The organism is Sphingomonas sp. UYAg733 (genome assembly GCF_054057355.1).
The window spans coordinates 784,255-840,293 of record NZ_JBSRZE010000001.1 but is presented as its reverse complement, the minus strand read 5'-3'; the positions used below and the strand labels follow the sequence as shown (position 1 = coordinate 840,293).

Genomic DNA, 56,039 nt, shown 5'->3' with positions numbered 1-56,039 from the left:
TCATCGTTCGTCCGAGAATGGCGTAAAGCCCGGCTATTTCACCAAATGGAAGGACGGTCCGGGATCACGCAACCTGTTGCCGCATGAATTCACCCATAGCTGGGACGGCAAGTTCCGCCGCGGCGCCGATCTGTGGACTCCCGATTTCCGCACGCCGATGCGCGGCAGCTTGCTGTGGGTCTATGAAGGCCAGACGCAGTTCTGGGGTTATGTGCTGCAGGCGCGTTCGGGCATGGTATCGAAACAGGATACGCTCGACATGTACGCGTCGATCCTCGCCAGTCTCGACAATCGCCCGGCACGCGACTGGCGGCCGATGATCGACACGACCAACGATCCGGTCATGTCGCAGCGCAAGCCCAAGGGCTGGACCAGCTATCAGCGCTCCGAGGATTATTACAATGAAGGCCTGCTGATCTGGATGGAGGTCGATTCGATCCTGCGCAAACAATCGGGCGGGACGAAGTCGATCGACGATTTCGCGAATGCCTTCTTCGGCATCAACGACGGCGACTGGGGTCAGGTAACCTATACTTTCGACGACGTGGTTTCGACCCTGAACGCGATACAACCTTATGACTGGGGCGGCTTTCTCAGCACGCGGATTAACGAGACTGGCCAGCCCGCGCCGCTCGGCGGGTTCGTCGCGAACGGTTACCGGCTGATCTATGCTGACGAACCGACGCCGGCGTTCAAGAATGCCGAAACCACCGGCAAGCGCGTCGACGTCACCTATTCGCTCGGTCTGGTCATCGACAAGGACGCGGAGGTCATCTCGGTCGGGTGGAACAGCCCGGCGTACAAATCGGGTCTCGACATCGGCACCAAGGTGATCGCGGTCAACGACCTCGCCTATAGCGACACGATCCTGAAGGCGGCGATCGTCGCGGCGAAGACGTCGAAGGATCCGATCCGGCTGCTGGTCAAGAATGGCGAGCGGCTCGACACGGTTTCCATCGACTATCATGGCGGGCCACGTTATCCGCGCCTGGAAAAGATCGGCACCGGAGAGGGTGGCCTGGATCGGCTTTTGTCGCCCCGCTGACGCGGGAATGTGCGGCGCCGGCTCGCTTTTTCTTCTGACCATCCCTGCGGATGGCCGGGAGCGCGGGCGGGCCGACGTCGCGCCCTGAACGAAGTGAAGGACCCATAATGCGTATCGATATGATCCCGGTCGGCGACGATCCGCCGAACAGCCTCAACGTCATCATTGAGGTGCCGGTCGGGGGCGAACCGGTGAAGTATGAATTCGACAAGGCAAGCGGCGCATTGTTCGTCGACCGAATCCTGCACACGCCGATGCGTTATCCGGCGAATTACGGCTTCATTCCGCACACCCTGTCGCCCGATGGCGACGCGCTCGACGCGCTGGTTATCGCGCGATCACCTTTCATTCCGGGCAGCGTGGTGCGGGTACGCCCGATCGGCGTGCTCAAGCTGGAGGACGAAGCGGGCGGCGATGAAAAGCTCATCACCGTGCCGGTCGATACGACCTTCCCCTATTACACCGATGTCGGCGAACGCGGCGACCTGCCCTCGATCGTACTCGCCCAGATCGAGCATTTCTTCACCCACTACAAGGATCTGGAGCCCCAGAAATGGGTGCGGATCGGCAATTGGGGTGACGCCGAGGAAGCCAGGCAGATCGTGATGGAAGCGATCGAGGCGGAAAAGGCAGCCAAGAAAGCGTGAGCGACCGGGCCGCCTGGCGGTTCTGCGCGGCGGCCGGTGTCGTCGCGTTCTTCTGCTCCTGGCTGTTCGGTCAAATCCCCGGTCTGGTCGCGTGCGGTCCGACCGGGGGTCGCGGCCCGATCATCGCGTTCGAATTCGTGCATACCGCTGCCGATGTCGCGGCGCTGTTCGGCAGCGAACTGTGCCGTTCCACTCTGATCGCGGCGCAGAAGACCGGCCTGCTGCTCGACGAATTCGGCTTCATTCCAGCTTATACGACCTTCCTGATTCTCGGCGCCTGGGCGACACAAACGCGGGGATTGTGGCTGATGGTGGTCGTGGCGACGCTCGCCATCGCCGGCGCAAGCGACGAGATCGAGGGCGTGATCCTCTACCTTATCCTGCGCGACCTGCCGGGCAACCAGACGCTGATCGATTTGCTCTGGTGGACTGTGCATGTGAAGTTCGCGCTGCTCGCGATCGGCACGGCGGGCAGCGGCGCGGCGCTGGTCGCCAATCGCAAATGGATCGGCGGGGCGGCTGGGCTGATCATAGTCAGTGGCGGCTTGTTCGCGCTTTACGGCCTGACCTGGTTCCCGAACACGATAATGATGACCGGCTTCACTCTTGCCTGGTTCGCGCTGCTGGCGACGGCTTTGATCGCGTCTTTCGTGCCTTCGGTTTTTTCGCCCCCGCCTTCTTCGGCGGCGCGCGCATCCCGGCGGCCAAGCCCAGCGCCGCCCATTCCCTGAGCGCATCGGCATCGTCGTACACGTCGTCGGGCGCGCGACGATAGTTCATCGATTTAGGCTGTCCGCCCATATCTACGGTGAAGCGTGGGCAGCCCGCCGCGTCCCATGTCGGATTGCTCTCCGCATCGGCCTTGAACCACAGCGCATCGCGGCTCGCGATGGCAAAGATCGTTCCGTCGACATAGAGGGTCGCGCCACCCATCATGCGGCGCATCGTCACCGCCCCGACCGGTGCCATCGCCTCGGTGACCCAATCGACCAATCCGGTGTCCAGTGCCATCGGTGCATCCTTTCCTAGTCTCGTCTCGCCCCCTCCCCCGTGGGAACGCTGGCCGGCGCGAAATCCCTCAGTGTCCCGAGGTGAGCTTAAGGCCCGCAATGCACAACACCACGCCGAGGATCAGCAAGAGGCGTGGCAGGCTCGCCGGTTCGCCAAACCAGGCGATGCCGACCAGAACCGTGCCGAGCGCGCCGATCCCGCCCCATACCGCATAGGCCGTACCCATGGGAATCGACCGCGACGCCATTTCGAGCAACGCCATGGACAGGGTCACAGAGGCGAGGAAGCCAAATGTCCAGGGCATGTTGCGGAAGCCATCGACATAGCGCAGGCAGGTAGTGAAGCCGATCTCGAAACAGCCACCGATGATCAGCAGGATCCAAGCCATCAGCTGCGTCCGGCAAGCCCAGCCAGCGCCGTGCCCGACACACGCTGTGTGGTCCATTCGTCCATCCCCTCGGCCCCCATCGCGCGGTAGAAATCGATCGCGCGGACATTCCAGTCGAGCACCGCCCATTCGAAGCGCGCGCAGCCGCGATCGACCGCCAGGCCGGCAAGATGGACCAGCAGCGCCTTGCCCGCGCCCGACCCACGCGCCGCTGGCGTGACATAAAGATCCTCGAGCCAGATTCCCCGGACCCCGGTCCAGGTCGAGAAATTGTGGAAGAACACCGCCATGCCGACGGCTACGCCACCCTGCTCGGCGATCACCGCTTCGGCCGCCGGATGCGCACCGAACAGTGCGTCGCGCAGGTGCGGCTCGGTCGCGGTGACTGCGTCGGGCTCGCGCTCGAATTCGGCGAGTTCGCGCACGAAGCGCAGGATCGTGCCGATATCGGCGGGAACGGCGGAACGGACATTGATGCTCATATGGCGGCCTCCACATTGGATATGGGAACGGGATGGCGGCGCGCCGCGATCACGCACCCGATGATGATCAGCGTGGCACCGGCCAGTGTGAAGAGCGAGACGGTCTCGCCGAACACCAGCCAGCCGAGCAGCGCTGCCCACAGGAACGAAGTATATTCGGTCGGCGCAAGATAACTCGCCTCGCCACGCGCATAGGCCCAGCTGAGCAGCAACAACGAACCGACCGCGAGCAATGCCGCGCCAACCATCGCCGGCGCATGGACAAGGTCCGGCACCACCGCCAGCCAGGGCGCCGCCAACGCGAGTATAACCGCGACGATCGCGCTCTGGAAAAAAGCAATCTCGATCGGCCCGGCAAGCTGCGCCTGCTGCCGCATCAGGATGATATTATACGCATAGCATACCGCCGAGATCAGGATCGACGCGGTGCCGAGCAGCGCGTCGCGCCCCAGTTCGGCGCGCGCTTGCCCGACGAAGATGATGCCGACCCCCGCGATCGCCAGCAGCGACGCGACGATCGCGGTCCGCCCGACATGCTCCTTGAGCAGGACAGCGGCGAGAAACAGGGCGATCAGCGGCGCGATGAAGGCAAGCGCCACCGCCTGCGCCATCGGCACCCGCGCCAGGCCCCAGAAAAAGGTTACCGCCATGACCGCCGACACGCCGCCGCGAATCAGGTGGACGCGCATCACCGCCTTTGCTGGCCATGCGGTTCGCGTCGCCAGGAACAGCGCACCGCTGATCGCGACCCCCGCCAGGTTGCGCCACAACAAGGTGTTATAGGCGCCGATCGCAAGCGTCAGCCCCTTCATCAACGCGTCCATGCACGAGAACAGCGCGATGCCCAATGTCGCGATGGCGAAGGCGGTCGTGCTTGGCTTCATATCGAGCGCGATAGCCGCGCGCGATCGTCACGTCACCACAACGAATGTCCGAGCAGTATTTGGCGACTCACACCATAGCGCCCGCCGTCGTCTGGCCGCTTCGCCCCGTGAGGAGACATGGCTTAGCCGCCGACCACCTGCTCGATCACCCCGAAGATCGGGTGGTGTTTGTCGTCTTCCGCCCAGATGCGCACGGTGTCGCCCTTGGTCAGGAACGGGGTGACCGCTTTGCCGCCGTTGATCGTCTCGACCGTGCGCACTTCCGCAAGGCAGGAATAGCCCACGCCGCCATCGGCGATCGGCTTGCCCGGACCGCCGTCGGCGTCGCGATTCGACACCGTGCCCGAGCCGATGATTGTGCCCGCGCCGAGCGCGCGCGATTTGGCGGCGTGCGCGATCAGCGTGCCGAAATCGAAGGTCATATCTTCGCCCGCCTCGGCCCGGCCGAACGGCTTGCCGTTGAGGTCGACCATCAGCTTGCGGTGGAGCTTGCCATCCTTCCACCAGTCGCCGAGCGCATCGGGGGTGACGAACACCGGCGAAAAGGCGCTGGCCGGCTTGGACTGGAAAAAGCCGAAGCCTTTGGCCAGTTCGCCCGGGATCAGGTTGCGCAAGCTGACATCGTTGGTCAGGCCGACCAGCCGCACCGCATCCAATGCCTGTTCGCGGGTCGCACCAAGCGGCACGTCGCCGGTCACCACCACCACTTCGGCCTCCAGGTCACAGCCCCAGGCCTCATCGGCGAGCGGGATCGGGTCGCGCGGCCCGAGAAAACCGTCCGAGCCGCCCTGATACATCAGCGGATCATGCCAGAAACTCTCGGGCATTTCCGCCCCACGCGCCTGACGCACCAAAGCGACATGGTTCACATAGGCTGAGCCATCGGCCCATTGATAAGCCCGCGGCAGCGGCGACGCGGCGTCGTTTTCGTGGAAACGCCGCATCGGGATCATTTCATGTTCGAGATCGGTCGCGAGATTTTGCAGGGCGGGCAAAAGCCGGTCCCAGTCGTCGAGCGCGGCCTGGAGAGTCGGCGCGATGTGATTGGCATCGGCGTACCAGGCGAGATCGTTCGAGACGATGACGAGTTTTCCGTCACGCCCCTGTTTCGGATCGGCGTGCTTGAGGCTGGCCAGTTTCATGAGGTCTCCTAATGTTTTGCCTCAGCATACCCCCCTGATACGCGCTGTCGAGCGCTACCCGCTTGACCCAAACGTCAACGCCGCTCAAACCATGCAAAAGGTTTCAAGAGAGGACTGATCGATGCTCGACGCCATCCCCGGCCGCTTCGCCTATAATGAAGACCATGAAGCGTTCCGCCAGACGGTGCGCAGCTTCCTGCAGAAGGAAGGCGTCCCCAATGTCGGCGAATGGGAGGAAAAGCGTCTCGTCCCCAAGGAATTCTGGCGCAAGGCGGGCGAGATCGGGATGCTGTGCCCGACCGTGCCGGAGGCATATGGCGGGCTGGGCCTCGACTTCGGTTACAACGCGATTGTTGACGAGGAGATGAGCTATCAGGGCGTGCCCGCCGGCTTCTCGCTGCAATCCGACATCGTGTGCGACTATATCGTCCAGTACGGGTCGGAAGAGCAGAAGAAGCTGTGGCTGCCGCGACTCGTTTCGGGCGAGACGATCACCGCGATCGCGATGACCGAGCCGGGCACCGGATCCGACCTGCAGGCGATCCGCACCTCGGCGAAGAAGGACGGCAATCATTATGTCGTCAACGGATCCAAGACCTATATCACCAATGGCCAGAATGCCGACCTGATCCTGGTCGTCGCCAAGACCGACCCCGATGCCAAGCCCGCCTATAAGGGCATGTCGATCCTGTTGATCGAAAGCGACCGAGATGGGTTCAAGCGCGGGCGCAAGCTCGACAAGATCGGCCAGGACGCCGCCGACACCTCCGAACTGTTCTTCGAGGATGTCCGCGTGCCGATGACCAATTGCCTGGGCGAGGAAGGCAAGGGCTTCATTTACCTGATGAGCCAATTGCCGCAGGAGCGGCTGTCGATCGCGGTGGGCACCCAGGCGTCGGCGCAAAAGGCGTTCGACGAAACGGTCGAATTCACCAAGAGCCGCAAGGCTTTTGCCGGCATGGTGTTCGATTTCCAGAACACCCGCTTCGTGCTCGCCGACCTGAAGTCCAAGCTGCAGGTCGGCTGGGCGCATCTCGACTGGGCGATCAAGCGCCATCTCGCCGGCGAGTTGACCCCGGTCGAGGGCGCGGCGGCCAAATTATGGCACACCGAGCTGCAATGGGAGGTAATGGACAAGTGCCTGCAGCTCCATGGTGGCGCCGGTTATATGAACGAATATCCGATCGCGCGGATGTGGCGCGCGGCGCGCGTCAGCCGGATTTATGGCGGAACCAACGAGATCATGAAGGAGCTGATCGGGCGTAGTCTTTAGCTTTTTACGGCGGTGACGCGGTGCTTACGTCACCGTTCGTCGCGTGGTCTCTTGCAAAAACACCGCCTTATCGGCATGACGACGATCCGATGACACCCCCAGCGCCTGACGGCACCCGAGACAGGCGGATAGAAGATCCAACCAATCTCTGGCTGATCCACCCTACCGCACGGCGGCTCCTTCCGGTGGCGCTTGCGTGGCGCGTCTCGGCCAATATGGTATCGTTAATGGGGCTTGCCCTAGGGGTCGGCGCCGCCACCGCCTATTGGTACTGGAACACGCCGCTCGCCGCGGTGGTTGGTCTGATCCTGTCGATCGGCTGGCTCATCGCCGATGGCCTGGACGGCATGATCGCGCGCGCGACTCAGACCGCCAGCCCCTTTGGCCGCCTGCTCGACGGCATCTGCGACCATGGCGTCTTTATCCTCATTTATATCGTGATCGCGACCTCGATCGGCACCGGCGAAGGTTGGGCGCTGGCGTTCACTGCGGGTGGCGCGCACATCATCCAGTCGAGCCTGTACGAAGCGGAGCGCTCACGCTTCCATCGCCGCGTGCGCGGTGATTCGGGCGAATCGCCACCGGCGCGGACCGGAGGCCTGCTCGAACGTGGTTATGACGCGATCTCGCATGTCGTCGACCGGCTCGCTGATCCATTCGACCAGGCACTTCGGTCGAATCGCGACCCAGCCCGCTTTTGCGCCGATTACGGCCTGCGCGCGGCACCTGTGATGAAGTTGATGGCGCTGGAAAGCGCCAACATGCGCGTGCTGGCGATCTTCGTCGCCTGTCTGGTGGGCAATCCCCGCCTGTTCTGGTGGTTCGAGATCGTGCCGCTCACCCTCTTGATCATTGTCACGCTGATCTGGCATCGGCGCGTCGAAGCTGGCCTGGTGCATCTGGGCGGCGCGACACCCGTGAATACATGACCATCGGCACCTATATGGTCGCCATCCGCTACGCCATTATTTGAATATCGAAGGGGCTACCTCAACCATGAAAACCATCAATGTCGCAGTGATCGGCATCGGCAACTGCGCCAGTTCGCTGGTCCAGGGCCTGGCATTCTATCACAAGGGATCGAATGATCATGTCGGCCTGATGCATTGGGACCTGGGCGGCTACAAGCCGAGCGACATCAAGGTGGTCGCGGCATGGGATGTCGATACGCGCAAGGTCGGCGTCGACGTGGCCGATGCGATCTTCGCCAAGCCGAACTGCACCACGATATTCTGCGCCGACGTGCCGCAAAGCGGCGTTAAGGTTAAGATGGGGAATGTGCTGGACGGCGTGGCCGACCATATGTCCGATTATGCCGATGACCGTACCTTCATCGTCGCCGACCTGCCCCAGCCGACCAAGGAAGAGGTCATTGCAGCGCTGCGCGAGAGCAAGGCCGATGTGCTGATGAATTATCTGCCGGTCGGCAGCCAGAAGGCGACCGAATTCTACGCCGAATGCGCGCTCGAAGCGGGTGTCGCATTCGTCAACAACATCCCCGTCTTCATCGCCAGCGACGCCGTGTGGGCGAAGCGCTTCGAAGATGCCGGCGTGCCGATCGTCGGCGATGACATCAAGGCGCAGCTCGGCGCGACGATCGTCCACCGCGTGCTGACCGACCTGTTCGCCAAGCGCGGCGTGAAGCTCGACCGCACCTATCAGCTCAACACCGGCGGCAATACCGACTTCCTCAACATGTCGAACCATCGCCGTCTGGAATCGAAGAAGATTTCCAAGACCGAAGCGGTACAATCTGTCGCGGCCGAGCGCCTGACCGACGACAATGTGCATATCGGCCCGAGCGATTATGTCGCGTGGCAGAACGACAACAAGGTCTGCTTCCTGCGCATGGAAGGCCAGATGTTCGGCGGCGTACCAATGAACCTGGAACTGCGCCTGTCGGTCGAGGACAGCCCCAATTCCGCCGGTGTCGCGATCGACATGATTCGCTGCGCGAAGCTTGCCAGCGACCGTGGCCTGGGCGGTCCGATCCATCCGGCATCGGCGTATTTCTGCAAGCATCCTCCGATCCAGATGACCGACGATCTGGCCCAGCTTGCGGTTGAAGACTTCATCGCCGCCGCTGCGTGAGTCGACTGACCACGGCGGTACTACTCGCGGCGGGTGCCGGCACCCGCCTGCGATCGGCCGCCGATTCCAAACCACTGTGCGTCGTTGGCGGTAAACCGCTGATCGACCATGCGATCGAACGCATGGCATCAGCGGGGATCGCCCGCGTCATCGTCACGACCGGCTACCGTGCCGACGCGATCGACGCGCATCTTGCGTCGCGCGACTGGCCGGTGACGGTCGAGACCGCGCTGACCGCCGACTGGCGTCAGCCCAATGGCGTGTCCGCGCTTGCCGCCGCGCCGTTGCTGGCGGGCGACGCAACGGTGCTGGCGATGTGCGACCATCTCGTCGACCCAAAGCTCTATGCACGCATGGCCAATACGGGCGCGGGTGACGGGCTCAACCTCGGCATCGATCGCCGGCTCGGGCACCCCTGGGTCGATCCCGATGACGTGACCTTCGTCGCGACCGAAGGCGACCGGATCGTCGCGATCGGCAAAGGTATGGCGCCGCATGATTGCTACGACACCGGCGTGTTCGCGGTCGCGGCACCCTTCTTCGCCGCGCTCGAAACGCTGGCCGAACCGTCGATCACCGACGCGGTCCGCCTGCTCGCCGCACGTCGCGCCGCTGGCGTAGTCGATTGCAGCGATATCGACTGGATCGACGTCGACGATCCCAAGGCGCTGGCCGCCGCCGAGCAATGGCTGTCGGGCGGCTGATTTCGGAGGCGTACGGTCGGACGCAGCGGTTGACATGGGGCTCTCACTAACGGATTTCAGGCGCTTCCCGGGACAACACCGGATCCAATAACAGGGGGCGTCATGGCGAACGGGTTTCGGGCGGCACAAGAATTGCGCGCCGCGATGATGGCCTGTGCGATGGCCGCCATGCTCTCGGCCTGCGCGACCGACGCCAATGCCGACAAGCCGAGGAGCGCGAGCGATTCCGCGCCGGGCAAAAGCTACAGCCGCGACCCCTATCCTTCGACCTACAAAGCCTATCCCGGCACGCCGACGGTGATCACCAATGTCACCATCTTCGATGGCGAGGGCGGGACCTTCACCGACGGATCGGTATTGTTCGCCGATGGCAAGATCGTCGCGCTGGGCGCGTCCGACTTCACCGTACCCGAAGGCGCGACGGTGATCGACGGCACCGGCAAGGTCGTCACACCCGGCATCATCGATATCCATAGCCATCTTGGCGATTACCCCTCGCCCGGGGTCGAAGCCAATTCCGACGGCAACGAAGCGACCGGCCCGATCACCGCCGATGTCTGGGCAGAGCATAGCGTCTGGCCGCAGGACCCGGGGTTCAGCCGCGCGCTGACCAATGGCGGCGTCACCACGCTGCAGATCCTGCCCGGATCGGCCAATCTGATGGGCGGCCGGTCGGTCGTGCTCAAGAATGTCTATGCGCGCACCATGCAGGGGATGAAATTCCCCGGCGCGCCCTATGGCCTGAAGATGGCGTGCGGCGAGAATCCCAAGCGCGTCTATGGCAGCAAGGGCCGCCAGCCATCGACCCGGATGGGTAATATCGCGGTCGATCGCCAGACCTGGGCGAAGGCGGTCGAGTATAAGCGCAAATGGGACAAGTACGAGAAGGAGGGCGGCGACGCGCCCACGCGCGACATCGCGATGGACACGCTGCGCGGCGTGCTCGACGGCGAAATCCTGGTGCAGAATCATTGTTATCGCGCCGACGAAATGGCCATCGTTATGGATATGGCCAAGGAATTCGGCTATCATGTCAGTGCCTTCCACCACGCGGTCGAGGCTTACAAGATCGGCGACCTGTTAAAGGCCAACGGAACCTGCGCCGCGGTCTGGGCCGACTGGTGGGGCTTCAAGATGGAAAGCTATGACGCGATCAGCGAGAATCTCGCGCTGCTGCAAAAGGCCGGCGCGTGCGCGATGATCCATAGCGATGACGAGAACGGCATCCAGCGGCTGAACCAGGAAGTCGCCAAGGCGCTCGCCGCCGGGCGTCGCGCGGGGATCGACATCTCCGACGCGGTGGCGTGGGAATGGCTGACCATCAACCCGGCCAGGGCGCTGGGCATCGCCGACAGAACCGGCAGCCTGAAAGCGGGCAAGATGGCCGATGTCGTGCTGTGGAACGGCAATCCGTTCAGCGTTTATTCGCGGCCCGACAAGGTGTGGATCGACGGCGCGCTGCTCTACGATGCGAACAATCCGAAACTGAGACCGGTGTCCGATTTCGAGCTCGGCCAACCTGGTGCTGGAGATGTGAAGTGAAGCGCCTGCTGCTCTGCACCGCCGCGTCACTGCTGGCCGCCGCCGGCCTGGCTGCGACCACCATGGCCGCAGCCGCCCAGTCGGTCGTGATCGTCAATGCCAAGCTGGTGATCGGCGACGGCAGCGCTCCGATCGAGCACGGCACGGTGGTGGTGCGCGACGGCAAGGTCGTTGCGGCCGGCGCCAGTATTGCGGCACCGGCGGGGATCGACACGATCGATGCCGGTGGCCGCTGGGTCACGCCAGGCATCGTCGCGGGCTTCACCCGGATGGGCATCATCGAAGTCGATGGCGTACCGCAGACCAATGATTCGGGCGCATCGAGCAGCCCGTTCCACGCCGCGCTCGACATCTCGCTGGCGGTCAATCCGCGCACCAGTTCGATCCCGCTCAATCGCGCCGAGGGCGTGACGCGCGCGATCGTCGCGCCCGACAATAATGGTTCGGTGTTCGCCGGCATGGGCGCGGTGATCGACCTTGGCGCCGACCGCAATGCGGTGACGCGTCCGCGCGCATTCCAGTTCATGGAATATGGCGAATCCGGCGCGCGCGCCGCAGGCGGCAGCCGCCCGGCGGCGATCGCGCAGTTCCGCAACGCGCTGACTCAGGCGCGTGATTATGCGCGCAACCCGGCGGGTTATGCCGACCTCGGCAAGGATGCGTTGCTGACGCGCGCCGATGCCGAAGCGCTAGGCGCGGTGGTCACCGGGCGCATGCCGCTGCTGATCCATGTCGAGCGCGCCTCCGACATATTGGTGTTGCTCGACCTCAAAAGGGAAATGCCCGCGCTGAAGCTGGTGTTCGTCGGGGTAGCCGAAGGCTGGATCGTGGCGCCGCAAATCGCCGCAGCGCACGTGCCGGTGATCGCCAGCGCGCTAACCGACCTCCCCGCATCATTCGAGCAGCTTGGATCGACTCAGTCGAATATCGGCCGGATGAAGGCGGCGGGCGTCCAGGTCGGCATCGGCATGATCAACGACAATGAGGCGCGCCAGGCGCGGCTCGAAAAGCAATATGCCGGCAATCTTGTCGCGCTGACCAGATTGCCCGGCGCGACCGGTCTCGACTGGAACAGCGCGTTCGCCGCGATCAGCTCGATTCCGGCCGAAGCGATCGGTCTCGGCGGCGAGATCGGCTCGCTGCGTCCCGGACGGCGCGGCGATGTGGTGATCTGGAGCGGCGATCCGCTCGAGCTCGATACCGCCGCGCTCAGCGTCTGGATCGACGGGGTCAAGCAACCGCTCGAAACGCGCCAGGGCATGCTGCGCGACCGCTATCTGCAGCCACAAGAAGGCGCGTTGCCCAAGGCGTATCAGCGCTGAGGGTGCCGACGCTCGGCAGGACGGTGTTTTGCCGACCGCCACGACGTCAAATTCCCGCATCTGCGGGAATGGCTGCGGGAAAATGCTTTTTTTGAGTATTCTGCGGGAATCTACGGGAAATCCTGCGGGAATTTCGGTGCGGCGTAACGGGAATTTTACCGGTGGCTTGCGGGAAATCGGGAAGTGGCGCGAGGGGGGTCATGATCTGCTCAAATCCCGGGCGTGCCTGATGACGGCCTGCGCAATTCAACCAATCCAGCGAAGGGCGTTCGCCCGCGACGTAAGAAGCGCACACTCCGAAAGCAGGCATGACAGTGGCCGAGAACAATGTGAATCGTCCGCTCGAAGTTAGTGCCGCTGGGTGGGACCGGAAGGTGCGGATGGACGGTCGGGCGGGATATGGTTTCCCTATTGTGACATATCTCCAATACCGGCGAGTTTCCCAGCTTATGAAAATATATTGTTTATTCAATTACATGTGTGGCGCTTGACAAGCGCCCGCAAAGGACGGCGTCCTATTGGAATGGCCGTGATGGTGCTTTGAGTTAGGAGCGCCCCAAAGCTAGCGGTGCGATATCTCGTCCCCTTTGCGCCCCATATCAGCCGTTCAGCGCGACGGGCACGATCCCCGGAAGTAGTCATTGGCAGATGCTGGCCATGCCCTTCCGGACTTTGATATCTTACGTCGAAAACTGGATTCGAATGTCTCAGGGCTGCGAGGGCATGGATGTCTCGCCAGTCCATGTATGGCGGGTCGATCTTTTCCACCGACGGGCTTCGGTTATCCTCCGAAATGCTCGCGGATGTAGGCGTCGGCCTGGCTCGGTATGAGCTCCTGCGTCGAGTTGCCCGAACGCACGAAGAATCGCTCGGCTGGCACGTCACGGGCGTCTTTCGTTGTGACGAACACGGGGGAGGGCGATCGGTCTATATCGATCCGACACACCTCGGCATCTTCGTGCTCGGGAAAACTGATCCGTATCCGGGCAGCGCGATATGCCTGGCCGAAATGATTGGTGACCAGATTGGTTAGGTGTAGCTGCATCTTATCTCGGTCACCGCCCAGACAGCCATAGTCGCGCTCTAGGCCGCGGATTGTGCTATCGTCCGCGACGCCGATCAGAAGCGTGCCGCCTACACGGTTGGCGAACCCGGCCAGCGTCTTGATCGCAACGTCCTCCAGTTTGCGGTTCTGAACGTCAGCGACGATGTCCCAGCGCAGCGTTTCCTTGAACTCGAGGCGCTCGTGCTCGCCCTCGGCGATCAGCGCGACGAGCGGCGAAGGTGCCTTGTCGGGAGGCGACGCGACGGGCGCCTCCGCACCGGTCACCAGCACGCCATTCTTCCGATCAATCCAGCCCTTTTCAATAGCAGAGGTTACGACATCGCTGATCAAAGTCCGCAGCTGGCTGCTGGTGGACTTGAACCCAAAAGCGCGGGAAACTGCGAGCGCGATCTGATCGTCGGTAGCGCCGTAGTGCGTCCGAACAATGTCGAGGATGGCGCGTTCGATCTCGGCAGGAGGCAGTGCTTCGCAGCGTCGCAGGGTGGTCGAAATCACGGCGCTGCGATCCCGAACCCTGATATCTCGGCCCGAAATCGACAGAAAATCGCCCTGTCGGGCCAGGCGGCCCATTCGCACAGATACGTCCACGGCCATTTCGATCGCTGTTTGAATTCGCCCCCCGGCGCGTTTCAGACCCCAAGCGCAGCGAATCCTAACGACGATCTCGTCGAGACAGACTGGGCCCTCAACCTCGACGACCCGCTCGGCGAGTTCGGACAGGATACCGCGCGGGGCGTCATGCAGCTCGTTGACGATGTGCGACGGACGAGTGACCGTGGCTTCGACATAGGCGACCACGCTGGGCGCAGCATCATCGCTAGCGGCAAGGCCGATCTCGGTCACGTCCTCGCGTTCGATCGTCACGATCTCAAATGGCACCGCGCGCTTTGCTCCCGTCCCGGCCGCCTGGGCATCATGTTCGGCCTTGGCCGCCTCCACCCGTGCCACGATCAAGTCGAGTTGCTGAACTGGTCGCTGGAACCAGTCGGTGCTCCAGACGCGGTGAATCGACCAGCCATGGCTTTCGAGCACGGATTGGCGCAGCCGATCGCGATCACGTGCGGATTTTGCGCCGTGATAGGACGCTCCGTCGCACTCGACCCCTAGGAGATAACGTCCCGGACGATCCACGTCGGCGACCGCAAGATCAATGAAGAAGCCGGCAAGACCGACCTGACGGTGAACCTGGTAGCCGCGCGCCTGCAAAGCGTTTGCGACCTGTTCCTCGAACACGCTGTCATGATCGCGCCCGGTGCTTTCGGCGAGCGTCATTCGACCGGTTCGGGCAAAATGCAGGAACAGGCGGAACGCGAAAACACCTTTGCGCGTGCTGGCGAAGTCAGGATCGATGTCTTCGTCGGTCATAGACGCGAAGACTTCGCACCGCTGTTTCGCACGACTGATGAGCACGTTCAGCCGGCGCTCGCCGCCGTCGGTGCCAAGCGGCCCGAACCGCATCGGCACGCGTCCGCCGGGCGTTGTCGGACCATATCCAACCGAAATGAAGATGACGTCGCGCTCGTCGCCCTGGACATTCTCAAGGTTCTTTACGAAGAACGGTTCGGAATGATGCGCTTGGAAAAATGCTTCCACTTCCGGCGGCAGCGCACGTCGCAGTACTTCGAGCTGGTCGACGATCGCACGGCGTTGCGCCGCCGAGAAGGAAGCGACGCCCAGCGACAGGTCGGCATGATCGCGTGCATGCGCGACGATGGCCTGAGCCACGATCTTCGCCTCGATCATGTTGGTGCGCGTCGTGCCCGTATCGAAGATACCGTTCGAGATATGGTGGAAGCGCAGCCCCATTCCCGCCTCAGCAGTATAGGGGCTTGGGACGATGAACAGCTTGTTCTCGTAGAATTGGCGATTGCTCACCGCGATCAGTGACTGATGCTTACTGCGATAATGCCAGCGCAGCATCCGCATCGGCAGGCCGCGCGCGGTGAACAGGCCCAGAATACTCTCGATATCGGCGACGCGACCGACCGCATCGTCGCTCTCGTCGTCATCACCGCCGCTGGTCATCTTGGAGAAGAAGGCGGTCGGTGGCAGTTGCTTGGGATCGCCGACCACGACAACCTGCTTTGCGCGGGCAACGGCGCCAAGCGCATCGATCGGCTGAATCTGGCTGGCTTCGTCCATCACCAGGAGATCGAACTCCAAGCCGCCGGGCGCCAAAAATTGCGCAACCGAGAGTGGGCTCATCATAAACACCGGTTTGAGCGCCTGCACCGCAGGTCCGGCTTGCTCCATCAACTTGCGAATCGGCATATGGCCACGCTTGCGGGCGATCTCGGCGCGGAGCACGCCGAGCGGCCCCACCGCACCGCCGTCGCGGGCAGGCACACGCGCATGGTGAGCACGGACGACCTCAAGGCTCGCCGATGCGATCCGCTGGCGATCCATGTCTGCGAATTCGCGCGCGAGGCGGCCGTGGAGCGTCCCGTCGAAATTCCCGAGCGCCGAATCGGCCGAGACCTGATCAGCATAGACCGATTCGTAATAGGCCATCTCGAATGCCGGAATCGCACCCTCGGGCGTCAGGCGTCCATCAGCCAGTCGCCGCACGATATCCTCGCAGCCCAGCGAAGTTGCTTGTCCGGCACGGTCACGATACGCGACCCACTGAAACAGTTGCTCCGCGCTCACCGCCCATGCGGCTAGCCGCGACCGGAGCAGCGCCAGCTGGATTTCGGCCAGATCGGTGGCACCGAATGCATATTCCCGGTCGAGTTGCAGATAATCGAAAAGCGCCGCTAGATCGCGCTCCAGCACGGCTAGCGTCTGTGCTGCCGCCTCTGCCAGATGCTGCGGTCGCGTGTGGTCTGCAATGCCGCTCACCAGCAACCTTATGTCGGAGTTGGCATCGATCCATTCGGCAGCATGAAGCAATGCCGCCCAATCGCTTTGCGCGGCGCGCCACGCGTCGCCGAAGACCTCGCCACCGAGTGGTTCTCCTTCAGTGATGGCAGCTGCGGCATGCTGGCCGTCGGCGAGGGCCGCCAAGCGCGAACGGCGCAGATCAAGGTCGAGTTGCCCGTCACGCATCCAAGCGGCCGAAACGCGGTCGGCCGAATGCAATCGGGTCACCGCCGCGGATGCCGCCACCAGGTCGGCGGCGAGCAGGTCGTCGGTCTCTGCGAACACGACAGAGCGTGCCCGCCACAGATCTTGATGGATCGCGGACAATAGCGTCGCTCCCGCCTCAACAGTTGCGATCGAGCGACTTGCCGAAACGCCAATCGCGTTACGATCGGGCTGCCGCGCCGCAATTTGGCGCGCGGCCGAGCCAACGGCTTTCAGCGAACGCACCCATTCGACCAAGCGAACCAGCGGTTCCGATGTCGAGCGGTCGCCGCGCCAGTTGCGCCCAAATGCGGTCCGGGCGAACGCGTCTTCCTCTTTCACCACAGCCAGCGCCGCGCGTCCGCGAGCCAACGCGTCGAGGATCGCCAGCGTGGACTCCAACGGGGCATCCGGCCGAGTCAGCACGGACCGCGCAAGACGGTTGGCCTGTCGCCACTCTCCGCTGAACAGCTTGAAGAACCCGGAGCCATGCGCGGCTAACGTCGCCCTCGTCGCGGACATGTCCATTGTCCATGCGGCTTCGGTCAGGCCGCCGTCGATTGCGGCGTGTGCGGATTCGAGAACCGCGACCGCCTCGGCTACATCTCCGGCGCGCTCGGTTTCGTTATCCCAGATAATTGCCGCGAGCGCCGCGGGGTCAACGTCGGGCGCGTCGGCGACACGCTCGCCGATAAGCGCCTGGTGCCGCGCTTCCGCAAGCGTCGTGGGCGCTTCGTAGCCGAGTGTCCGCGCCAGCCCGCCGCTTTCCTCCAGCAGGCGGGGTATAAGTGCGTGCGCTTCGGCCAGCCGTGCCAGCGCCTCGGCGGGGAAAGCCGGCGGCAGTGAGATCAGTGCCGCGATCGGCTCGGCAAGGTCTGCCGACCAAGCGTCGCCGGTAAGGGCGTCGGCCAATGTCGTGCGGATTGCCGCGTGATGCGCGCCGATCTGGACTAGCGTGTCGATCTCGGCTCGCCGCGCTTCCCAATTGTGGTGGCCGATAGCCGCGTTCGACAGGGTTGGCGCCCCCGCGACCCGTTGTGCCAGCGTTACCAGCGGCGCGAGCCCGCGAAGGTCGTCGGGCGGCGCGAGAACGAGAAGCTCTGCGATCGTTGCCAAGTCGGCGATGCCGATGTCGATCCTCGCGACCAGTGCCTCGATCCGCTCCCGCAGTCGCTCGCCATCGGTCGGCAGGATCGAGGACAGCCCGACGCCGCGCCAGATATGTTCATCGGCCCGCCCGATCGCGACAATCCGCTCGACCAGTTCGCCGACCACGTCATGTCGTTCGGCGAATGCGTCGGCCGACCATGTTTCGGGCGCATCGAGCGCAATATCACCCGGCTTACAGCCGTCCTGACGCAACCGCGTGAGTTGGCCGACCACCTCATACGGCGTCAGCCCAGACGCTTGGTGCGGGTGGTGCATTCGTTCGGCATGCGCATTCAGCTTGTCGCGTGCCTCACGCAGTCGGACATGCAGCGTCCCGGGATCACGCCCCTTCGGCGCGCCCAGTTCCCAGCTACGCCGCAACTCCTCCAGCAGAGCCCGCTTGTTCGCCTTGTTGCTGTGCAGTTCCAAGCATGCGTCGCCAACACCAGTCGCATCAAGGCGACGCTTCACGACTTCAAGCGCGGCCATCTTCTCCGCGACAAACAGCACGCGTTTCCCGTCGGCAACCGCAGACGCGATGATGTTAGCGATCGTTTGGCTCTTGCCCGTGCCCGGCGGCCCCTGGATGACCATGTCGCGACCACGACGAACCTCATGGACGGTCAGCGCCTGCGAGCTGTCGCTATCTAGGATATGCAGCATATCCGCCGGCGATATGTGCAGATCAATGTTGCTGTCCTCCGCAATCATCGCCTCGTCGGCTTCGAAGCCCTCAGCCAGCAGGCCGCGGATCAATGGGCGCTCAATGATATTGCCGGCAGCTAGCCAATTGTCCGGATCAAGATCGCGATACATCAGAAATTTCGCGAAGGAGAAGAATCCGAGTACAATCTGATCGGCAATGACCTCCCACCCAGGCTTGGACGACACGGCGTCAGCCACTTCGGCGATATAGGCGATGGGATCGAACGCATCGCCGGCCTCGAACACCGGCAGGCGAATGCCCTGTGTGCGATCGAGAAATGCCTCGAGCGACAGGTTCGAAGCATAGTCGTCTTGCCGCACCCGCAACTTGAATTTCTCGCCGGCATTGCCGCGTTCGAGCGACACCGGCACCAGGATAAGCGGCGCATAGCGTATATTTGTCGCATTCTGCGGGTCGATCCATTTTAGCGCGCCAAGAGCTAGGAAGAGGATGTTGACGCCCTGCTCCTCCTCCAAAGTGCGGGCATCATGATAAAGCTCAAGCAGCCGCTTCTGAAGGCCTTTGGGGGTGAAACGGGTTTGAAGGCGGGTATCGGTGTGTCTCGCGCTGACGCCCCGCTCATCGGCCTCTTCATCTTCGGGCTGCGCGAGATCCGCGATCTCATCGACATCCTCATCGATATCGTCGATGAGATCGGCTTCATCGCCGGCGCGCGCCGCCTTCCCCGCGACGAATGTGAATGGACGATTGTCGCGCACAAGAAGCCGAAAGATTTCTGCAGTCTTCTCATCCACGATTTCTACCGCGCGCGCACCCTTGGCAGAACGCGGCATGTTCAGCAGGCGATTGCGTGCGGAAAGGTCGAGAAGTTCGGTACGAGCGCGGTCTAGCTTCTCGCGTATCGGGAGCTTGCTCTGAAAAAGTGATGCGTGCTCGTCAACAGCGTCGCTAACCAAATTTGTCATCATTCCATCCCGCCCCCGATTCGCAGCGCTCATTAACGCTGCGAGCGATGAGCAAGTCTATAGAAGAAGACCGACCAATTTGGACCTGAAAGTATCTGACGAGACGGTTGCTGCATGACATAGCTGGCGTTTGAGGCGGCAAATGTCTGCTCTCCGGCGCAGAATCCACCGAACTGACAGCCCGCTTCCGGCCAACCTCAATCGTTTCCATGGATGTCTTTGACTAGCCCGCCCAAATCGATACTAGTAGATTTCGGGGCAACGCTCCCAGCGATGCGTCACGCGATGCCGTGAGCGCTCGTCACCAAATCTCAACCCACATTGACATTTTGCAGCGCAGCATCTATATGCCGCCCATCGAGGCGTCATGCAGCGTGATCGGACCTGAATTAAGGTCCAAGCTCCGCCTCGGTCGTTTTTAACAGGCTTCCCTTTTCACGCGGGGTGTCACCATCCCCGCCATTCGTGCGTCGATTCGACGCGCCTTGGCCGATTCAGGCTTTAATATTCCCATGTCTTTCGCACATCTCGGCCTTGCCGAACCCCTGGTCCGCGCTCTCGAAGCAAAGGGCTACACCACCCCCACTCCGATCCAGAAGCAGTCGATCCCGACTCTCCTCGAAGGCCGCGACCTGCTCGGCATCGCGCAGACCGGCACCGGCAAGACCGCCGCGTTCGTGCTGCCGTCGATCCAGCGTCTGGTCAATGAAGAGAAGCGCGTACTGCCAACGCATTGCCGCATGCTCGTGCTCGCCCCGACGCGCGAACTGGCCAGCCAGATCGCCGACAGCGCACGCGATTACGGAAAATTCTCCAAGATGTCGGTCGCGACCGTGTTCGGCGGCACCAGCATCAACAAGAACCGCCAGGACATGGCGCGCGGCGTCGATATTCTGGTCGCCACGCCGGGCCGCCTGCTCGACCTGATCGAGCAGCGCTTCGTCAGCCTGGCGACGCTGGAAATCCTCGTCCTCGACGAAGCCGACCAGATGCTCGACCTGGGCTTCATCCATGCGCTGCGCAAGATCGTCCGGATGCTGCCCAAGCAGCGCCAGACCCTGTTCTTCTCGGCGACGATGCCCAACGCGATCCGCGACCTGGCCGACCAGTTCCTGAAGGACCCGGTGACGGTCAAGGTCGCGCCAGTTTCGACCACCGCAGAGCGCGTCGACCAACATGTTACGTTCATCAACCAGGCCGAAAAGCAGGCGCTGCTGACCATCCTGCTGCGTGACGAAGCCGTCGAGCGCGCATTGGTCTTCACCCGCACCAAGCATGGCGCCGATCGCGTCGTGAAGTTACTCGGCCATGCCGGTATCCTCGCCAACGCGATCCATGGCAACAAGAGCCAGCCGCAGCGCGAGCGTGCGCTTGCCGAGTTCAAGGCGGGCAAGGCCAAGGTGCTGATCGCGACCGATATCGCCGCGCGCGGCATCGATGTGACCGGCGTCAGCCACGTGTTCAATTTCGAACTGCCCAATGTGCCTGAGCAATATGTCCACCGCATCGGCCGGACCGCACGGGCCGGCGCGAGCGGCGTGGCGATCAGCTTCTGCGCGAGCGACGAGCGGCCTTACCTGCGCGACATCGAGAAGCTGACGCGCGTCAAGCCGAACGTGATGGAACTGCCCGAGGGCTTCACCGCCGAGGCAGCGAAGATCAAGGCCAACCGTCCGGTCGGTGCCGATGATGAGCGTCGTCGCGACGACAGCGGCCGTCACCGTGCGCCACCGCGCGCAACGCATGCCGCACGTCCGACCGGCCAACGTGCCGAGGGCGCTGGTCGCCCGGCCGGTGGTGGTCGCCCGGAGGGTGCGGGTCGTCCGGCCGGTGGTCATCGTCCCGGTGGCCCGGGCCGCCCCGGCGGCAATGCCGGTCGTCCTGCGGGCGGCGGTCCACGCCGCCAGCATTCGGGTGGCGGGCGCCGTTCGCCAGCGGCCTGAGCTTAACTCCTCTCCGGTAGCGGGGAGGATCAGGTTCGCACCGTCAGCCATTCCTCTTCCGGAGCCCGTGAACTGCGCAAGCGGTTCGCGGGCTCTTCGGTATCTTCATAGCCGATCGCCATGCCGCAAAAGAGCATGCGTTCGCCCGGTGTGGCGAGGAACGACGTGATCGTCTCAGGATACATCGCCCAGCATTCCTGCGAACAGGTCGCGAGGCCGGCCTCCACGCTGAGCAGCATCACATTCTGCAGATACATACCGAGATCGGCCCATTGCGGCGGCCCCATCTGCCGGTCGACGGTGCAGAACAAAGCGGCGGGCGCGCCGAAGAACTGGAAATTGCGCGCGAACCACGTCCGCCGTGCTGCCTTGTCCTCGCGCGGAATGCCGATCGCGCCATACATCGCCTCGCCCACCGCGAAGCGCCGGTCGCGATAGGGCTCGGTCAGCGGCGCGGGATAGATTTGATAGGCCGGTTCCTCGGTTTCGCCGGCAATCAGCTTGGCAGCTACGATCGCTTTCAGTTCGGCGAGCGGCGCACCGCTGATCAGGTCGATATGCCAAGGCTGCAGATTGCCGCCGGTCGCCGCGCGCGCTGCTTTCGTCACGACGCCGCGCAACATGCCCGTATCGACCGGTGTATCGAGGAAACCGCGTACCGACCGACGTTCCGCTACGGCTTCGGACACATTCATGAGCAACGCTCCGCTTGGGGCATCAGACACTCTCCGCATTGGCAATCGCGCCGTTCGGGCGACCCTTGCCGAGCACGCCGGATTGGGCAAGAGAGGTTGCAAATAGGGACTGATAGGAGAGTCGGATGGCCGAGGCATATATCGTGGACGCGGTGCGCACCGCAGGCGGCAGGCGCGGTGGCAAGCTTGCCGGCACCCATCCGGTCGATATGGCGGCGCATGTCCTCGACCAGCTGATCGAACGGACCGGACTCGACGGCGCGGCGGTCGACGATGTGATCATGGGCTGTGTCAGCCAGGGCGGTCAGCAGGCCGGCCAGATCGGCCGAAACGCGGTGCTCGCCGCGAAGAACCTGCCCGACAGCGTGCCCGCCGTGTCGATCGACCGTCAATGCGGATCATCGCAACAGGCAATCCAGTTCGCCGCCCAGGCGATCATGTCGGGCACCCAGGACATCGTCATCGCCGCCGGCGTGGAAAGCATGACGCGCGTGCCGATGGGATCGACCGCGATGCTCCACATGAAGGAAGGTCTGGGCAATTATAAATCGCCGCGGCTCGAGGAGAAATATCCCGGCATCATGTTCAGCCAGTTCATCGGCGCGGAGATGATCGTCAAGAAGCACGGCTTCAACCGCGAACAGCTTGATGCGTTCGCGCTGGAAAGCCACAAGCGCGCGATCGCCGCGACCGAAAGCGGCGCGTTCGAGCACGAGATCGTAGCGATCGATGTCGAGACAACCGAAGGCGTGGAGAGCCACGCCCGAGACGAAGGCATCCGTTACGATGCAACGCTCGAATCGATCGGTTCGGTGAAGTTGCTGCAAGAGGGCGGCGCGATCTCCGCCGCCAATGCCAGCCAGATCTGCGACGGCGCGAGCGCGGTGATGATTGTCAGCGAGGCCGCCTTGAAGGAGCATGGCCTGACCCCGATCGCACGGATCGTCAACCTGACTGTGACCGGCGGTGATCCGGTGATCATGCTTGAAGAACCCTTGTTCGCGACCGATCGGGCGTTGAAGCGCGCGGGCATGAAAATCGACGATATCGACCTTTACGAAGTCAACGAGGCGTTCGCGCCGGTGCCGCTCGCCTGGCTCAAGCATGTCAGCGCTGATCCGGCCAGGCTCAACGTCAATGGCGGCGCGATCGCGCTTGGCCATCCGCTCGGCGCGTCGGGCACCAAGCTGATGGCGACTCTGGTCTACGCGCTGCGCACGCGCGGCAAGCGTTATGGCCTGCAGACGATGTGCGAAGGCGGCGGCATTGCCAATGTGACGATCGTGGAGAAGCTCTGATGAAGCTCGGCAACACCATCTCCGCCGTGGTGACCGGCGGCGCCTCCGGCCTTGGTGAAGCCACTGCGCGGGCGCTTGCGGCGAAGGGCGTCAAGGTCGCGATCTTCGACCTGCAGGGCGAAAAAGGCGAGAAGGTCGCAGCCGATATCGGCGGCATCTTCTGCGAAGTGAACGTCACCTCGGACGAAAGCGTCGACGCCGGCTTTGCCAAGGCGCGCGCGGCGCATGGCCAGGAAAGCGTCCTGGTTTGTTGCGCCGGCACCGGCAATGCGGTGAAGACCGCCAGCCGGTCGAAGGAAGACGGCAGCATCAAGCATTTCCCGCTCGCCGCGTTCGACTGGCTCATCCAGATCAACCTGGTCGGCACATTCCGCTGCGTCGCCAAGTCGGCAGCCGGCATGCTCAGCCTTGAGCCCAGCGAGGATGGCGAGCGCGGCGCGATCGTGATGACCGCGAGCGTCGCCGCCGAGGACGGCCAGATTGGCCAGGCCGCATACTCGGCATCGAAGGGCGGCGTGGTCGGCATGACCCTGCCGATCGCACGCGACCTGATGAGCGAGGGCATCCGGGTCAATACGATCCTGCCCGGCATCTTCAACACGCCGCTGATGCAGGGCGCGCCGCAACCGGTGAAAGACGCGCTCGCCGCCAGCGTGCCGTTCCCCAAGCGGCTCGGCAACGCGCCGGAATATGCCCATCTCGCGCTGACCATGATCGAGAACAGCTATTTCAACGGCGAGGATGTGCGTCTGGACGGCGCGATCCGCATGGCGCCACGCTAAACGGCGCGCTATAAGGCACCGTTCGGTTCGGGTGCCGTCGAAAACGCTGCATTGAGACGGCGTTGCGACGACGCGCGAAGCGAACGGACAGGGGGAGACGACCGATCGCACGACCAGAACCATGGCGGTTAGACCCCGCCAGCTATCCACACAGCGAAGCTATCCAGACCCGGTTCCAGGATCTGGACGTGCTTGGCCATATCAACAATGTCGCGATGGCGGCGCTGTTCGAGAGCGGGCGGGTGCGGTTCAACAAGGCGATGGACCTGTCGGGCTGGCACGGTCATCGCTGGCTCGTCGCCAAGGTCGAGATCAATTATCTCGCCGAGGGGCATTTCCCCGGCGACGTCGAGATCGCGACCGGGGTCGGCGAGATCGGCACGCGCAGCTGGCACCTGTTATCCGTCGCGTTCCAGAATGGCGAGCCGATCGCGACCTGCGACACAGTGATCGTGATGAGCGGCGGCGTTGACGCGACCGCGCTCCCCGTCGATTTTCGCGCGGGGCTGGAGGCACATCGCGTCCGGCACGAGTGAGACGGTTTCGGTCAGGACGAAAGACAGGCATAACCACACCGGCCCCGGCCAGCCCCGCCGCAGGACCGGTGGCGAGCGGTAGCGACGGCATATATCGACATCCTTCACCATCGGGTGGGACGCCCGCCGCGCGCATCGCGTTAGGTTGCTTGTCGATGACGAGGAGCGGCAACAGGCAAGCGATATGAGCTTTTGGGACAGTCGGAGGCAGCGGAGAGCCATTGCCTGCAAATTCGCGCCCTATTTGAGGATTGCGGGGGGCATGGTGTTGGCGGTCTGCGCGCGAATGCTGTGGGTTGCCTATTCGACTCACGCGATCGTCATACCGCTGCGCGGTACGGGGCGTGCTGTGCTGCTGGGACAGGAACCGGGCTCTTTCTGGGCTTCGGTTGAAATCTATCTGTTTGCCAGGATTTGCACCCCCTTTCTTATCGCCACCCAGATCAGCGACGTTCGGTTCGCAAAACGTCTCGAGCGACGAGAATCGGCGGGCTGCCAACGCTAATCCCGGAAAACTGGCGCGCGCTTCTCCATATTGGCCAGCATCGCCTCGACCTGATTGGGCTGGCGGATCACCTTCAATTGTTCGACCGTCTCGGCCTCCAGCATCGTTGCCGGATCGGCATCGTGCGCCATGTTGCACAGCCGCTTCGCGCCACGCACCGCATGCGGGTTACGCGAAGCGATCTCGGCCGCGAGCGGCATCGCCGCGGCGCGGGGATCGGCGGCGATGTGCGAGATGAAGCCATAGCCCAGCGCGTCGTCGGGGCCGAATTCGCGCGCGGTATAGGTCAATTCGCGCAGCACATCGTCACGCACCAGGCTGCGCCATAACGGGAAACCGCCCATGTCGGGGACCAGCCCCCAATGAAGTTCGCGGATCGCGAAGCGCGTGCCCGGCGCGGCGATGCGGATATCGGCGCCCGACATGATCTGAAAACCCCCGCCGAGCGCGACGCCGTGCACCGCGGCGATCACCGGCATGGGCAGCTTGCGCCAGCCGATCGACACTTGCTGCACGAGGTTGGCGCCGTCCCAGAGCCGCGTCGAGAGATCGAGCCCCGATCCACCCCCCGCCATGCTGCCCATATCGAGCCCGGCGCAGAAACCGCGCCCTTCACCCGACAGCACCACGACTCGGACATCGTCCATGCCGGCCAGTTCGTCGATCGCGTCGGCGATGCCCTGAAACATCGCCGGGTCGATCGCGTTCATCTTGTCGGCGCGGGTCAGCCGCACATCGGCGATATGGTCGGCCACGACGATGGATACGCGGTCGTTCATCAGATTTGATCCTTACTCAACACGAACGTCTAATCTCACACGATCCGGCTGCCGCTCTCGCCCCAATAGCGATCGCGGAGCAACCTCTTGTACAATTTACCCGTCGCATGGCGGGGCAATTCCTCGGCGAAGTCGATCTGGCGCGGGGTCTTCACGCCCGACAGTTCGACGCGGCACCAGGCGGTCAGCTCGGCGGCGAACGCCGGGCTTGCTTCAGCCATGTCGACCGGCTGCACCACCGCGATGACGCGCTCGCCCATCTCCGCGTCCGGCCCGCCGATCACCGCGACATCGGCGACGCGCGGATGGGTGATCAGGCGGTTCTCGATCTCCTGCGGATAAATGTTCACCCCGCCCGAGATGATCATGAAGCTCTTGCGGTCGGTGAGGTAGAGAAAGCCATCGGCATCGGTCCGCCCGATATCGCCGAGCGTGGTCCAGCCCTTCGCGTTGCGCGCCTCGGCGGTCTTGGCCGGGTCGTTGTGATATTCGAACACCCCGCCGCCTTCGAAATAGATCAGCCCCTCTTCGCCGGAGCCAAGCTCCTCGCCCGCTTCGCTGCAGATGTGCAATGCGCCATAGGCCGCCTTGCCGACCGAGCCCGGATGGGCGAGCCATTCGGCCGAATTGATGGTGGTCAGGCCATTCCCTTCCGACCCGGCATAATATTCGAACAGGACCGGGCCCCACCATTCGATCATCGCCCGTTTGACCGGCACCGCGCACGGCGCCGCGGCGTGGATCGCGACCTTCAGAGTCGACAAATCGTGACGGGCGCGCGCCGCTTCGTCGAGTTTCAGCATGCGCACGAAATGCGTCGGCACCCATTGGCTCGCGGTGATGCCGTAACGCTCGATCGCAGCGAGCGCAGATTCGGGAGTGAAATGCTGCATCATCACCACCGTTCCGCCAAGCCGCATCACGGTCATCGACCAGCGCAACGGCGCCGCGTGATAGAGCGGCGCCGGGCTGAGATAGATAGTGTCGGGGCCAAGGCCATAGAGCCCCTGTGCGAGAATCATCAGCACATTGGGCGCGGCGATCGCCGGATCCTCGGGCAGCGCGACGCGCACGCCCTTCGGCCGGCCGGTGGTGCCCGAGGAATAGAGCATGTCGACGCCGGCGCGTTCGTCGATAATCGGCGTATCGGGCATCGCCGCGACCCCCGCGTTCCAGTCTTCCCAGCCCGGTACCCCGCCGATCGCCAGACCGATACAGCCCGATAGGTCGATCTTTTCCGCGATGTCGGCCAGCGCGGATGACGCGACGAGCAGCTTTGCCCCGGAATCGCGCAGGATATAATCGACCTCCGGCGCGGTCAGTTTCGACGAGATGCAGACGTAAAACAGCCCCGAACGCTGCGCGCCCCAGGCGATGTCATAGAATTCGGGGACATTGTCGAGGAACAGCGCAATCGTGTCGCCCGCTGCCAGTCCGCGCGCGCGGAACAATTGCGCGGCACGATTCGAGCGGCGATCTAGTTCGCCATAACTGACCAACTCGCCAGTCTCCGCGACGACCAGTGCCGGCTTGTCCGGGGTCGCTGCGCCATGGATGCTGGGATGCATCCGCCTCTCCTCGTTTTGTTTTGCAACTGAATGCTAGACGGCACCGCCACCTCTCGCAACGCCCGAATTTCGGCTGTGCCGGCCGGGCGCGACGCTTGCCTTGGCCGCATCGCGGTGTAGAGCGCGCATCATGACCACCGGCTTTGCCTTCGATCCCAAACGCTTCCTGCGCAACGGCGCCGGCGGACATGGCCGCCGTATCGGCTTGTATTACCAGGCTCATGGCCCGGACTGGGTCGAACTCGCCTTGCCGTATAGCGAGGAACAGATCGGCGACCCGGGAAGCGGCGTGATCGCGTCGGGCCCGATCCTGTCGATGATGGACATGGCGACGAGCATGTCGGTGTGGCTCAAACTCAACGCGTTCCGCCCGCATGCGACGCTCGACCTGCGCGTCGATTACCTGCGCCCGGCGACTCCCGGCAAGACGGTGATCGGACGCGGCGAATGCTATCGACTGAGCCGCTCGATCGCGTTCGTGCGCGGCACAGCGCATGACGGCGACCCGGCCGACCCACTGGCGCATGTCGCGGGCACTTTCATGGCGCCGGAGGGCTATCGCTGATGCTGCCGCCATATGCCGATTTGCTCGGGCTGACGGTCGACCCGGACAGCCATGACGGTGCGCCGGTGCTGATCATGCCGTTCGGTGATGAAATACTGGGGCGCCCCGGCTTCCTGCACGGCGGCGCGATCAGCGGGCTGATGGAGATGGCGGCGATCGCCGCGCTCCAGCATGCGCTGGCCAGCGACGGCGGCGGCCGGATCAAGCCGATCAACGTCACGGTCGATTTCATGCGCGGCGGGCGCGACAAACCGACGCGCGCGCGGGGTGTCGTCACCAGGCTCGGCACCCGCGTCGCCAATGTCGAGGCGACGGCGTGGCAGGACGATCCCGTCAAGCCGATCGCGGCTGCGCGGATGAATTACCTAGTGATGAGGGATTAGCTCGCTCCTCCTCGGCACGGGGAGGGGGACCGCGAAGCGGTGGAGGGGGCGTGCCAAGCAGCGTTCCGCTTGGGGAGAGCCCCTCTATCATTTGCTGAAGAAGCAAATGGTCCCCCTCCCCGTGCCGGGGAGGACTTAGCTCTTTGGCGTCAGCTTGATCAGCCGACCCTGCGATCCGTCGCTGCCATCCTCCAATACCCAGATCGCACCGTCCGGCCCCTGTTCGACCTCGCGAATGCGTGCGCCCATGTCCCATTGGTCGCCCTTTTTCGCATTGGTGCCGTCGAGATCGACGCGCAGCAGCGCCTGCGACGACAGGCCGCCGATGAACGCATCACCCTTCCATGCCGGAAACAGATCGCCCGAATAGATCATCAGCCCAGCGGGCGAGATTGACGGGTTCCACCAGACCTTGGGCACTTCGAAGCCGTCGCCGGACTTGTGATCGGGGATATCGCGACCGTCATAATGGCTGCCGTTCGACGCCTTGGGCCAACCGTAATTCTTCGCAGCGACGATCAGATTGACCTCGTCGCCGCCCTTCGGGCCCATTTCCTGTTCCCACAGATTGCCCGCCGAATCGAACGCGATGCCGAGCAGGTTACGGTGGCCATAGCTCCAGATCGCCGGGTCGAAACCCTGCGCGGCGAGCGGATTGTCGGCGGCGGGTTTGCCGTCGGGGGTGAGGCGCAAGACCTTGCCGAGCGTGGCCTTGGTATCCTGTGCGGGGTCGAATTTCTGCCGTTCGCCATTGGTGAAGAAGAGGTATTTGCCGTCGGGCGAAAAGGCGATGCGGCCCGAATAATGGCCGTCCCCAGCGACATAAGGATGCGCGCGGAAGATCACCGCGACATCATCCAGCTTGCTCGCGTCGGCGGCCAGATGACCCCGCGCCAGCGCGACCCCTTTGCCGCCCGGCCCTTTTTCCGAAAAGCTGAAATAGACCATTCGGTCCTGACCGAATCCGGGCGAAAGGACGACGTCCATCAGCCCACCCTGCCCCGCGTCGTCGACCGGCAGCGTACCCTTCACTGTCGATGCCTGTTTGCCGTCGGCCGAGACCAGCTTCAACTGCCCTGCTTTCTCGGTCACAAGCATCCGTCCATCGGGCAGGAAAGTCATCGCCCAGGGCGAATCGAAATCGGTCGTGACGGTCTTGGTGAAGGGCAGCTCGCCGCTGGCGGTTGCAGGCGCGGCCTGGTTCGCGCTGCAGGCGATCAGCAGGATGGGGAGGCTCAGGTAAAGCGGGCGCATATCGTCTCTCCGGTCGGTCGATCTGGTCCGATAACGCGCCGCCGCGCCGGTGGATGCCCCACTGGTTCGGCGCCCGCTTGCCAGTCTTGTGCGATCCGCCTATATCGCACTCGCGCTCTCTCTACATCGTTGATTGATGAAGAGGCTGCGGGCTCCGGCTCGCGGCGGCGCCGAGACGTATTCATTCGGAGAACAGATGGCGGATCTCGCCAAATTGACGGCCCTGATCGAACCCGAGGCACAGGCTTTGGGTTTTGACTTGGTGCGCGTGAAATTGTTCGGCGGAGCCGGCGATATCACCCTGCAGGTGATGGCCGAGCGCCCCGACACGCGCCAGCTGACGATCGATGATTGTGCCGAGCTGTCGCGTCGCATCTCCGACTTGCTCGACGAGGCGGACCCGATCGAGAGCGAATATCGCCTCGAAGTGTCCTCACCGGGAATCGACCGGCCGCTGACGCGACTGACCGACTTCGCCGATTGGGAAGGGCATGAAGCGCGCATCGTGCTGACCGCGCCGGTCGAGGGGCGCAAGCAGCTGACCGGCAATCTCGCCGGGGTCGAAGGCGACCGCATCACGATCGACGTGAACAAACACGTGCCCATGACGATCGGTTTCAATCAGGTTGCCGACGCCAAATTGCTGTTCACTGACCGGCTGCTCGCCGCGACCAAGCCGCTGTCGGTCGAGGGCGCGGACGAAGAAGAATTCGAAGAGCTTACCGATGACGACGCCGAAAGCGTCGAACCCAATTCCAATCTGAGTGAGAGGCAAGACTGATGGCCACTGCCGTTTCCGCCAACAAGGCAGAATTGATCGCGATCGCGAATGCTGTCGCGACCGAGAAGATGATCGACCGTGCGATCGTGATCGAGGCGATGGAAGACGCGATTCAACGCGCTGCCCGTGCCCGCTACGGCGCCGAGAACGACATCCGCGCGAAGCTCGACCCCAATACTGGTGATCTTCGCTTGTGGCGCGTCGTCGAAGTGGTCGAGGCGGTCGATGATTATTTCAAGCAGGTCAATCTGAAGGAAGCGCAGAAGCTCCAGGCCGGTGCCGTGGTCGGCGATTACATCGTCGATCCGCTGCCCCCGATCGAGTTCGGCCGCATCGCCGCACAGGCCGCCAAGCAGGTGATCTTCCAGAAGGTCCGCGACGCCGAGCGCGAGCGCCAGTTCGAGGAATTCAAGGATCGCATGGGTGAGATCATCACCGGTGTGGTGAAGCGCGTCGAGTTCGGTCACGTCGTGGTCGATCTGGGCCGCGCCGAAGGCGTCATCCGCCGCGACGCGCAGATTCCGCGTGAAGTGGTGCGCGTCAACGACCGTATCCGTTCACTGATCCTCAACGTGCGCCGCGAGAATCGTGGGCCGCAGATCTTCCTGAGCCGTGCGCATCCCGACTTCATGAAGAAGCTGTTCGCGCAGGAAGTGCCCGAAATCTATGACGGCATCATCGAGATCAAGGCGGCCGCGCGCGACCCGGGCAGCCGTGCCAAGATCGGCGTCATCTCGCACGATTCGAGCATCGACCCGGTCGGCGCCTGTGTCGGCATGAAGGGCAGCCGCGTGCAGGCTGTCGTGCAGGAGATGCAGGGCGAGAAGATCGACATCATCCCCTGGTCGCCGGACACCGCGACCTTCGTGGTCAACGCATTGCAGCCGGCATCGGTCAGCCGTGTCGTGATCGACGAGGAAGAAGATCGCATCGAGGTCGTCGTGCCCGACGATCAGCTTTCGCTGGCGATCGGCCGTCGCGGCCAGAATGTCCGTCTCGCCAGCCAGCTGACCGGCAAGGCGATCGATATCCTGACCGAGGCCGATGCGTCCGAGAAGCGCCAGAAGGAATTCGCCGAGCGCACCGAGATGTTCCAGACCGAGCTCGACGTCGATGAGACGCTCGCTCAGCTGCTCGTCGCCGAAGGCTTTGGCGCGCTGGAAGAGGTCGCTTATGTCGAAGCTGAGGAAATCGCCGGAATCGAAGGGTTCGATGAGGATCTCGCCGCCGAGCTGCAGAGCCGCGCAACCGAAGCGCTCGAGCGTCGCGAGGAAGCCAATCGCACCCTCCGCCGCGAAATGGGCGTGTCGGATGAGCTGGCGACCATGCCGCATCTCAACGAGGCGATGCTGGTCACGCTCGGCAAGGCCGGTATCCTGACGCTCGACGACCTCGCCGATCTGGCGACCGACGAGCTGGTGCAGAAGAAGCGCCAGGAACAGCGCCGCCGCGCCGAGAGCGAGAACAAGCGTCCCGAGGACAAGGGCGGCGTGCTCGGCGAATATGGCCTGTCGGACGAACAGGGCAACGAAATCATCATGGCCGCACGCGCGCACTGGTTCGAAGATGAAGAAGCGGCTCCGGTCGCCGACGCGTCGGAGGAGAGCGAAGCGTAATGCCATTTGTCAGCATCCGCATATCGGGAACCGCGACGCGCGATCAGAAAGCGGGGATCGTCGCCGACGTCACCGCTTCGCTGGTCTCGCGCCTCGGCAAGAATCCGGGAGCGGTGCAGATCGTGATCGAAGAGGTGTCGACGGAGAATTACGGTGCGGGGGGTCAGCTGATCGCCGACCGTGACGCGCCGCAAACGACGCCTTTGAGGGAGGACGCGCATGCGGTTCCCTCACAATGACGCGCTAGGGCTTCCGACATTCCCCCACTGCCTCGGACAGGTTCCGGGGTTCGCAGTGCTGCGGGTGGAGGCGCGCGCATGACCGCCGCCGATCCGATCCGCCGCTGCATCCTGCTCGGCGACCGCGCGCCGCGCCATGCGCTGGTGCGGCTCGCTTTGTCACCGGACGGCGACATCCTCCCCGATGTTCGCGCCAAGGCGCCCGGGCGTGGCGCATGGATCGGCGTGACCAGGGCCGAACTTGCAACCGCGATTGCCAAAGGCAAGCTGAAAGGCGCGCTCGCGCGAGCCTTCAAGACCGGGCCGATCATCGTACCCGACGACCTGCCGGCAAAGATCGAGGCCGCGCTGGAACGTGCCGCGCTCGACCGGCTCGGGCTCGAATCGCGTTCCGGCGGTCTGTTCTCGGGTTCGGACAAGATCGAAACCGCGGCGCGCTCGGGCAAGCTTCATTTACTGCTCCACGCGTCCGACGCGGGGACCGATGGCAACCGCAAGCTTGACCAGGCGTGGCGCGTCGGCAACGACGAAGAAGGCAGCGACCGCAGGGGCTTGGTTCTCCCGGTACCGCGCACCATATTGGCCGTGGCACTGGGCCGCCAAAATGTGGTACATATAGGCCTGACTGATCCCGATGCGGCCAAGAGGGTGGGCGAAGCGCTCCACCGCTGGCTGCATTTCATCGGCCCTGACCCATCTCCCGTGCCTTGCGAAACGGCCTCGCAGGGCGCATCGGCTGTCGGCAACGACGCCGACGACCAAGTGAACGACCCGGCCGACGAGAATTACGAGGAATCCGAGTGAGCGATACGGACAACGAGAAGCCGAAACTGGTCATGCGCGCGCCGCTGGGCGTGAAACGCACGATCGAGACGGGCCAGGTGAAGCAGAGCTTCAGCCATGGCCGCCAGAATACCGTGCAGGTGGAGGTGAAGCGGCGCCGTATCCTCGGTCCTGCGGCAACGCCGGCGGCGCCAGCCGTCGAACCGACAGCAGCCCCAGCGCCGGTCGCACCGCCAGCCCCGCGTGCGCCCGCACCAGCGCCGGTTTCGCCGGCCAATTCTCTGCTGTCGCGCCAGGAGCTTCAGACCAAGCTACTGCGCGAAGCCGACGAATCGCGCATGAATGCGCTTGAGGAATCGCGCCGTCGCGAAGAGCGTGATCGCATCGAGGCGGCCGATGAGGCACGTCGCCGCGCCGAGGAAGCGCGCCTGGCTGGCGACGCCCCGGATTCGCCCGCCGCGCCCGAACCTGTCCCGGCACCCGAGCCGGCACCGGTCGCGATCGAAACCGCGACTCCGGCACCGGTTGCTGCGGCCCCCGTTCCGACCGCACCCGTCCCAACGGCACCGGTTGCCGTTGCGGCACCGCCGCTGCCGCCGGCACCGATCGGCATCACGCTCGACCCGAGTATGCCGGCACCGCGCCGCTTCACACCGGTCGCGCGTCCCGAACGTCCGCGTCCGCCGCCACCACCGCCCGCCGCCGCTCCGGCAGCCCCGGCACCGACTGCGACCGCCGGCGCCAACAATAATTCGCCAGCGGCGCCAGCCGCCGGTTTGATCAAGCGCGCCGGTGAGACCGTGCCGCGCACCGGCTTGCGTGACCGTAAGGGCGGCGACGATCGCCGCACTGCGGGCAAGCTGACCGTCAACCGCGCGCTCGGCGATGGTGATGGCGCACGCGCGCGCAGCCTCGCCGCGCTCAAGCGGGCACGCGAAAAGGAACATCGCCGCATGGGCGGCCCGCGCGAAGCGCAGGCCAAGCAGATCCGCGACGTCGTGGTGCCGGAAGCGATCACCGTGCAGGAACTCGCCAACCGCATGGCGGAAAAGGGCGCGGACTTGGTCAAGGCGTTGTTCAAGATGGGCATGCCCGTCACGATCAACGAGACGATCGACCAAGACACGGCCGAGTTGCTGGTGACCGAATTCGGCCACAACATCACACGCGTCAGTGATTCGGACATCGATCTCGCGATCGATACCGAGGAAGGCGTGGACGGCGCCGCCGTGCCGCGTCCCCCGGTCGTCACGATCATGGGCCATGTCGATCACGGCAAGACCTCGCTGCTCGACGCGCTGCGCGGTACCGATGTCGTGAAGGGCGAGGCCGGTGGCATCACCCAGCATATCGGTGCCTATCAGGTCACGCTGAAAGACAAGTCGAAGGTCACGTTCCTCGACACGCCGGGGCATGAGGCGTTCACCGAAATGCGCGCGCGCGGCGCCAATGTGACGGATATCGTCGTGCTGGTCGTCGCCGCCGACGACGGCCTGAAGCCACAGACGATCGAGGCGATCAGCCATACCAAGGCGGCCGGCGTGCCGATGATCGTGGCGATCAACAAGATCGACAAGCCGGATGCCAACCCGCAAAAGGTGCGTGAGGCACTGCTCCAGTACGAAGTGATCGTCGAGGAGATGTCGGGCGATGTGCAGGATGTCGAAGTTTCGGCGCTGCAGAAGACCGGCCTCGACCAGCTGGTCGAAAAGATCCAGCTCCAGGCCGAACTGCTTGAACTGAAGGCCAACCCCGATCGCGCCGCCGAAGGCACTGTGATTGAGGCCAAGCTCGACAAGGGCCGTGGTCCGGTCGCGACGATCCTGGTCAGCCGTGGCACGCTGAAGGTCGGCGACGTGTTCGTCGTCGGCGCCGAAAGCGGCAAGGTCCGGGCGATGACCAACGACAAGGGTCAGCAGATCAAAGAAGCCGGTCCGTCGATGCCGGTCGAGGTTCTCGGCCTGTCGGGCGTGCCGCGTGCCGGCGACCCATTCTCGGTCGTCGAGAACGAAGCGCGCGCGCGCGAAGTCGCGGAATATCGCCAGAGCGTGATCACCAACAAGCGCACCACGTCGGCCCCGGCCAGCCTGGAGAGCATGTTCTCCGCGCTCAAGGACAAGCAGGCGATCGAATATCCGCTGGTGGTCAAGGCCGACACGCAAGGGTCGGTCGAGGCGATCGTGTCGTCGATCAACAAGATCTCGACCGACGACATCAAGGCACGCGTGCTTCATTCAGGCGTCGGCGGCATCACCGAGAGCGACGTGACCCTGGCTGGTGCCAGCGGCGCGCCGATCATCGGTTTCAATGTCCGCGCCAATTCCAAGGCGCGCGAGATCGCCGAACGCCAGAAGGTCGCGCTCAAATATTATGACGTGATCTACGACCTGATCGACGAGATCAGGGCGGGCATGGCGGGCGAGCTTGGCCCCGAGGCGTTCGAAACGGTCGTCGGCCGCGCCGAAATCCGCGATGTCTTCTCCGCCGGCAAGCACGGCAAGGCGGCGGGTCTGCTGGTCACCGAAGGCACCATCCGCAAGGCGCTCAAGGCTCGTATCACGCGCGACGACGTCATCATCTACCAAGGCGAAATCGCATCACTGCGGCGCTTTAAGGACGATGTTGCCGAGGTTCGCGCCGGGCTGGAGTGCGGCGTGACGTTCACGCAGAACTTCGTCGATATCAAGCCGGGCGACTTCCTCGAAACCTTCGAGGTCGAACTGCGCGAACGGACGCTGTAATCACCACTCCCCCTGCCCGCTTGCGGGAGGGGGCCGGGGGGTGGGCCTCCGCTATCGACGTATCACCATGTCGCGGCCGGGAGCCCACCCCCGGCCCCTCCCGTAAGAACGGGAGGGGAGAAAGAGTATGAAGTCAGCCGAAACCCCCGAAGCCCGTTCCGTTCGCGCCCTGCGCGTGGGTGAACAGATGCGTCATACACTGTCCGACATCCTCGCGCGCGGTGACGTGCATGACGAGACGCTGGCCAAACACTTGGTGACAGTCACCGAAGTGCGCATGTCGCCCGACCTGCGCCATGCGATGGTTTTCGTGAAGCCGTTGCTCGGCAAGGACGAGGAAGCGGTGCTCAAGGCGCTGCGCACTAACACCGCCTATCTGCAGCGTGAGGTCGCGGCGCGGGTAAAGATTAAATATGCCGCGAAGCTGAAATTCCTGGCCGACGAGAGCTTCGACGAGGGCAGCCATATCGACCAGTTGTTGCGCACGCCGCATGTTGCGCGGGATCTTGAAGCATCCGCCGACGATTGATCGCGGCAGCCGCGCGTGGAACAAGCGCGGCATGGCCAAGCTCTATTTCTACTATGCCTCGATGAATGCGGGGAAATCGACCACCCTTCTGCAGGCCGATTTCAACTATCGCGAGCGCGGCATGCGCACGATCCTGTTCACTGCGGCGATCGACGACCGGTTCGAGGCGGGCACGGTGACTTCGCGGATCGGCCTGGGTGCCGATGCGATCGCGTTCGAACGCGACACCGATCTGGTCGCGGTCGTCCATCGCGAGGGCGAGGCGCCGCCGGCGTGCGTCCTGGTCGACGAAGCGCAATTCCTGACAGCGGTGCAGGTCGATCAGCTCGCGCATCTCGCCGATGTGAAGGGCATTCCGGTGCTCGCTTACGGCCTGCGCACCGATTTCCTCGGGCGGCTGTTCGAGGGTAGCGCGCGATTGCTCGCCATCGCCGACTCGCTGATCGAGATCAAATCGGTCTGCGCATGCGGGCGCAAGGCGACGATGAACCTGCGCGTCGATGCCGAGGGCCGCGCGGTCGCCGCAGGCGCGCAGACCGAGATCGGCGGCAACGACCTTTATATCGCACTATGCCGTCGCCATTTCAGCGAGGCGCTTGCGGCCGATCCCCGGCCTGTTTTCTGAAGAACCCGAACCCCAAAGAACCGAACCCCAAAGAACCGAACCAATGAACGATCCGAACATTATCTACACGATCGCGGTGTGGCTCATCCCACTCATCATCGCGATCGTCTTCCACGAAGTCGCGCATGGTTATGTCGCGCGAATCTTCGGCGATCGTACCGCCGAGCAGCGTGGCCGGCTGTCGCTCAATCCGATCCGGCATGTCGACCCGATTGGCACGCTGGTCGTGCCGCTGGTGCTCGCGCTCGCCCATGCACCGATTTTCGGCTGGGCAAAACCGGTGCCGGTGGTCGCGCGGCGATTGCGCAATCCGCGCGTGCATATGATGCTCGTCGCGTTGGCGGGCCCCGCGACCAACCTTTTCCTCGCCGCGCTGGCCGCAGCCCTGCTTGGCGGCACCGTCGCGATGCTGGGCGGCGTGCCCGATGGCTATGGGGCGACCCGCTTCGTCGTCGACAATCTGCTCAACTTTCTGATGATCAACGTCTTTCTGGCGATCTTCAACTTGATCCCGCTGCCGCCGTTCGATGGCGGGCATGTCGTCGAGGGGCTGTTGCCGCGATCGTTGGCGGTGCAATATTCGAAGCTCGCACGGTTCGGATTCCCCTTGTTGCTTTTCCTGATCGTCATCCTGCCAGCGATCGCGCCCGGTGCGGATGTCGTCGGGCGCGTGGTCACACCGATCGCCCAGGCGGTGGTCGGCTTCTTCCTCCGCCTCGCGCAGCTCGGCGTGTAACCGGCGATGCATGGCTGGATCATCCTCGACAAACCTCTTGGCCTTGGCTCTACCCAAGCCGTCTCAGCAGTAAAACGTGCGCTGCGCCAAGGCGATTATGGCAAGTTCAAGGTCGGACATGGCGGGACGCTCGATCCGCTCGCGTCTGGCGTGCTGCCGATCGCGGTCGGCGAAGCGACCAAGCTCGCCGGGCGGATGCTCGACAGCGACAAGGTCTATGATTTCACCGTCACGCTCGGCGTGCAGACCGACACGCTCGATGCCGAGGGTGTCGAGATCGCGGCTTCGGGTGTGCGACCGACGACAGCGCAGGTTGAGGCGGTGCTGCCGCGCTTCACCGGGCCGATCGATCAGGTGCCGCCAGCTTATTCCGCGCTGAAGGTCGATGGCGAGCGTGCCTATGACCTGGCGCGTGCCGGCGAAGACGTGGTGCTGGCGAGCCGGGCGGTGACGATATTTTCTCTACGATCCTCCCCGGAACGGGGAGGGGGACCAGCGCAGCTGGTGGAGGGGGTGGGCCGGAAGCGTAGCGGTTGTGAAAGTCCCCCTCCACCATTTGCTGAAGGAGCAAATGGTCCCCCAACCCGTTCCGGGGAGGAGCTAAGCTCCATCACTCTCACCGCCCATGTCTCCAAAGGCACCTATATCCGCAGTCTCGCGCGCGACATCGCGCTGGCACTTGGCACGGTCGGCCATGTCACCATGCTGCGGCGCATCAAGGCCGGCCCGTTCACGCTCGAAAATGCGATATCGCTGGACAAATTGGCGGAACTCGGTAATGCGCGCGGGCTTGAACAGATACTCCTGCCGTTGAGGGCGGGGCTGGACGACATCCCGGCTCTACCCCTCACCCCCGATCAGGCAGGGGCGCTCCGCCAGGGGCGTGTTCTGACCGGGATTGCCAATGACGATGGCCTCCACTTCGCGGTGCTGGATGATGTTCCGGTCGCGCTGGTCGAGGTTCAGGACCAGTCGGTCCATGTCGTACGAGGCTTCAACCTATGACGATGTCGAAGGAAAATGCATGACGATCACCGCAGAGCGCAAGGACGCGCTCGTCAAGGAACATGGCCGTATCGAAGGCGATACCGGCAGCCCCGAAGTCCAGGTCGCGATCCTCACCGAGCGCATTCGCAACCTGACCGAGCACTTCAAGGGCCACAAGAAAGACAATCATTCGCGCCGCGGGCTGCTGATGATGGTCAACAAGCGCCGCAGCTTGCTCGACTATCTCCGCCACAAGGACGGTGCCCGCTACACCGATCTCATCGCGAAGCTCGGGCTTCGCAAGTAACACGGACGGCCCCCGAAAGGGGGCCGTTTCGCTATTCGGCAACCGGCAATTCGGCCGGTTTCCCCGAACCCCCTTCCCGCCGAATGAACGGCCGGTGGAAGGGACAAGCCGGGCCATTATCGGCTCGCAGACAGGCCCCGCGCGCATTGGGCGTGCGGAGTGAAGGAAATAAAATGTTCGATACGAAAACTGTAAGCACCCAGTGGGGCGGCAAGACCCTCACGCTGGAAACGGGCCGCGTTGCCCGTCAAGCCGATGGCGCGGTCATCGCGACGCTCGGCGAAACCGTCGTGCTGTGCGCCGTCACCGCCGCCAAGTCGGTCAAGGAGGGGCAGGATTTCTTCCCGCTCACCGTTCACTACCAGGAAAAATTCTCGGCTTCGGGGCGCATCCCCGGCGGCTTCTTCAAGCGTGAGCGCGGCGCGACCGAAAAGGAAACGCTGACCAGCCGCCTGATCGATCGTCCGATCCGTCCGCTCTTCCCGGAAGGCTTTTACAACGAGATCAACGTGATCTGCCAGGTTCTCAGCTATGATGGCGAGAACGAGCCCGACATCCTCGCGATGGTCGCGGCGTCGGCGGCATTGACCATTTCGGGCGTGCCGTTCATGGGTCCGATCGGCGCCGCACGCGTCGGTTATGTCGACGGCGAATACATCCTCAACCCGACCACCGAAGTGAGCAAGTCGGGCGAGCTCGACCTGGTCGTCGCCGCCACCGGCGATGCCGTGATGATGGTGGAATCCGAAGCCAAGGAGCTGTCGGAAGAAATCATGCTCGGCGCGGTGCAATTCGCGCACAAGGCATGCCGCGAAGTCGCCAATCTGGTCATCGATCTGGCCGAACAGGCCGCCAAGGATCCGTGGGAAATGGCCGCTCAGGCTGATCTCTCGGCCGCCAAGGATAAGCTGAAGAAGCTGATCGGCAAGGACATCGCCGCCGCTTATAAGGTGACCGACAAGTCCAAGCGTTCGAACCTGCTCAACGAAGCACGCGCCAAGGGCAAGACGGCCTTCGCCGACGCCGCCCCGCAGGATCAGATGGCCGCGGGCAAGCTGATGAAGAAGCTGGAAGCGGAAATCGTTCGCGGCGCCATCCTCAAGGACGGCAAGCGTATCGACGGCCGCACCACCACGCAGATCCGTCCGATCGAAGCGATGGTGCACTTCCTGCCGCGCACCCATGGTTCGGCGCTGTTCACTCGCGGTGAAACGCAGGCGATCTGCACCACCACCTTGGGCACCAAGGAAAGCGAGCAGATGATCGACGGGCTGACCGGCCTGTCCTACGAAAACTTCATGCTGCACTATAACTTCCCGCCTTATTCGGTCGGTGAAGTGGGTCGCTTCGGCGCCCCCGGTCGTCGTGAAGTCGGTCATGGCAAGCTCGCCTGGCGCGCGCTGCACCCGGTGCTGCCGACCAAGGAAGAGTTCCCCTACACGATCCGCGTTCTGTCGGACATCACCGAATCGAACGGCTCTTCGTCGATGGCGACGGTGTGCGGCGGTTCGCTGAGCATGATGGATGCCGGCGTGCCGCTGAAGCGCCCGGTCTCGGGTATCGCGATGGGCCTGATCCTGGAGGGCAAGGACTTCGCGGTGATCAGCGACATCCTTGGTGATGAGGATCACCTTGGCGACATGGACTTCAAGGTTGCAGGCACGTCCGAGGGCATCACCACGATGCAGATGGACATCAAGATCGCCGGCATCACCGAAGAGATCATGCGCAAGGCTTTGGACCAGGCCAAGGAAGGCCGCGCGCACATCCTCGGCGAAATGGCCAGGGCGCTCGACCACACGCGTGAAGAGCTGTCGGCGCATGCACCGCGCATCGAGACGATCACGATCGACAAGTCGAAGATCCGTGACGTGATCGGCACCGGCGGCAAGGTGATCCGCGAGATCGTCGCCACCACCGGCGCCAAGGTCGACATCGACGATGAGGGCGTGATCAAGGTGTCGTCATCCGACACCGCGCAGATCGAAGCAGCGATCAAGTGGATCCGTGGCCTGGTCGAAGAGGCCGAAGTCGGCAAGGTTTATGACGGCAAGGTCGTCAACCTGGTCGATTTCGGTGCGTTCGTGAACTTCATGGGCGGCAAGGACGGTCTCGTTCACGTCTCTGAAATCCGCAACGAGCGCGTCGAGAAGGTCTCGGACGTCCTGAGCGAAGGCCAGGAAGTCAAGGTCAAGGTCCTCGAGATCGATCCGCGCGGCAAGGTTCGCCTGTCGATGCGCGTCGTCGACCAGGAAACTGGCGCCGAGCTGGAAGACAGCCGCCCCGCACGCGAACCGCGTGAAGGCGGTGACCGTGGCGACCGTGGTCCTCGCCCGCCGCGCCGTGACGGCGATGGTGCCAGGGATGGTGGACGTGGCCCGCGCGGCGATGGCGGCGGCCGTGGTGACCGTGGTCCACGCCGTGACGGTGGTGATCGTGGCCCGCGTCGCGAAGGCGGCGGTGACCGTGGTCCGCGTCCCGAGCGTTCGGGCGGTAACGATGCCAATGACGATGGGGGCCCAGCGCCGGAATTCGCGCCGGCCTTCCTGACCGGCGATCGCGACTAAGCTCAACCGCGAGTGCGCAATAGAAGAGGGGTCCGGGAAACCGGGCCCCTTTTTCTTGGCCGAAGCACCGTGCGTTCATCCGATCCATTCGTGCTGGGCATTGATCGCTTTGGCGAGGCCATCGCGCGGACTCATGGAAGGACATTTTTTGGCGCGATAACCTCATCGACCATGCTGTGGCTCAAGCGAAAAAATCTCCGCGCGCTCGCGTTCGGCCGCGGCGATAAATTAAGTACCTGATATACAACAATATTATTACACTGGCCTCCTGTCGGCGATACCGCCCGAGATACTTCACATAACGGTGTGTCATATCTCCCGCAGCCCGTCCTACAGGACTGTCGCCGACGGCGATTCAACCGTCACGCCGAATCTGCAAGACATCACTTGCCCGCTTCGAGCCGGCTCGCTCTTTTCCATAGTCGGAACAACATTTGTCACAGGCACGAGCGCAAGGGCCTGGCACATGAGTGGAGGCGTGCGCTGGGACCTGGATATAATGCTGGGCGCTGTAACCTGATAAAGTATCAAGGATAGCAAACAGGTTTGTAATACAAACCATAATATACTATCAGCCGCCCATCCGATTGGGAGGTTTTAATGACCGACGAACAGAATACCGACAGACTGCACGCGCTGGACGCCGTGCGCGCGGGCGCGTTGCTGCTCGGTATCGCATTCCACGCATCCGTTTCCTTCATTCCCGGTACCCAGATCTGGCCGGTCGCCGATATCTCTCGCAGCCCCGCCCTTGCCGTCGCCTTCTTCGTCCTGCACCTCTTCCGCATGACGGCGTTTTTCCTCATCGCGGGTTATTTCGGACGCATGATGCTGGTGCGGCAGGGCACGGGCGGTTTCGTGCGCGACCGTCTGAAGCGCATCGCCCTGCCACTGGTGGTGGGATGGCCGGTTCTGTTCGCGGCGATCGTCGCGGTGGTCATCTGGTCCGCGATTAAGGCCGCTGGTGGTGCCGCACTTCCCGCAGCACCCCCACCGTCGCTCAGCGCGCAGACGTTTCCACTGACTCATCTGTGGTTCCTGTATGCGCTGCTATGGCTTTATGCTGGCGCATTGTGCCTGGTCGGCCTGGCCAAGGTGATCGATCGATCCGGCCGGTTGCGCGCAACGATCGACCGGCTGGTGATCGGGCTCGAACGGTCCCGTCTGACGCCGCTCGTCATTGCCGTACCGATCTGCGCCGCTTTCCTCGCCAATCCCGAATGGCGCTTGTGGTTCGGCGTGCCGACACCGGATACGGGATTGGTCCCCAATGGCATCGCGATGACCGCCTATGGCTTGGCGTTCGGTTATGGCTGGCTGTTGCAACGCAATCCGGGCCTGTTGCAGGCATGGGCGGCGCGCTGGCTGTTCAATCTCGTTCCCGCCATCGTGCTGACGATCGCCTGCGTCGCGATCGCGGGCACCACGCCGGATCTCGGCGCGGCGCCGCGCGGTTCGGCCCGGACGATCCTCTATGCGGCGGCCTATGCGCTGGCGATCTGGTGCTGGACGATCGGACTGGTCGGCGCAGCGCTGCGGTTCCTCTCGCGGCCCAACACGACGCTGCGCTACATGGCGGACGCGTCCTATTGGCTATACCTGATCCATTTGCCGATCGTCATGGCGCTGCAGGCGGCGTTTGGTCAGCTTGGCTGGCCGGCCCCGGTGAAATTCGCCCTGATCCTGTTCATTGCGGTGCCGCTGATGCTTGCCAGCTATGAATTGCTGGTACGGCATAGCTGGATCGGGGCATGGCTCAACGGCCGCCGTATTCCGCGACGCGCCGCCCATAGCAGCGCCGTCGCCCCCGCAACATGACACGTCCGGAGCAACCCGCCATGTCCGACCCGACCGGTCACCAGGATGATCTCGCCTATCTGAAGGGTCTGGTTGCAGGCCGGCAGGACCGCCCGCTCCAGGCCGCCTCGGCGCTCGTCTGGGGCGGCGGTCTTTATGGCGGACAATGCTTCGTGCAATGGTTTCAGGCGATCGGCTGGCTGGCCCTGTCGCCATCGGTCAGTCTTGTCGTGGGGCTCGGGCCGACCGTGATCTTCCTGATCGCGTTGACCATCCTGCTGCGGCGCGATGGCGCCGCATTTCCCAGCGACGGCGCCACCGCTCGTGCCGCGAACGGCGCCTTTGCGGCGATCGGGCTGACCAATCTGGCGATGATCATTGTGTTCGGCTTCAATGCATGGAAGCGCAGCGACTTCCTGATCTGGGAACTCTATCCGGCGGTCGTGTTCGCGCTCCAGGGCGCGGCCTGGATCACTATCTACGCGGTACGCCGGCAGGGCTGGTATCTGGCGGTAGGCCTGGGCTGGCTGATCAGTGCGGTCCTTCTCGGCATGCTGGTCGGCACCAGCAGTTATGTGCTTGTCGCTGCGCTCGCGCTGATCCTGCTGATGGCGCTGCCCGGGATGATCATCATCCGGCAGGCCGGCTGACCATCGGCATGTCCGGCTTCGATATCGGCAAGCTCGACGAGGTGATCCATGGCCGCCTGCGGCTAGGGATCATGGCTTATCTTGCCGATGCCGAGGTCGCCGATTTTACCGAACTGAAGACCCGGCTCGATGCGACGCAGGGCAATCTGTCGATCCATCTGCGCAAGCTGGAGGAGGCAGGCTATATCGCGATCGACAAGAGTTTCTTCAATCGCAAGCCGCTGACCCGTGCGCGCATCACCCCTGCCGGCCGGTCCGCCTTTGCCGCGTATCTGGACGCGATCGGCAAGCTCATCGGCTCTTAGAAAAGACGGTTGGCCCTGCGCAACCGCGCCTAGAGCGATTCCAGATAACGCTCCATCGTCTCGGTCGCGCTGTCCGACAGACGGACGATCGTGCGGCGCCCGTCGGCCGGATCGGACGACAGGTCGACCAACCCGCGCTGCCGCAGCGTTCCGATCCAGCGCAGCCCGCTGGTGGTCGGCACATCGGCAGCGATGCAGGCACTGGTCGCGGAAACCATGCGCCGTTCCATGCGCGCGATATACAGGTCGAGCAGCATGTCCCAGGGCGGTTCGTGGAACTCCATCGAATAGGCGGCGAACGCCTTGGCGCGGCGCCGGCGCGCGGAATAGAGATGCTTGGCGATCGTCAGCAGTTCATGTTCGTCGTCATCGGCCGATACGGTCACCAACGACCTGTTCATCGCCAGTGTCGACGCGCGCAGAAAGGGTTCGAACCCTTCCACTTCCTTTGGTTGCAACGCCATGACGTTTCCCTTCAGATATTGTGATCGCCAGCGACCTGGCGTTGTTGATTGCGCATCGCCTGCGTCGACCAGTCGAGATCGCCTCCGCGATGCTTTCGCTGCTGATGGCGCACCGTCCCGATCAGCAGCAGCAATACGATTGGATAGCTCCATGCCACCGCGAGGATGGCATAGACGACTCGGATCGTTTCCGAGTCTATTGCCTTGATGACGTGTGCGCCCGCGCCCAGCCCTTGCATCGCCGCCACCCACAAGGTCCACCAGCGATCGGCATAGAGCGCGAGCGCGACGAGCACCCCGAACAACGTCAGATCAACCGTCATGATGCCGATTTCGACATGCGCATAACGCGCCGGCATCGCGGATTGCAGTCCGATACTGAGCAGATAGGCCGTGGCGAGCGCCAGAGCGGTAAGCCGTTCCGGCATACCGCCCCGCACAATTGCATAGCCCGTGACGCCCGCCAGAAAGACGATGAAGATGATGAATCTATCCATGCCCGACCGGACTATCCTTTCTTGGCAGCCCGGCCACGGGCTGGGTGGGTTCAGGCAGCCGACACCAGCCGAAACGGAGCATCGATCTCGCCGGTCGGCTCGGTCGGCGGACATTCGCCAGTATCGCCGAAGCTCCTAGTGAGGCCAATCTCGGCGCGAACCTCGGCTAGGATACGATGCGCCTCGACGAACGACTGCCGCGCCTTGACCAGCGCGCTGGCGCCTTCGGACACGAGGCGCAATGCCTCGATCCCGGTGCCGACCGGCAGGTTGGCGTTCTGACGCGCCTGAAGCATGGTCACCATGCACTGTGCCGCCTGGGTTGCCGCGCGATCGGTCGCGGCCTCGGCCTGCAGGAAATCCCGGGTCACGATATCATTTGCCTGACGGCGTTCCTTGAGCATTGCGCCTCCCCAGCCGCACCCGGCGGCATTTCGTCAGCGCGAAAGATCGATGCGATTCTCGCGGAGCTTGTCCGTGAGCGTCGCCGCAATATTGAGCAAAGCACCAGTCGACAGGGCAATCCCAACCATCAGGGCAAGGATGATGCCGGCACGCTGGAGCTTCGTCAGATCATTTCGCGCATCCCCGTTGATCCGCCGGTCGGGGCTGAGCCCGAAGAGGCGGCGACCATATCCGAACGATGCGGTCGAGTAGGGGGGTGACGCCTCAACGGTGGGTACGGCAACGTCGATCGGTTCATGTGCGAAAGGCTCGTATGTCGGAATACCCTCATGGTCGGCGAGCCGACGCGCCGCGTCGAAGCGCGATGTGGCACCAAGGGTGGCGATCGCGCGCTCGATCCGCTTATCAACCGAGTGCGGCGAGATTTTGAGGACCTGCGCGATTTCCTTGGAATTGTGACGCGTCAGTACGAGGCGGAGACACGCCCGCTGGGCTTCGGTCAGCTGCTCGATATCCCCCGGCGACATGGTGTCATTGTACCTCCATTTTGGATCAGAGCAACGAGTCCTGCATGATCCCGAATTGGGCACTCACCCCGTCAAATATCGATAACGGGTCGGTAAACTGCGGTTTGTGGATCACCGCTAGCGCCTGTCAGGCATTAAGGAATTGGGCTGATATCCGCCTTGAGGTCCGAATCGGCCCGCAAGATATCCAGCGCCATCGCGATATAATTGCCTGCGATCGGCTGATCGACCACATCGCAGACGCGGACGAGCGAATCGCCGACCTCGATCAATCGCCTGATCAGTTCGACCTCGGTGAGGCCATCATCGAGCCAGGCTTTCGGCATGACGGATTCGGGGAAAAGCTCGCCACGCATCATTGCCCCTGCTCCCCACCTTGAAATTGTTCCTCTCCCTGGAACTGCTCATGGTGGCGGATCACCTCATCGATGATGAAACGGAGGAATTTCTCGCTGAACTCAGGATCGAGATCGGCTTGTTTGGCCAGCCCGCGCAGGCGCGCGATCTGGGTTTCCTCGCGGCTGGGGTCGGCCGGCGGCAGACCGGTGGTCGCCTTGTAGCGCCCGACCGCCTGAGTAACCTTGAAACGCTCGGCGAGCAGGAAGACGAGCGCGGCATCGATATTGTCGATGCTTTGGCGGTAGCCCCGCAATGTTTCGTCGCTCACTCGTCGCAACTCCCACCCGGCCCAGCCCTTCTCGACGAAGGTGCGCCTCCCTCTTGCGCACGCGATCGCGCGTGCGCAAGTCCGAAACACTTGCCTTTGGCGTCCTGCGCCGCCACATCCTCGTGATATGAGCGCCACCATCCACCGCCTCGACGCGCGCGCCGCCCCGCCCTCGCTGGAACCGATGGTTCAGCTCGTCGCGGGCGATCTCAATCTGGTCAATGCGGTCATCCTGGACCGGATGCAGTCGCAAATCCCGTTGATCCCCGAACTGGCCGGTCATCTGATCGCGGGTGGGGGCAAGCGCATGCGCCCGATGCTCACCTTGGCGAGCGCGCGCCTGCTCGGTTATTCGGGCAACCGTCATCACCGTCTCGCCGCCGCGGTCGAATTCATTCACACCGCCACGCTGCTGCACGACGATGTCGTCGACGGGTCGGACTTGCGTCGCGGCAAACGCACCGCCAACCTGATCTGGGGCAATCCCGCCAGCGTATTGGTCGGTGACTTCCTGTTCAGCCGCTCGTTCGAACTGATGGTCGAGGACGGCAGCTTGAAGGTGCTCAAGATCCTGTCCAACGCCAGCGCGGTGATCGCCGAGGGCGAAGTCAATCAGCTGACCGCCGCACGTCGCATCGACATCGGTGAGGAACGCTATCTCGACATCATCGGCGCGAAGACCGCCGCCTTGTTCGCCGCGGCCTGCCGCATCGCCGCAGTGGTCGCCGAACGGCCCGAAGCGGAGGAAGCCGCGCTCGACGCATATGGCCGCAATCTCGGCATCGCGTTCCAGCTGGTCGACGATGCGATCGATTACGTCTCCGACGCCGGCACGATGGGCAAGGATGCGGGCGACGATTTCCGCGAAGGCAAGGCGACCCTGCCGGTGATCCTCGCCTACGCCCGGGGGTCGGTGGAGGATCGCGTGTTCTGGAAGGCGGCGATGGAAGGCCATCGCGCGAGCGACGATGACTTCGCCCATGCCGTGTCGCTGATCAAATCGACCCGTGCGGTCGACGATACGCTCGCCCGCGCGCGACATTACGGCCAGCGCGCGATCGATGCGCTGGGCGGCTTTGCCGGCGGCCAGGCCAAGGACGCGATGGCCGAAGCGGTCGAGTTCGCAGTGGCGCGAGCATATTGACCCCGCGCAGTTTGCCCCCGCGCAACCGCCACGGCCCAATCGGGATGATGGGCGTCGCCGTGGTGGCGACGGCGTCGCCGGCCATGGCGCAAACGACTCCCAAGGCTCCCTTTACCATCTCGGCTACCACCCGTGCGCGCGTTGAGGTGATCGAGAATCAGGCGCGGACCGGATTCGAACGCGACGATACGCTGGTCACCTTTCGCACCGTCATCTCCGCCGAATATGGCCCCGGACCGATCAGCGTCGGTGGCGAGCTGTGGGATAGTCGCGCCTATTCGATCTCGCCGCGCAGCCCGATCGGCACCGGCGAGGTCAACGCGATCGAGCTGGTCCAGGCTTATGTGAAGGCGGACCTCGGCGGTGCACTCGGTACCAAGGTGCAAGCTGGCCGCTTCACGCTCGACGTCGGCTCGCGCCGTATCGTGGCCAACGATGATTACCGCAACACGACCAACGGCTTCACCGGACTGCGCGTCGATCTGGCACCGTCGAAGCGGTTCAACGCGATGCTTTTCTATACGCTGCCGCAGGTCCGCCTGCCCGCAGGCGGCGCGGCGTTGCGTGCCAACCATGTCGAGATCGACCGCGAAAGCTTCGACCTGCGCTTCTGGGGAGCGAGCGGCCGACTCAAACACGCGATCGGCCCGTTCGACTTCGATGCCGCCTGGCTCCGCCTCGACGAACGCGACCGCCCCGACCTGGCGACGCGCGACCGACATCTCACCACGCTCAATGCGCGACTGATCAAGGCGCCGGCAGCAGGGCAATGGGATGCGGAAGGCGAAATCTCCCATCAGGGCGGGTCGGTCAGCGCCGATGCGACCGCGTCCGCCGCGCGGCTGCCGGTATCGGCTTGGTCGACGCATGGCGAGATCGGCTACACCTTCGCCGCCGCGTGGAAACCGCGTCTGTCGTTCGAATATGAATTTGCCGCTGGCGACGATCGCGGCGGCCATTTCACCCGCTTCGACCCGATCTTCGGCTCGCGGCGCGGCGATTATGCGCCGTCGGGCATCTACAGCACGATCGGTCGTGCCAATATCGTCACACCGGCGATCCGGCTCGAGACGGCGCCGAGCAAACGCTTCGATACCATGATCAGCTATCGCGAACTGTGGCTCGCATCGCGCTACGACGCCTTTTCGACCTCGGGCGTGCGTGACGCCACTGGAGCCTCAGGTAGTTATGCCGGCCGCCAGTTCGAAGGTCGCATCCGCTGGTGGGCGATTCCCAAGCGCCTGCAACTCGAGGCGAGCGGAGCCCTGCTCGACAAGGGGCGCTTCCTGAAGAATGCGCCAAATGCTCCGGTCGGTGGTGACACGCGTTATCTTTCACTGAACGCTTCGGCCTTCTTCTAACCTGCCGGAAAAGAGACTGTCCCCGACCCGCTCGCCTGTGCGAAACGGGGATCGCCTTATGACCACGCTCCCGATCCACGCCGTCCTGCCCGACTTGCTCGCGACGTTGCGCGGGCGGTCGAACGCCGTGCTGGTCGCGCCGCCGGGTGCGGGCAAGACAACGGCGGTCGCGCCTGCCTTGCTCGACCAGCCATGGTGCACCGGCGAAATCCTGCTGCTGTCGCCACGCCGCCTTGCCGCCCGAGCGGCGGCCGAGCGCATGGCGACCCTGGCCGGCGAACCGGTCGGCCAGATTTTCGGCTATGCGACGCGGATGGACAGCAAGCGTTCGGCGGCGACGCGCGTGACGGTCGTGACCGAGGGCATCTTCGTCAATCGCATCCAGGGCGACCCCGAACTGACCGGCGTATCGGCGGTGCTGTTCGACGAAGTGCATGAGCGCAGCCTCGACAGCGATTTCGGCCTGGCGCTCGCGCTCGATGCGCAGGCCGGCTTGCGCCCGGACCTGAGGCTGGTGGCGATGTCGGCGACACTCGACGGCGCACGTTTCTCCGGCCTGATGGGGGACGCCCCGGTGATCGAAAGCGAAGGCCGCAGCTATCCGCTGATGCTGCGTCATATCGGCCGTGCCGGCGAAGCGCGGATCGAGGATTCGGTCGCCACCGCGATCCGCACCGTGCTGCGCGAAGAGCAAGGCGGCATTCTCGCCTTCCTGCCCGGCGTTGCGGAAATCGAACGCACCGCGGAACGGCTTGCGGGACTCGCTGGCGATATCATTCTGCACCGCCTGCACGGCAGCCTCGATCCGCAGGCGCAGCGCGCCGCAATCGCGCCCGACCGTGAGGGCCTGCGCAAGATCGTGCTCGCCACCTCGATCGCTGAAACCAGCCTGACGCTCGACGGCATCCGCGTGGTGATCGATTCGGGCCTGGCGCGCCGCCCGCGCTATGATCGCGCGGCGGGCATGACCCGCCTGGTTACCGAGCGCGCCAGCCAGGCTTCGGTCACCCAGCGCGCGGGGCGCGCGGCGCGGCAGGGACCGGGCACTGCCTATCGCCTGTGGGAGGAAGCGGCGACCGCCGGCCTGCCGCGCTTCGATCCCCCGGAAATACTCGAAGCCGACCTGTCGGCGCTGACGCTTGACTGCGCGTTATGGGGGGTCGCCGATCCGCGCGCGCTGAATTGGCTCGATCCGCCGCCCGAGGCCGCGGTCGCCGAGGCGCGCGCACGGCTTGGGGCATTGGCGGCGATCGATGCGGATGGCCGCCCCACCGCACACGGCAAGGCGATCGCTAAACTGCCACTGCCACCGCGACTCGGCCATATGCTGGTCCGTGCCGGGGAGATTGGGCTGGCCGAGACGGCGGCGCAGATCGCGATGCTGCTTGGCGAGCGCGGCCTGGGCGGAAACGACGTCGATCTGGAGTCGCGCCTGCGGCGCTGGCGCGGCGAGCGCGGGCCAAGGGCCGAAGCGGGGCGCAAGCTCGCCAGGCGATGGGCCGGCCTCGTCCGCTCCGCTCACGCCACAGAAGCGAGCGCGCAAGAAGGGGTCGCGATCTGCATCGCCCTCGCCTTCCCCGACCGGATTGCGCGGCGCCGCGACTCCTCCGGCGAGACATGGGCCTCGACCGGCGGTCGCGGCTTCAAGCTTGACGGCGCGACGGCGCTGGCGCGCAGCGACTGGCTCGCGGTCGCGGAGACACAGGGCATGGCGGCCGGAGCGCGCATCCTGTCCGCCGCGCCGATCGAGCTCGTCACGGTCGAAACAATGTTCCGCGATCGCATCGAGACCCTTCGCACTGTAAGCTTCGACCCAATGACCGGCGGCGTGCAGACGATTCGCGAGCGCAGGCTGGGTGCAATCCGCTTGTCGGGTGGGCCGGACAGCACGGCCGATCCGGCAGAGATCAGCGCCGCCTTGCTCAAGGGCGTCCATAATAACGGACTCGCGCTTCTGCCGTGGAGCGAGAACGCGCTAGCGTTGCGCTACCGTGCCGCGTTCGCCGCCGCGCATGGCGGCAGCGATCTCGCTCTGGACGACGCAGCACTGCTCGCCCGTGCCGATGCGTGGCTGGTGCCGTTGCTCGATCGCAAGCGCCGGCTCGACGCGATCGATTCGGGCGCGCTGACCGATGCGCTGCGCAATCTGATCGGCTGGGACGCGATGCGCATCATCGACCGCCTGGCACCGACGCATTTCGACAGCCCCGCCGGCAGCAGCCACCCAATCGACTATGCGGCCGACGGTGGTCCGCGCGTCGAGCTGCGGCCTCAGGCATTGTTCGGCCTCGCCGCCCACCCGATGGTCGGCGGCGGCAGCGTGCCGCTGGTGCTCAGCCTCACTTCGCCCGCCGGACGCCCGATCCAGACCACCCGCGACCTGCCCGGTTTCTGGGCGGGCAGCTGGAGCGATGTGGCCAGGGAAATGCGCGGCCGTTATCCGCGCCACCCCTGGCCCGACGACCCGGCAAGCGCGATTGCGACGACACGAACAAAAAATGCGGATGCGCGCCGCGTCCAACCGCGATAGACGGGCGACGAGACCCGAAGGACCAGCCATGCCCACCGCCCGAATCTTCCAGCGCCCCAAGAACGCCATGCAGTCGGGTCGTGCCCGTACCCAGGCCTGGGTGCTCGAATTCGAACCCGTCGAGGCGAAGCGGCCCGATCCATTGACCGGCTGGGCGGGTTCGGGCGACACGCGCGATCAGGTGCGGCTCGATTTCCCCACGCTGGAGGCGGCGACCGCTTATGCGACACGCGAGGGATTCGGTTTCCAGGTGATCGCCGCGCCGGAGCGCAAATTAAAGCTCCAGGCTTACGCCGACAATTTTCGATGACCCCAAAATCACTGGTCCGCAAATGGATCGCGGCGTTCAATAATGCCGACGTGAGCGCGCTGGTCGCGCTTTATGCTGACAATGCGGTCAATCATCAGGTCGCTAACGAACCGGTCGAAGGTGTCGAGGCGATCCGCGCGATGTTCGAGGCGGAGTTCGCCGCGGCACAGATGGAATGCGTCCCGGAGAATCTGTTCGAGGACGGCGAATGGGCGATCCTGGAATGGCGCGACCCGACCGGCTTTCGCGGCTGTGGTTTCTTCCATGTGATCGACGGCAAGATCGCGGTCCAGCGTGGTTATTGGGACCGGCTCAGCTTCGAAAAGCTGCACGGAATTTAACCGAGCAGCGACGGGCTCAACAAAAGCAGCATCTTGACGTCGATCGCCACGCCCGCGGCGCGTTTCGATGCGACAAAGGCGGGCAAATCGGCCAGTGCGACGCGGTGAACGGTGATATTCTCGTCCGCCGTTCCACCACCCTCGCTCACCTGTTCCAGCCCGGTCGCGCGAACCAGCGTGAAGCCTTCGCTGACCAGGCCCGGTGACGACTGGAACTGGCCGAGCGACTCGACGTGCGTCGGGCGATAGCCGGTCTCCTCCTCCAGTTCGCGCGCGGCCGAGGTCTCGATACTTTCGCTCTCATCCTCGTCGCCGACCAAGCCGGCCGGGAGCTCGAGGCAGAGCCGGTCGAGCGGCACACGAAATTGTTCGACCAGGATGACGTGACCGTCATCGATCGCCAGGATCACCGCCGCCTGAATGTCGCGCGTGCGTGAGACATATTCCCACTTGCCGCGCTTCTTCACGGCGATGAAACGGCCCTCCCAAGCCGTTTCGACGGGCTCCCCACCTTCAGGCGCACGGCTCATAGTTCGATCAACCTGTCGGGAAGCTCGTTGCGATCGGTTTCGGTCTTGGGGAAATGTTCGGCGATGATCGTGCCGATCGCCGCGACCGCCGCTGCCATGCCCTGACCGGGCTCGCCCACGCGTACGCGGTCGATCAGTGCGGCCATCGCATCACCCCAGCGCTCCGGCGGCACGACCTTGTGGATCGCTTCGTCGGCGACGATCTCGGCGATGCGCTCGTCGAGTGAGAGATAGAGCAGGATGCCGACCCGCGCCTCTGTACGACGTTCTGCGCCAACCTTGAAATATTGCACCGCCAACCGCCGCACGCGCCGCGAGCGCGTCGCCTTGGGCGTCAGCGCCAACCGCAGCGGCGTCCAGGCAAGCGCGTAGCGCACCGCGAGGAAGATCAGCGCCTCACCGATCAACAGCGCGAAGAACAGACTGCGCAGGTCGGGCTCGCCGGTCCAACCGTCCGACCACCAAGCAAACTTCGATTCGATCGCCGCCGGATTGAGCGCGACGATCGCGACGAGCAGCAGCATCGCCGCCATCGCATAATGCAGCGCCACATCGCGGTAGAGATCGGAGCGTTCGGTGACGATTGTGACAATCTCGCCGTCCGTCCCCTCTTCGGCCCTTGCCACCGCATTGGTGACCAGCGCGTGATCCGCTTCGCTGAATTTCCTGATCCGTGCCATCACCAGCTCCCCGACGAACCGCCGCCGCCGAACGACCCGCCGCCGCCGGAGAAGCCGCCGCCACCGCCACCCCAGTCGGAACCACCGCTACTGCCCCAGGACGAGCCGCCGCCGCCGCCAAGACCGGGACCCCAGATGACAACCGGGCCGATGCCACCGCGGTAACGCTTGCCCTTGGCACGGCCGAAGATCATCGGGAACACGACGAAGAACAGGATGACGATCCAGAAGATCGCGATCGCCGCGCCGTTGCCGCCGCTGCTCCTCGATCCGCCCGACGCCGAACGCTGGCTGGTCAGCTGCTGAGCGCGCGCCTCGGCCGCCTCGAGCGGCAGCTTCATCTGTTCACCGATCGCCGCCGCGCCGGCCATGATCCCACCGGGCATATCCTTGTTACGGAATGCCGGCAGGATGTCGTCGTTTATGATGACGCTCGACAGCGCATCGGTCATGATCGGCTCAAGGCCATAACCGACCTCGATCCGAACCTTTCGCTCGTTCGGCGCGATCAGCAGGATGATGCCGTTATTGGCGTCCTTCTGACCGATCGCCCAAGCACGACCGAGCTTGTAGCTATAATCTTCAATCGGATAACCTTGCAGATCAGGCACCGTCGCGACGACGAACTGGCGCGACGACGCCTTTTCGATATCGGCGGACAATTGGGTGAGCTGCGTCTCCTGCTCGGGCGAGAGCCGGTTCGCTGCATCGACCACACGGCCGCTGAGCGGCGGGAAGGTCTGGGCGGAGGCGAGCGTCGCACAGCAGAGCAGCAGTGATGCGACCAGATAACGAAGGATGTTCACGCGGCCTTCCTTTGTGGGATGCCAATTTCATTGATGATGCCGTCGACCCCCGCCGCCACACCGCGCGGAAAATCGCGTTTGCGAAATGCCGGCAAGATGGCTGACTGGATGATCGCGCCCGCCTCTTCGTCGCGAAGCGCCGATTCGAGACCATAGCCGACCTCGATCCGCACCGTGCGTTCGTTGGGGGCGACGATCAACAACACGCCGTCATTAATACCTTTCCGCCCGACACCCCAGGTGCGCCCGAGATTCACACCGTACATCTCGATCGGATGCCCACTCAGGCTGGAGACGGTGACGACCACCAACTGATGCCCGGTCGCCTTCTCCAGCGCTGCCGATTTCGCCGAAATCGCCGCTTCATCGCCGGGCGACAATAATTCCGCCGCATCTACCACCCGCCCGGTCAGTTCGGGAAACTGGTAACCGGGCGGCGCGACGCCCTTCGCCGGGGCGGCGTGTCCGCACCCGGCGAGCAGCAATGAAAGGGCAATCAGTCGGATCAGTTGCTGTTACCGAAGTTCACCGGTGGCGCTGTTTCCGAACCCGGTGTCGTCGCCTGGAACGGCGCCATCGGCTTCGCTCCGTAAAACACCTTTGCGCCGATCGCATCGGGGAAGGTGCGGATGCGGGTATTATAGGCCTGCACCGCTTCGTTATAATCGCGCCGCGAAATGCCGATGCGATTCTCCGTACCTTCGAGCTGCGACATCAACGTGGTGTAATTGCCCTGCGACTTGAGCTCCGGATAAGCCTCCTGCAAACGCTGCAATGACAGACTGATCGCACTTTGCGCGCGATCGAACTGAGCCAGCTTAGCGGGATCGGTCAGGTCGCTGGCAGAAACACGTACGGCGCTGGCGGCGGCGCGCGCCTGGGTCACTTCGACCAGGATGCTCTTTTCCTGTGCGCCGGCGGCTTTCACCGTCGCGACGAGATTGGGAATCAGATCCGAGCGGCGTTGATACTGGTTCTGCACCTCTGCCCATTTCGCCTTGGCTGCCTCCTCCGCCGTGGGCACGCTGTTGATCCCGCAAGCGGACAGCATCGCGGCGAGGCCGATGGTGACGCCAATATTGATTGGGACACGAAACTTCATGATTATCTCTCCAGCCCTTGCACGGTCGTCATACTCGACTAGCCTTGCCAGGCGGAAGTTAAATCGGATGGAGGTGCGTCGTGTTCAATGAGTTCAAGGCATTCATCACCCGCGGCAATGTGCTCGAACTGGCGGTCGCGGTCATCATCGGCGCGGCATTCGGCAAGATCGTGACCTCGCTGACCGACGATCTGATCATGCCGGTGATCGGCAAGATTTTCGGCGGGCTCGATTTCTCGAGCTATTTCGTCGTGCTTGGC

General features: G+C 63.9%; 56 protein-coding genes (2 of these 56 only partly in view). 35 read left to right on the top strand and 21 right to left on the bottom strand.

Annotation, left to right across the window (positions count from 1 at the left end; genetic code table 11):
- Positions 1-1,045: the 3' portion of a M61 family metallopeptidase gene (locus tag ACVWZA_RS04250; protein WP_457309891.1), read on the top strand. It extends 872 nt beyond the left edge of the window; the window shows 1,045 of its 1,917 coding nt (coding positions 873-1,917); the start codon falls outside the window, past its left edge; it ends in the stop codon at positions 1,043-1,045.
- Between the two features lie 107 nt (positions 1,046-1,152).
- Positions 1,153-1,692 (top strand): inorganic diphosphatase, encoded by a 540-nt coding sequence (ppa, locus tag ACVWZA_RS04245; protein WP_457309890.1) that lies wholly within the window; start codon positions 1,153-1,155, stop codon positions 1,690-1,692.
- Positions 1,693-2,292: 600 nt separating this feature from the next.
- Here the strand turns inward: ppa and ACVWZA_RS04240 are convergent.
- From ACVWZA_RS04240 to ACVWZA_RS04220, 5 genes are all read right to left on the bottom strand, one after another.
- Positions 2,293-2,703, bottom strand: coding sequence for a TfoX/Sxy family protein (locus ACVWZA_RS04240; protein ID WP_457309889.1), 411 nt, complete (start codon positions 2,701-2,703; stop codon positions 2,293-2,295).
- A 67-nt stretch (positions 2,704-2,770) separates the two neighbouring features.
- Positions 2,771-3,091 (bottom strand): DMT family transporter, encoded by a 321-nt coding sequence (locus tag ACVWZA_RS04235; RefSeq protein ID WP_457309888.1) that lies wholly within the window; start codon positions 3,089-3,091, stop codon positions 2,771-2,773.
- A complete protein-coding gene (locus ACVWZA_RS04230; RefSeq protein ID WP_457309887.1) occupies positions 3,091-3,573 on the bottom strand; it encodes an N-acetyltransferase family protein in 483 nt (160 codons plus the stop codon). The genes ACVWZA_RS04235 and ACVWZA_RS04230 overlap by 1 nt, the downstream gene beginning before the upstream one ends.
- Positions 3,570-4,457, bottom strand: a complete 888-nt coding sequence (locus tag ACVWZA_RS04225) for a DMT family transporter (protein ID WP_457309886.1) — start codon at positions 4,455-4,457, stop codon at positions 3,570-3,572. Before ACVWZA_RS04225 ends, ACVWZA_RS04230 begins: the two co-directional genes overlap by 4 nt.
- 122 nt (positions 4,458-4,579) lie before the next feature.
- Positions 4,580-5,599, bottom strand: coding sequence for a fumarylacetoacetate hydrolase family protein (locus tag ACVWZA_RS04220; RefSeq protein WP_457309885.1), 1,020 nt, complete (start codon positions 5,597-5,599; stop codon positions 4,580-4,582).
- 121 nt (positions 5,600-5,720) lie between these two features.
- Here ACVWZA_RS04220 and ACVWZA_RS04215 point away from each other — a divergent pair, with 121 nt between their 5' ends.
- The 6 genes from ACVWZA_RS04215 (at position 5,721) to ACVWZA_RS04190 (ending at position 12,531) form a co-directional block, all read left to right on the top strand.
- A complete protein-coding gene (locus ACVWZA_RS04215) occupies positions 5,721-6,872 on the top strand; it encodes an acyl-CoA dehydrogenase family protein (protein WP_457309884.1) in 1,152 nt (383 codons plus the stop codon).
- Positions 6,873-6,961: 89 nt separating this feature from the next.
- The gene (locus tag ACVWZA_RS04210; protein WP_457309883.1) at positions 6,962-7,801 is read left to right on the top strand and encodes a CDP-alcohol phosphatidyltransferase family protein; all 840 of its coding nucleotides are present in this window, start codon (positions 6,962-6,964) and stop codon (positions 7,799-7,801) included.
- 67 nt (positions 7,802-7,868) lie between these two features.
- Positions 7,869-8,963, top strand: a complete 1,095-nt coding sequence (locus tag ACVWZA_RS04205) for an inositol-3-phosphate synthase (RefSeq protein WP_457309882.1) — start codon at positions 7,869-7,871, stop codon at positions 8,961-8,963.
- Entirely contained in the window at positions 8,960-9,667 is a 708-nt protein-coding gene (locus ACVWZA_RS04200) for a phosphocholine cytidylyltransferase family protein (protein WP_457309881.1), read from the top strand. The genes ACVWZA_RS04205 and ACVWZA_RS04200 overlap by 4 nt, the downstream gene beginning before the upstream one ends.
- Positions 9,668-9,814: 147 nt before the next feature.
- The gene (locus ACVWZA_RS04195) at positions 9,815-11,209 is read left to right on the top strand and encodes an amidohydrolase (protein ID WP_457310065.1); all 1,395 of its coding nucleotides are present in this window, start codon (positions 9,815-9,817) and stop codon (positions 11,207-11,209) included.
- Positions 11,206-12,531 (top strand): amidohydrolase family protein, encoded by a 1,326-nt coding sequence (locus tag ACVWZA_RS04190; RefSeq protein WP_457309880.1) that lies wholly within the window; start codon positions 11,206-11,208, stop codon positions 12,529-12,531. The genes ACVWZA_RS04195 and ACVWZA_RS04190 overlap by 4 nt, the downstream gene beginning before the upstream one ends.
- Before the next feature lie 781 nt (positions 12,532-13,312).
- Here ACVWZA_RS04190 and ACVWZA_RS04185 read toward each other — a convergent pair.
- Positions 13,313-19,312: a DUF3320 domain-containing protein gene (locus ACVWZA_RS04185; RefSeq protein ID WP_457310064.1), complete on the bottom strand. Its 6,000-nt coding sequence runs from the start codon at positions 19,310-19,312 to the stop codon at positions 13,313-13,315.
- 644 nt (positions 19,313-19,956) lie between these two features.
- On the opposite strand from ACVWZA_RS04185, the gene ACVWZA_RS04180 reads away from it, so the two are divergent.
- The gene (locus ACVWZA_RS04180; RefSeq protein WP_457309879.1) at positions 19,957-21,387 is read left to right on the top strand and encodes a DEAD/DEAH box helicase; all 1,431 of its coding nucleotides are present in this window, start codon (positions 19,957-19,959) and stop codon (positions 21,385-21,387) included.
- A gap of 29 nt (positions 21,388-21,416) precedes the next feature.
- Here ACVWZA_RS04180 and ACVWZA_RS04175 read toward each other — a convergent pair whose 3' ends face one another.
- On the bottom strand, positions 21,417-22,082 hold the full coding sequence (locus tag ACVWZA_RS04175; protein WP_457309878.1) for a nitroreductase: 666 nt from the start codon (positions 22,080-22,082) through the stop codon (positions 21,417-21,419).
- Positions 22,083-22,207: 125 nt separating this feature from the next.
- On the opposite strand from ACVWZA_RS04175, the gene ACVWZA_RS04170 reads away from it, so the two are divergent.
- From ACVWZA_RS04170 to ACVWZA_RS04155, 4 genes are all read left to right on the top strand, one after another.
- Complete coding sequence (locus ACVWZA_RS04170) at positions 22,208-23,380, top strand: acetyl-CoA C-acetyltransferase (RefSeq protein ID WP_457309877.1); 1,173 nt, start codon at positions 22,208-22,210, stop codon at positions 23,378-23,380.
- Positions 23,380-24,162, top strand: coding sequence for an SDR family NAD(P)-dependent oxidoreductase (locus tag ACVWZA_RS04165; protein WP_457309876.1), 783 nt, complete (start codon positions 23,380-23,382; stop codon positions 24,160-24,162). The genes ACVWZA_RS04170 and ACVWZA_RS04165 overlap by 1 nt, the downstream gene beginning before the upstream one ends.
- A gap of 104 nt (positions 24,163-24,266) precedes the next feature.
- Positions 24,267-24,698 carry an acyl-CoA thioesterase gene (locus ACVWZA_RS04160; RefSeq protein ID WP_457310063.1) on the top strand — a complete coding sequence of 144 codons (432 nt, stop codon included), beginning with the start codon at positions 24,267-24,269 and terminating at the stop codon, positions 24,696-24,698.
- A 262-nt stretch (positions 24,699-24,960) separates the two neighbouring features.
- Entirely contained in the window at positions 24,961-25,203 is a 243-nt protein-coding gene (locus tag ACVWZA_RS04155) for a hypothetical protein (RefSeq protein WP_457309875.1), read from the top strand.
- Here ACVWZA_RS04155 and ACVWZA_RS04150 read toward each other — a convergent pair.
- The gene (locus ACVWZA_RS04150) at positions 25,200-25,982 is read right to left on the bottom strand and encodes a crotonase/enoyl-CoA hydratase family protein (RefSeq protein ID WP_457309874.1); all 783 of its coding nucleotides are present in this window, start codon (positions 25,980-25,982) and stop codon (positions 25,200-25,202) included. The genes ACVWZA_RS04155 and ACVWZA_RS04150 overlap by 4 nt on opposite strands.
- Positions 25,983-26,017: 35 nt before the next feature.
- Positions 26,018-27,550 carry an acyl-CoA synthetase gene (locus ACVWZA_RS04145; protein WP_457309873.1) on the bottom strand — a complete coding sequence of 511 codons (1,533 nt, stop codon included), beginning with the start codon at positions 27,548-27,550 and terminating at the stop codon, positions 26,018-26,020.
- Between the two features lie 130 nt (positions 27,551-27,680).
- Between ACVWZA_RS04145 and ACVWZA_RS04140 the strand changes: the two genes are divergently transcribed.
- Both ACVWZA_RS04140 and ACVWZA_RS04135 read left to right on the top strand, forming a co-directional pair.
- On the top strand, positions 27,681-28,115 hold the full coding sequence (locus ACVWZA_RS04140; RefSeq protein WP_457309872.1) for a PaaI family thioesterase: 435 nt from the start codon (positions 27,681-27,683) through the stop codon (positions 28,113-28,115).
- Positions 28,115-28,498 (top strand): PaaI family thioesterase, encoded by a 384-nt coding sequence (locus tag ACVWZA_RS04135; RefSeq protein ID WP_457309871.1) that lies wholly within the window; start codon positions 28,115-28,117, stop codon positions 28,496-28,498. The genes ACVWZA_RS04140 and ACVWZA_RS04135 overlap by 1 nt, the downstream gene beginning before the upstream one ends.
- 135 nt (positions 28,499-28,633) lie before the next feature.
- Here ACVWZA_RS04135 and ACVWZA_RS04130 read toward each other — a convergent pair whose 3' ends face one another.
- A complete protein-coding gene (locus ACVWZA_RS04130) occupies positions 28,634-29,752 on the bottom strand; it encodes a PQQ-dependent sugar dehydrogenase (protein WP_457309870.1) in 1,119 nt (372 codons plus the stop codon).
- A 196-nt stretch (positions 29,753-29,948) separates the two neighbouring features.
- Between ACVWZA_RS04130 and rimP the strand changes: the two genes are divergently transcribed.
- From rimP to ACVWZA_RS04060, 14 genes are all read left to right on the top strand, one after another.
- Positions 29,949-30,533 (top strand): ribosome maturation protein RimP, encoded by a 585-nt coding sequence (gene rimP, locus ACVWZA_RS04125; protein WP_457309869.1) that lies wholly within the window; start codon positions 29,949-29,951, stop codon positions 30,531-30,533.
- Entirely contained in the window at positions 30,533-32,149 is a 1,617-nt protein-coding gene (gene nusA / locus ACVWZA_RS04120; protein WP_457309868.1) for a transcription termination factor NusA, read from the top strand. Before rimP ends, nusA begins: the two co-directional genes overlap by 1 nt.
- On the top strand, positions 32,149-32,388 hold the full coding sequence (locus ACVWZA_RS04115) for a tautomerase family protein (protein WP_457309867.1): 240 nt from the start codon (positions 32,149-32,151) through the stop codon (positions 32,386-32,388). The genes nusA and ACVWZA_RS04115 overlap by 1 nt, the downstream gene beginning before the upstream one ends.
- Positions 32,389-32,466: 78 nt before the next feature.
- On the top strand, positions 32,467-33,192 hold the full coding sequence (locus ACVWZA_RS04110) for a DUF448 domain-containing protein (RefSeq protein ID WP_457309866.1): 726 nt from the start codon (positions 32,467-32,469) through the stop codon (positions 33,190-33,192).
- On the top strand, positions 33,189-35,912 hold the full coding sequence (gene infB, locus ACVWZA_RS04105; RefSeq protein ID WP_457309865.1) for a translation initiation factor IF-2: 2,724 nt from the start codon (positions 33,189-33,191) through the stop codon (positions 35,910-35,912). Before ACVWZA_RS04110 ends, infB begins: the two co-directional genes overlap by 4 nt.
- Before the next feature lie 127 nt (positions 35,913-36,039).
- A complete protein-coding gene (gene rbfA / locus ACVWZA_RS04100) occupies positions 36,040-36,441 on the top strand; it encodes a 30S ribosome-binding factor RbfA (RefSeq protein ID WP_457309864.1) in 402 nt (133 codons plus the stop codon).
- 31 nt (positions 36,442-36,472) lie between these two features.
- Positions 36,473-37,066 carry a thymidine kinase gene (locus tag ACVWZA_RS04095; RefSeq protein WP_457310062.1) on the top strand — a complete coding sequence of 198 codons (594 nt, stop codon included), beginning with the start codon at positions 36,473-36,475 and terminating at the stop codon, positions 37,064-37,066.
- A gap of 43 nt (positions 37,067-37,109) precedes the next feature.
- Positions 37,110-37,802 carry a site-2 protease family protein gene (locus tag ACVWZA_RS04090; RefSeq protein ID WP_457309863.1) on the top strand — a complete coding sequence of 231 codons (693 nt, stop codon included), beginning with the start codon at positions 37,110-37,112 and terminating at the stop codon, positions 37,800-37,802.
- A gap of 6 nt (positions 37,803-37,808) precedes the next feature.
- Entirely contained in the window at positions 37,809-38,807 is a 999-nt protein-coding gene (truB, locus tag ACVWZA_RS04085; RefSeq protein ID WP_457309862.1) for a tRNA pseudouridine(55) synthase TruB, read from the top strand.
- A gap of 19 nt (positions 38,808-38,826) precedes the next feature.
- Positions 38,827-39,096: a 30S ribosomal protein S15 gene (gene rpsO, locus ACVWZA_RS04080; protein WP_457309861.1), complete on the top strand. Its 270-nt coding sequence runs from the start codon at positions 38,827-38,829 to the stop codon at positions 39,094-39,096.
- A gap of 173 nt (positions 39,097-39,269) precedes the next feature.
- On the top strand, positions 39,270-41,663 hold the full coding sequence (gene pnp, locus ACVWZA_RS04075) for a polyribonucleotide nucleotidyltransferase (protein ID WP_457309860.1): 2,394 nt from the start codon (positions 39,270-39,272) through the stop codon (positions 41,661-41,663).
- Positions 41,664-42,263: 600 nt separating this feature from the next.
- A complete protein-coding gene (locus ACVWZA_RS04070) occupies positions 42,264-43,481 on the top strand; it encodes an acyltransferase family protein (protein WP_457309859.1) in 1,218 nt (405 codons plus the stop codon).
- Between the two features lie 20 nt (positions 43,482-43,501).
- Positions 43,502-44,110, top strand: coding sequence for a hypothetical protein (locus ACVWZA_RS04065; protein ID WP_457309858.1), 609 nt, complete (start codon positions 43,502-43,504; stop codon positions 44,108-44,110).
- Between the two features lie 8 nt (positions 44,111-44,118).
- The gene (locus tag ACVWZA_RS04060) at positions 44,119-44,415 is read left to right on the top strand and encodes a winged helix-turn-helix domain-containing protein (RefSeq protein WP_457309857.1); all 297 of its coding nucleotides are present in this window, start codon (positions 44,119-44,121) and stop codon (positions 44,413-44,415) included.
- Between the two features lie 29 nt (positions 44,416-44,444).
- On the opposite strand, the gene ACVWZA_RS04055 is transcribed toward ACVWZA_RS04060, so the two are convergent.
- From ACVWZA_RS04055 to ACVWZA_RS04030, 6 genes are all read right to left on the bottom strand, one after another.
- Positions 44,445-44,879 (bottom strand): winged helix DNA-binding protein, encoded by a 435-nt coding sequence (locus ACVWZA_RS04055; protein WP_457309856.1) that lies wholly within the window; start codon positions 44,877-44,879, stop codon positions 44,445-44,447.
- Between the two features lie 11 nt (positions 44,880-44,890).
- Positions 44,891-45,376: a hypothetical protein gene (locus tag ACVWZA_RS04050; RefSeq protein ID WP_457309855.1), complete on the bottom strand. Its 486-nt coding sequence runs from the start codon at positions 45,374-45,376 to the stop codon at positions 44,891-44,893.
- Between the two features lie 50 nt (positions 45,377-45,426).
- Complete coding sequence (locus ACVWZA_RS04045; protein ID WP_457309854.1) at positions 45,427-45,780, bottom strand: hypothetical protein; 354 nt, start codon at positions 45,778-45,780, stop codon at positions 45,427-45,429.
- Between the two features lie 33 nt (positions 45,781-45,813).
- Positions 45,814-46,308: a sigma factor-like helix-turn-helix DNA-binding protein gene (locus ACVWZA_RS04040; RefSeq protein WP_457309853.1), complete on the bottom strand. Its 495-nt coding sequence runs from the start codon at positions 46,306-46,308 to the stop codon at positions 45,814-45,816.
- Between the two features lie 134 nt (positions 46,309-46,442).
- Positions 46,443-46,664, bottom strand: a complete 222-nt coding sequence (locus tag ACVWZA_RS04035) for a hypothetical protein (RefSeq protein ID WP_457309852.1) — start codon at positions 46,662-46,664, stop codon at positions 46,443-46,445.
- The gene (locus ACVWZA_RS04030) at positions 46,664-46,975 is read right to left on the bottom strand and encodes a chorismate mutase (protein ID WP_457309851.1); all 312 of its coding nucleotides are present in this window, start codon (positions 46,973-46,975) and stop codon (positions 46,664-46,666) included. Before ACVWZA_RS04030 ends, ACVWZA_RS04035 begins: the two co-directional genes overlap by 1 nt.
- Before the next feature lie 127 nt (positions 46,976-47,102).
- Between ACVWZA_RS04030 and ACVWZA_RS04025 the strand changes: the two genes are divergently transcribed.
- From ACVWZA_RS04025 to ACVWZA_RS04005, 5 genes are all read left to right on the top strand, one after another.
- A complete protein-coding gene (locus ACVWZA_RS04025; RefSeq protein ID WP_457309850.1) occupies positions 47,103-48,119 on the top strand; it encodes a polyprenyl synthetase family protein in 1,017 nt (338 codons plus the stop codon).
- A gap of 83 nt (positions 48,120-48,202) precedes the next feature.
- Positions 48,203-49,480 carry an alginate export family protein gene (locus tag ACVWZA_RS04020; protein ID WP_457309849.1) on the top strand — a complete coding sequence of 426 codons (1,278 nt, stop codon included), beginning with the start codon at positions 48,203-48,205 and terminating at the stop codon, positions 49,478-49,480.
- Positions 49,481-49,538: 58 nt separating this feature from the next.
- Positions 49,539-52,010: an ATP-dependent helicase HrpB gene (gene hrpB / locus ACVWZA_RS04015; RefSeq protein WP_457309848.1), complete on the top strand. Its 2,472-nt coding sequence runs from the start codon at positions 49,539-49,541 to the stop codon at positions 52,008-52,010.
- Between the two features lie 28 nt (positions 52,011-52,038).
- Positions 52,039-52,320, top strand: coding sequence for an ETC complex I subunit (locus ACVWZA_RS04010; protein ID WP_457309847.1), 282 nt, complete (start codon positions 52,039-52,041; stop codon positions 52,318-52,320).
- Positions 52,317-52,661, top strand: coding sequence for a nuclear transport factor 2 family protein (locus ACVWZA_RS04005; RefSeq protein WP_457309846.1), 345 nt, complete (start codon positions 52,317-52,319; stop codon positions 52,659-52,661). The genes ACVWZA_RS04010 and ACVWZA_RS04005 overlap by 4 nt, the downstream gene beginning before the upstream one ends.
- Here the strand turns inward: ACVWZA_RS04005 and ACVWZA_RS04000 are convergent.
- The 5 genes from ACVWZA_RS04000 to ACVWZA_RS03980 are packed head-to-tail and all read right to left on the bottom strand — an operon-like array spanning position 52,658 to position 55,779.
- On the bottom strand, positions 52,658-53,191 hold the full coding sequence (locus ACVWZA_RS04000) for an NUDIX hydrolase (RefSeq protein WP_457309845.1): 534 nt from the start codon (positions 53,189-53,191) through the stop codon (positions 52,658-52,660). The genes ACVWZA_RS04005 and ACVWZA_RS04000 overlap by 4 nt on opposite strands.
- A complete protein-coding gene (locus ACVWZA_RS03995) occupies positions 53,188-53,871 on the bottom strand; it encodes a TPM domain-containing protein (RefSeq protein WP_457309844.1) in 684 nt (227 codons plus the stop codon). Before ACVWZA_RS03995 ends, ACVWZA_RS04000 begins: the two co-directional genes overlap by 4 nt.
- The gene (locus ACVWZA_RS03990) at positions 53,871-54,677 is read right to left on the bottom strand and encodes a TPM domain-containing protein (RefSeq protein ID WP_457309843.1); all 807 of its coding nucleotides are present in this window, start codon (positions 54,675-54,677) and stop codon (positions 53,871-53,873) included. Before ACVWZA_RS03990 ends, ACVWZA_RS03995 begins: the two co-directional genes overlap by 1 nt.
- Positions 54,674-55,162 carry a TPM domain-containing protein gene (locus ACVWZA_RS03985; protein WP_457309842.1) on the bottom strand — a complete coding sequence of 163 codons (489 nt, stop codon included), beginning with the start codon at positions 55,160-55,162 and terminating at the stop codon, positions 54,674-54,676. Before ACVWZA_RS03985 ends, ACVWZA_RS03990 begins: the two co-directional genes overlap by 4 nt.
- A 20-nt stretch (positions 55,163-55,182) precedes the next feature.
- Positions 55,183-55,779, bottom strand: coding sequence for a LemA family protein (locus tag ACVWZA_RS03980; protein WP_457309841.1), 597 nt, complete (start codon positions 55,777-55,779; stop codon positions 55,183-55,185).
- An 80-nt stretch (positions 55,780-55,859) separates the two neighbouring features.
- Here ACVWZA_RS03980 and mscL point away from each other — a divergent pair, with 80 nt between their 5' ends.
- On the top strand, positions 55,860-56,039 hold the 5' end (the start) of the coding sequence (gene mscL, locus ACVWZA_RS03975) for a large conductance mechanosensitive channel protein MscL (protein WP_457309840.1). The gene runs 249 nt beyond the window's last position; 180 of the gene's 429 nt are visible here — the first part of the coding sequence; it begins with the start codon at positions 55,860-55,862; its stop codon lies off the right edge, out of view.

What these genes read in the sequence shown, in the direction of transcription:
- ACVWZA_RS04020 (WP_457309849.1), top strand. Translation starts at nt 48,203, where the DNA reads ATGGCGCAAACGACTCCCAAGGCTCCCTTTACCATCTCGGCTACCACC.
- pnp (WP_457309860.1), top strand. Translation starts at nt 39,270, where the DNA reads ATGTTCGATACGAAAACTGTAAGCACCCAGTGGGGCGGCAAGACCCTC.
- ACVWZA_RS04220 (WP_457309885.1), bottom strand. Translation starts at nt 5,599, where the DNA reads ATGAAACTGGCCAGCCTCAAGCACGCCGATCCGAAACAGGGGCGTGAC.
- ACVWZA_RS04045 (WP_457309854.1), bottom strand. Translation starts at nt 45,780, where the DNA reads ATGCTCAAGGAACGCCGTCAGGCAAATGATATCGTGACCCGGGATTTC.
- ACVWZA_RS04095 (WP_457310062.1), top strand. Translation starts at nt 36,473, where the DNA reads ATGGCCAAGCTCTATTTCTACTATGCCTCGATGAATGCGGGGAAATCG.
- ACVWZA_RS04170 (WP_457309877.1), top strand. Translation starts at nt 22,208, where the DNA reads ATGGCCGAGGCATATATCGTGGACGCGGTGCGCACCGCAGGCGGCAGG.
- ACVWZA_RS04145 (WP_457309873.1), bottom strand. Translation starts at nt 27,550, where the DNA reads ATGCATCCCAGCATCCATGGCGCAGCGACCCCGGACAAGCCGGCACTG.
- ACVWZA_RS04025 (WP_457309850.1), top strand. Translation starts at nt 47,103, where the DNA reads ATGAGCGCCACCATCCACCGCCTCGACGCGCGCGCCGCCCCGCCCTCG.
- ACVWZA_RS04140 (WP_457309872.1), top strand. Translation starts at nt 27,681, where the DNA reads ATGACCACCGGCTTTGCCTTCGATCCCAAACGCTTCCTGCGCAACGGC.
- ACVWZA_RS04110 (WP_457309866.1), top strand. Translation starts at nt 32,467, where the DNA reads ATGACCGCCGCCGATCCGATCCGCCGCTGCATCCTGCTCGGCGACCGC.
- hrpB (WP_457309848.1), top strand. Translation starts at nt 49,539, where the DNA reads ATGACCACGCTCCCGATCCACGCCGTCCTGCCCGACTTGCTCGCGACG.
- ACVWZA_RS04090 (WP_457309863.1), top strand. Translation starts at nt 37,110, where the DNA reads ATGAACGATCCGAACATTATCTACACGATCGCGGTGTGGCTCATCCCA.
- ACVWZA_RS04050 (WP_457309855.1), bottom strand. Translation starts at nt 45,376, where the DNA reads ATGGATAGATTCATCATCTTCATCGTCTTTCTGGCGGGCGTCACGGGC.
- ACVWZA_RS04225 (WP_457309886.1), bottom strand. Translation starts at nt 4,457, where the DNA reads ATGAAGCCAAGCACGACCGCCTTCGCCATCGCGACATTGGGCATCGCG.
- ACVWZA_RS04010 (WP_457309847.1), top strand. Translation starts at nt 52,039, where the DNA reads ATGCCCACCGCCCGAATCTTCCAGCGCCCCAAGAACGCCATGCAGTCG.
- rimP (WP_457309869.1), top strand. Translation starts at nt 29,949, where the DNA reads ATGGCGGATCTCGCCAAATTGACGGCCCTGATCGAACCCGAGGCACAG.
- ACVWZA_RS04180 (WP_457309879.1), top strand. Translation starts at nt 19,957, where the DNA reads ATGTCTTTCGCACATCTCGGCCTTGCCGAACCCCTGGTCCGCGCTCTC.
- truB (WP_457309862.1), top strand. Translation starts at nt 37,809, where the DNA reads ATGCATGGCTGGATCATCCTCGACAAACCTCTTGGCCTTGGCTCTACC.
- ACVWZA_RS04065 (WP_457309858.1), top strand. Translation starts at nt 43,502, where the DNA reads ATGTCCGACCCGACCGGTCACCAGGATGATCTCGCCTATCTGAAGGGT.
- ACVWZA_RS04130 (WP_457309870.1), bottom strand. Translation starts at nt 29,752, where the DNA reads ATGCGCCCGCTTTACCTGAGCCTCCCCATCCTGCTGATCGCCTGCAGC.
- ppa (WP_457309890.1), top strand. Translation starts at nt 1,153, where the DNA reads ATGCGTATCGATATGATCCCGGTCGGCGACGATCCGCCGAACAGCCTC.
- ACVWZA_RS04135 (WP_457309871.1), top strand. Translation starts at nt 28,115, where the DNA reads ATGCTGCCGCCATATGCCGATTTGCTCGGGCTGACGGTCGACCCGGAC.
- ACVWZA_RS03980 (WP_457309841.1), bottom strand. Translation starts at nt 55,779, where the DNA reads ATGAAGTTTCGTGTCCCAATCAATATTGGCGTCACCATCGGCCTCGCC.
- ACVWZA_RS04115 (WP_457309867.1), top strand. Translation starts at nt 32,149, where the DNA reads ATGCCATTTGTCAGCATCCGCATATCGGGAACCGCGACGCGCGATCAG.
- ACVWZA_RS04230 (WP_457309887.1), bottom strand. Translation starts at nt 3,573, where the DNA reads ATGAGCATCAATGTCCGTTCCGCCGTTCCCGCCGATATCGGCACGATC.
- ACVWZA_RS04060 (WP_457309857.1), top strand. Translation starts at nt 44,119, where the DNA reads ATGTCCGGCTTCGATATCGGCAAGCTCGACGAGGTGATCCATGGCCGC.
- ACVWZA_RS04070 (WP_457309859.1), top strand. Translation starts at nt 42,264, where the DNA reads ATGACCGACGAACAGAATACCGACAGACTGCACGCGCTGGACGCCGTG.
- ACVWZA_RS04155 (WP_457309875.1), top strand. Translation starts at nt 24,961, where the DNA reads ATGGTGTTGGCGGTCTGCGCGCGAATGCTGTGGGTTGCCTATTCGACT.
- ACVWZA_RS04005 (WP_457309846.1), top strand. Translation starts at nt 52,317, where the DNA reads ATGACCCCAAAATCACTGGTCCGCAAATGGATCGCGGCGTTCAATAAT.
- ACVWZA_RS04000 (WP_457309845.1), bottom strand. Translation starts at nt 53,191, where the DNA reads ATGAGCCGTGCGCCTGAAGGTGGGGAGCCCGTCGAAACGGCTTGGGAG.
- ACVWZA_RS04195 (WP_457310065.1), top strand. Translation starts at nt 9,815, where the DNA reads ATGGCCTGTGCGATGGCCGCCATGCTCTCGGCCTGCGCGACCGACGCC.
- ACVWZA_RS04215 (WP_457309884.1), top strand. Translation starts at nt 5,721, where the DNA reads ATGCTCGACGCCATCCCCGGCCGCTTCGCCTATAATGAAGACCATGAA.
- ACVWZA_RS04040 (WP_457309853.1), bottom strand. Translation starts at nt 46,308, where the DNA reads ATGTCGCCGGGGGATATCGAGCAGCTGACCGAAGCCCAGCGGGCGTGT.
- ACVWZA_RS04210 (WP_457309883.1), top strand. Translation starts at nt 6,962, where the DNA reads ATGACACCCCCAGCGCCTGACGGCACCCGAGACAGGCGGATAGAAGAT.
- rpsO (WP_457309861.1), top strand. Translation starts at nt 38,827, where the DNA reads ATGACGATCACCGCAGAGCGCAAGGACGCGCTCGTCAAGGAACATGGC.
- ACVWZA_RS04035 (WP_457309852.1), bottom strand. Translation starts at nt 46,664, where the DNA reads ATGCGTGGCGAGCTTTTCCCCGAATCCGTCATGCCGAAAGCCTGGCTC.
- ACVWZA_RS04205 (WP_457309882.1), top strand. Translation starts at nt 7,869, where the DNA reads ATGAAAACCATCAATGTCGCAGTGATCGGCATCGGCAACTGCGCCAGT.
- ACVWZA_RS04175 (WP_457309878.1), bottom strand. Translation starts at nt 22,082, where the DNA reads ATGAATGTGTCCGAAGCCGTAGCGGAACGTCGGTCGGTACGCGGTTTC.
- nusA (WP_457309868.1), top strand. Translation starts at nt 30,533, where the DNA reads ATGGCCACTGCCGTTTCCGCCAACAAGGCAGAATTGATCGCGATCGCG.
- rbfA (WP_457309864.1), top strand. Translation starts at nt 36,040, where the DNA reads ATGAAGTCAGCCGAAACCCCCGAAGCCCGTTCCGTTCGCGCCCTGCGC.
- ACVWZA_RS04055 (WP_457309856.1), bottom strand. Translation starts at nt 44,879, where the DNA reads ATGGCGTTGCAACCAAAGGAAGTGGAAGGGTTCGAACCCTTTCTGCGC.
- ACVWZA_RS04165 (WP_457309876.1), top strand. Translation starts at nt 23,380, where the DNA reads ATGAAGCTCGGCAACACCATCTCCGCCGTGGTGACCGGCGGCGCCTCC.
- ACVWZA_RS03995 (WP_457309844.1), bottom strand. Translation starts at nt 53,871, where the DNA reads ATGGCACGGATCAGGAAATTCAGCGAAGCGGATCACGCGCTGGTCACC.
- ACVWZA_RS04150 (WP_457309874.1), bottom strand. Translation starts at nt 25,982, where the DNA reads ATGAACGACCGCGTATCCATCGTCGTGGCCGACCATATCGCCGATGTG.
- ACVWZA_RS04235 (WP_457309888.1), bottom strand. Translation starts at nt 3,091, where the DNA reads ATGGCTTGGATCCTGCTGATCATCGGTGGCTGTTTCGAGATCGGCTTC.
- ACVWZA_RS04185 (WP_457310064.1), bottom strand. Translation starts at nt 19,312, where the DNA reads ATGCCGCGTTCTGCCAAGGGTGCGCGCGCGGTAGAAATCGTGGATGAG.
- ACVWZA_RS04240 (WP_457309889.1), bottom strand. Translation starts at nt 2,703, where the DNA reads ATGGCACTGGACACCGGATTGGTCGATTGGGTCACCGAGGCGATGGCA.